Origin of the sequence: Bacillus sp. ISL-47 (genome assembly GCF_018613175.1) — a bacterium.
Lineage (GTDB): Bacteria > Bacillota > Bacilli > Bacillales > Cytobacillaceae > Cytobacillus.
This window is the reverse complement of record NZ_JAGGQS010000002.1, coordinates 123,393-181,063: the sequence shown is the minus strand read 5'-3', so window position 1 is coordinate 181,063 and position 57,671 is coordinate 123,393. Positions and strand designations below refer to the sequence as shown.

The window sequence follows — 57,671 nt, the reverse complement described above, 5'->3', positions numbered from 1 at the left end:
AATCTGCCGTTTTTAATAGTAGGATACTTCTGCTTTGGCCCGAGGTTCCTGCTATTAAGCCTGTATGCCAGTTCCATTTTGGCAGGAGGCACTTACATATTGGCACCATTTGAAGAGTTGACGAATAACCCCATTCTGGTCATCCTCTTTGGAGGACTTATCTTAGGAATGGGGGTCGGCCTGATTATCCGGTTTGGCGCATGCTTAGACGGAACGGAGGTTTTGGCGATCTTATTTAGTGAAAGATCTCCTTTAACAATTGGACAATGTATTCTGTTTTTTAATTTTATTATATTTACAAGCTCCATTTTCCTATTTGGGGTTCGGGAAGCTGCCTATTCATTGGCAACGTTTTTTGTCGCGTATAAAACGATTGATACGATCATTATGAAGGAGTAAGAAGGACTTTGATTTCTGAGGTGAAATCTGACCGTTACGTGTGCTCATTTTGCCTGCTAAATGATAAAATAGAGGAAATGAATGGGGAAGGAGCGTTTTTATGAAGCCCAGTTTTACATTGCCTGCAACAGGAAAGCGAACGATCAGCTTGTCAGATTATCACGGCAAGAAAAATGTATGTTTAATTTTTATTCCAAATGTGTTTGGCATGAACTGACATAATCAAGTACAGATGATTCAAACTCGTGTTGGCGAGTATAATCGTCTTAATACCCAAGTGTTGGGTATCTCATGTGATACAAGTTCAACCCAAGAAGCCTATCAGCGAATTTTTAATGCGCTTGATTTTCCGCTATTATCTGATTTCTACCCGCATGGTGAAGTAACGTCATCGTTTGGCCTATTAATGGAGGATGGCCGGCCCAGCCGTGCTGCGGTGATTATCGACCAAGAGGGGAATCTGGCGGATACCGTGGTGTACCCGCTCAGCGAACTGCCTAATCATGATGATATATTGGAACGAATTAAGGAAAAGTTGATTCAATAAGGGCTAATGATGTTAATAAGTTAATGACGAAACACAAAATGAATAAACAAACCCATTCGGTTAACTCTATAAAAAACGCTGTTTTCGCAAAGTTTGTTGCTTTCGAACCGATTTTAATCACTGAGTTGATTGGAGCGGAAGGCGCGAGATCCTCGAAAATGCTATCGCATTTTCTTCGTGCGATGTCCATTCGAGGAAGCTTATTCAATGTCCTACGGGAGTAGCGTTCCAAGGGAGACCCCGCAGACGCAGAGCGTCGAGGAGGCTCCCGGTAGCCCCGTGGAAAGCGAGTGCCTGCAGCGGAAATCAACGGGCAGAGTTCTTAAGCAAACACACCAATCTATACGGAAAACAGCCAAAAAAAGATAATAAAGGAGATTAACCGTGGAGCCGTATGAAATAACCAACATGATTATTGATGACGAGTTTGATGGCTAAGAGTATGTGACTGCTGAATTTAGCCATGAAAATAACGATTATAGCATTACATTTAAAAAAGCAGATCTGGAAATAATCAATGCCTGGATATTTGAGAATGGAACGTCTCTTCCGGCAAATTTGCCGCAGCCGCTTATCGAATCTATAAGAGAAGCAGTAAAAAAGGAAATTTAGCCAGTCAGGGAGTACCATTTGGTGTGATTTTCGATCAACAAGGGAAAAATACATATTAACTATACCTATAGCGATGTAAGAGGTTATTCCTTAATAACCTTTTTATCGCTTTTTTAATTTCCCAATGGAAATTAAAGGGCAGGTCACTCTGCTTGGACGTTAGCAGATCAATAAATGCAGATTTAGTTTTAACACCTCTGTTTTATGCATATTTTATTTCGTTTATCCAAAAATAATACTTGTAATACAATTGTTCTAGCTAGTGCAGGTTAAGGTAATGGTGGAAGCGAGCCAGCGTGCTGGCATATTTCAACAGTTACCCGTTTAATTAAGCCCATGCTGGAAAAAGGCTTTTTCCAATTAGGGACAAATAAGATAAACCGAGATATAAAACACCATTAACCATTTTTAAAAGCTGCCATTATCCTTGGAGAATATTATTGGATGAGCATTTTAGGAGGTCATTGTATGAGTTACAGAGAGTACTGGGACGAGATTTTCAAACAGAGTAATGATATGAATTCATTAATCACATCCTACTGGCATGATTATTCAAACATGGGAACCTGGCAGTTTTGGGTTGTGATTTCTCTACTGGTACTTCCGCTGGTTCTGCTTTATTTTACAGTCGATCGCAGGCGGGTTTTTGAATTATTCTTCTTTGGATATACCGTACATTTGCTATGGGCTTATACTGATCTTGCTCTTCAGCGCTATAGTATTTTCGTCCACACGTACTTTTTATCACCAATCTTCCCGAATGCACTCAACATGACTGCTTCTGCCTTGCCGGTGGGTTATTTATTACTGTACCAATACTGTTTGAATCATAAGAAGAACTTCCTGGTGTACACGTTTTTCTTAAGCGCTGTGTTTGCATTTGGCTTTGCGACCATAGAAGCATTTATCGGAATGGTTGAATTTAATAAAGGGATGAATCAATTATACTTGTTTCTTATTGACATAGTGATTACTTATATTGCTTATTTTTTTACCAAATTCGTTAAAAAAATGAGCAGCAAAGAGCAACTGAATTCATAAAAGCATCTCATTCATCTATTGAAGAGATGCTTTTGCTCATTTGGTATTCCTCAAAAGCTTCATTGGATTTTCCAGTTCATTTAATGGCATGTGTGTAAGCTGGAGTTCCATTCTCCTTGACTTTATGCTTAAGCCCCTTTTTGCTGCAAAATAATTGCTTCCTTCTCCTTTTTGGTCATTGATAAGAATAGAACGCCTGCAATGATAAATAGCCCTCCTATTAACTGATAAGCGCCAAATGTTTCCTTTAGCCAGATAAAAGAAACGACTGCTGCCACAAGGGGCTCAATACTGGATAATAGACTGGTTTCAGTTGGTGATAGGTACTTCAGGCTGCTTATATACAGTAAAAACGATAAAGTACTAACCAAAATAATGCTAATTAGCATCAAAAAGGTGTTTAGGCTCAGTGATTCTGCCAGGTGAGAAAAATGGAATGACGGGCTATTGCGAAAGCAGATGAGGCGGGAATAAAGATATATCCAGTATCACAATTTGGCAGAAATGAAGGCCAAACCATTTTATTAGGGTTCGCACTGCTGTCAGAAGAAGAGATAAATGAAGCTGTCCGATTACTCGCCGAAGTTTGGTATGGGAAAAAATGAGTCTTTAACTTAGTTGGCGTTTACGGCGTGAGAGTTAGGGATTTTGAAACTTACCATATCCCTCAATCATATGGTAATCCAGGACACTTTGTTTTTCATTCCACGTACTTCCTCCATAGAACAGCATTTTTGTATGAAAACAACTATTTCCTGTCAAAATGAAAAATAGCAAGCAGGTCCTAAAGAGAAAGAAAACAGTGATCATTAACATGTGGAAAGATCAGGAAATAAGATTGTGCAAAATTATTGGAGCACTTAGCGCTCCAGATTACAAGGTAAAATAATAGGAGAGAAGGGTATTTATGAATCAGTTTTCAAGTCCGCTCGCTTTAATGGTTTTGGATATGCAAAAAGGATTTGACGATCCCTATTGGGGCAAGCGCAATAATCCATATGCAGAGAATAATACGTTTCGTCTGTTAACCGAGTGGCGTAATCGAAACTGGCCCGTTGTCTATTCAAAGCACTTGTCTCTTGATCCGAAATCGCCGCTATATCATAAGAACGTCCAGGGGATAGAGTTTAAGGATCTTCTGCATCCCAAGCCAGGAGAGATGATTTTTTCAAAAAATGTGAACAGTGCTTTTATCGGAACCGAACTGGAATCCTACCTGCGTCAGCAGCAAATTAAGTCTGTCGTCATCACCGGGCTGTCCACTCAGCATTGTGTTTCAACAACCACCCGGATGAGCGGGAATTTGGGATTTGATACCTATCTGGTTTCGGATGCGATCGCTGCTTTTGAGATCACTGATCACATGGGGACAGTACATCCTCCAGAGGTGATCCACGAGATTGAGCTTGCTGCTCTGCATAAAGAGTTCGCAACGATTGTAACGACAGATGGGGTTGTAAATCAATTAAATGAGTAGCAGGTTCACCTTTAATTATCAACAGGCAAGCATAATAGGTCTTTTCGATTCAAATAGAGGGGATGACCCTTTGTTATCTGTCTTTATTAAATTTCTGAACTAAAAGTCAAATACAATAATTTCTCAATCCAAGAAAGGTCGACTAATTCGCTGATTTTAAAGGATGGTTGTTTTTAAAGCGAATGGATGACGATTGGTTTTTTATCACAATTGGATAGTGGAATAGGATAAATAGCGGAAAGAGACACTAACGATGTATTGCTAAAAATACGGAGGTGTCTACCATGTTCTTTCATGTAAAAGAATTACAATATAGAGCAAAGCCAAGCAAGCCTGATCCTGTTTATGCAAAAAAACTGCAGGAGGTATTAGGCGGACAGTTTGGCGAGATATCTGTTATGATGCAGTATCTCTTTCAAGGATGGAACTGCCGGGGAGAACAAAAGTACCGTGATATGCTTATGGACATTGGCACAGAAGAAATTGCCCATGTCGAAATGCTTGCAACCATGATAGCCCAGCTCCTTGATAAAGCACCTGTTGAGGAGCAGGAGGAAGCTGCCAAGGATCCCGTTATTGCCAGTGTGATGGGAGGCATGAACCCGCAGCATGCCATCGTCAATGGGTTAGGAGCCAGTCCGAACGATGCAGTTGGTTTCCCTTGGACGGCTCGCTATATTATAGCAAGCGGAAACCTTCTGGCAGATTTCAGAGCCAACTTAAATGCCGAATCCCAGGGCCGTCTCCAGGTAGTCCGGTTATATGAAATGACAGATGATCCAGGTGTAAGGGACATGCTATCCTTCCTGATTGCCCGTGATTCCTACCACCAAAACCAATGGGCAGCTGCAATCGCAGAGTTGGAGCAAAAGGAGGGCTTAGTGGTACCAAGCACATTCAACCGTGAATACGAAAAGTCAGACGTGGCCTATACCTTTATGAGCTGCTCGGAGGGAACAGAAAGTGAGCAAGGCCGCTGGGCATCAGGGCCTTCCATGGATGGGTTAAGTCAGTTTAAATATGAAGCAAAGCCTGTTGCTACAGGGCAAGCACCTGAGTTGAATCCTGCCCCTGGATATATACATGGTACACCAAAAGGTAAATAACTTAATTCCCATTGTAAAAGTACATGTTTTTGCTAATCCTTTTGAGAATATGGATCAATAGGAACTTAAGCTCTAAGAAAGTAATCCCGTCCAATGGCCGGGATTATTTTCTTTATTATGGGAGAACTTAGAAAATAAGGAGTGAAATCAATGACAGTAACTGAGGTAATTCTTCGTGTAGCTATTTCATTTTTGGTTCTGTTTTTATTAGCAAGAATGATGGGGAGAAAAGAAATTAGCCAAATGACTTTTTTTAACTGGACATCCGCAATTGGGATCGGTTCAATCACCGCGAACCTTGCAGTGAATCAAAATCTTAGCATCAGAAATGGAGTCATTGCCTTAATGGTTTGGACATTTTTTACACTGTTAATGGATATGGTGGATATTAAATCAAAACGGGGAAGGAAAGTTACAACGGGTGACCCTTTAATTGTCATTAGAAATGGACAGATTATGGAGGGTGCTCTTAAAAAATCCAGGCTTGATATTGATGCACTTAAAGCGATGTTAAGGCAGAGAGATGTGTTCTCTCTTTTAGATGTGGATTACGCTATTTTAGAAACCAATGGGCAATTGTCTGTCTTAATAAAGGAAAACAAACAGCCGGTTACCAAAAGTGATATCGGCCGCTTTCAGACAAGTTCAACCACATTTCCTCTCGCAACAGAAGTAATATCTGATGGGAAAATAAACAAAGAAAACCTTTCTAAGCTAAAACTTGACCACAGCTGGCTTGATCAGGAGCTAAAAAAAGCAGATATTCAATCAGTTAGTGACGTGTTTTATGCAGAAGTGCAGCCGGATGGGAGCCTTTATTTTGATAAGAGAAATGATATTCATTAAATGCCGTTATTCCATTTAAAATTGGGAGGGAAAAGTGAATCATAATGAAATTTGATTTCGGGTGTGATTTACGACCAAATATTGAGGGCGGCATGTTATATCGTCGTTAATCGTTGAGAATAACGACCAAATCTCGAGGGCAGCATGTGGTATCGTCGGTAATGATTATGATTAGCGACCAAATCTTGACTGGCAGTAGGGGATATCGTCGCTAATATGGATGAATAACGGCCAAATTTCAAGAGCAGCAACGAAAATCGTCGCTAATCAATGTGATTAACGACCAAATAACGAGGGCTATATTAAAAATCGTCGCTAACCAGCCTTAATAATTACCTTCTAAAATACAGGTTATTTTTGCATATAACAGCAATTATTCTTTCCGATGCCTCCGTTACATATCATACACAGTCCATAATATGGTTTAACCGGTATAAAAACTTCCTCATTTCTTTCTTTAAATGCTAAATACTAAGTAAGAAAACGACACTTTAGAAGGAATGATACGATGCCGCAAAATCAAACGCAATTTGCAGAATTCCGATCAGCTTTGACAAAGATGAAAGAGGATATAAATAAAAGACAGGATGCTAATGACAATTTTGGTTTAAAGTCAGATTTTTTTCATGAATCCATGGGAGAGTTATCAAGTTATGACAACCATCCAGGTGATGAGGGCACTGAATTGTTTGAGCGCGAAAAGGACATTGCCTTGCATCAGCATTTAGATTACGAATTGGAGAAAATTGAAGCAGCACTTGCTTCTATCGAAAAAGGGACTTATGGCAAGTGCATTGCCTGCAATAAAGACATTCCCCTTGAGAGACTTCAAGCAGTCCCGGAAACTCTATATTGCAAGGAGCATTCTCCTGACCAGACTGTTTCGACGAACCGTCCCATTGAGGAAGGGGTTTTGATGCCTCCGTTTGGCAAATTTGATATGGATGAGCAGGATGAAAATGTAGCATATGATGCTGAAGACTCCTGGCAAGAAGTTGCCAAATGGGGAACGTCCGAAACGCCATCCGATTTAGCCGTTCCGCCCGAGCATTATAATGATACTTACATTGAGTATGACGAAAATGTGGGTTATGTGGAGGATTATGAAAATTTCGTGGGCAATGATATGTATGGAAAGAATGTAACGGTTTACCCGAATGATCAGCATGATAAATATGAAGAAAGCCTGGATGAAGAAGGAATTATGACATCCTTTGGTGACTTGCCGGCTTTTGAGCACGATGCCTATGTGGATGATGATAAATAAGCTTTCCTGAAAAATGCCAAAATAATCTGCTTTGTAAACAGGAAGGAGAGGACTTAGATGGAACAATCCTTGAATTATTTGCGTGAGATTTTATCTGCTCATACCGAAAACGATGCTGTAGGCAGAAGGCTTTTTAAAAGGTTATCTACCCATGATTTTAAATCCGAACAGATTTTTGCCTGGCAGCTAACACAGGAAGAAAGCAATTACCTTAATAAAGTACTGGAGGAAGCAATTGAGTATTCCAGACAGGAACAGGATGAAGAAAGAGCGCGCCAGCTGAATGAAGTGTATGAACAGTTGTTTATTTAAATAGCAGGAGAACAGAATTGGATTCTGTTCTCCTTTTTACGTGCTTTTCTTAGTCATTCCCAAAAACCTGTGAAAGGGACATTTGGATATAGTGGTCTCATCGTCCCTTATAAAATATTGCTTCCATTCAAAGTTATCTTCCGCTCCATAACTGTTCAAGTCTGGGTGTATGGGGCTGCTGTCATACTTCTTCAGTCTTTTTCGCACCTGGGATTTGATTTTAAGGGCCAAGGACTCTTTTTTCATAAATTCCTTTAATACCCATCTTGGTGTAATCGCAAGCATCATGTAGTCAAAGTGGCGGCTCTGCCGGTTAACGTGCGCTGGGGTGGCGCAATACATAAAATACGGTTCGCCATGAAAGCAAAACTCCCAAACGGGATCATGCGGGTCTTTCGGTATATTGTTCGGCCACTCAACTTCATCAATTTCACTTAAGCTGGCAAGCTGCTGCCAAAACAGCTGCTCGAATTGTTTTACAGTATAAGAACTCCTTATTTTATCAGGTGTTTTATAGAAGATGATTAGAGAGGAGTAGTTCCCGAATGTTCTTGAATGCAGGGTGTATTCCTTTAGCAACGCTGCAACCTGTTCAGTTGTGGATTCTTCTCTGGGATCTTCAGCAAAGCCATAACGAAGCTGGTTTTTGGAAAAGCCAATGGTAGCAGGGATGCAGGGGAACGGCTTATCTTTATCTGACAGCTTCTTATTGAACTTCTCCAATGCGTCCCGTTTCCATTCTTTTAAAAGGTGCCGCTCGGAGGCATCATCTGTATATAACATGTTAAACTTCATCACCTCCACTAACTCCTACAATATATTCAAATTAGGATTAGGCAGGTGAGTGTCCATAGGGAAAATGGGCAGGACAGAAGGAGACCCCCATTAATTTTTCAAGTGACGGATTTATTGGACAGCAAGGAAATAGGTCTTTGTGAAATCGCCATCAAGACGAAAAATGGAGCCTAGCAAGAAGATAGTATTCACAGAGCTTCCATGAGGACGAAAATAGAAGAATAGCTCAGAGAAAGGTCGCCATAGAGTCTTCATGACGACGAAAACGGAAGAGCAGTCAAGAGAAAGGTCGCCATAGAGTTTTCATGAAGACGAAAGTTAGAGACCAGGCAGGAAATAGGTCGCCATGGAGCGTTCATGACGACGAAAACGGAAGAATAGCCAAGAGAAAGGTCGCCATGGAGCGTTCATGAGGACGAAAATAGAAGAATAGCCAAGAGAAAGGTCGCCATAGAGTCTTCATGAAGACGAAAGTTAGAGGCCAGGCAGGAAAAAGGTCGCCATGGAGCGTTTATGAAGACGAAAACGGAAGAACAGCCAAGAGAAAGGTCGCCATGGAGCTTCCATGAAGACGAAAATGGAAGAGTAGCCAAGAGAAAGGTCGCCATGAAGCATTTATGAAGACGAAAACGGAAGAATATCTAAAAGAAAGGTCACCATGGGGCGGTCATGAAGACCAAAATCGTAAGTAGATAAGGAATGGGGTCTTCATGAAGCGTTTATGAAGACGACAATCGAGGACCTTGCGAAAAGAGCCAAATTTCAATAAGATTTCCCGCCTATTTCCCGTGTTAATTTTCCTCCCCGTGAATACAATGAATCAAACAGCACTTCAATCCATATTGAAGGGGGATGACATCATGTTTTCGGTAACGGGTATGCAGGGATTTGAGACTTTTTCCTTGATGCATCTTGTTACATTGATTCTTTTCTTTTTTACCTGCTGGTGGCTGGTGTATTACAGGCAAGCGCTTAGGCCATATCAGAAGATGATGAAGTGGTCTTTGTTTGCTGTGCTGCTGGCCTGTGAAGTCACGCATCATTTGTGGCTCGTTCTCACCAATCAGTGGGAAGTGGCGGATTTGCCGCTGCAGCTTTGTTCTCTCAGCACCTTCATTGCACTGTTTCTGTTCTTAAAAGGCAATAAAAAAGCATTTTATTTGCTGTATTTTATCGGCACCATTCCTCCCATCTTAAGTATGGTTACGCCGGATATGATTTACCAATTTCCTCATTATCGCTACATCAAATACTTCCTTCATCATTCAGCCATTCCCTTAGCCGTTGTCTATTTCATTCTTTTTGAAGGGTACAGAGTTCCGAAGAAAGCGGTATTAACCAGCTTTATGACACTCAATGTAATCGCAGTGCCAGTCTTTATCTTAAACCTCCTGCTCGGCACAAACTTTTTCTATTTGGCCAGCCCAACCGAAACAAAAACGCTGTTGTCCTTTTTTGGCAGCGGGGTGTGGTACTATGTAACCCTTGAAATTGCTGCACTGTTTGTCTTTTATATCACCTTTATCCCGATGCATTATTTGCAAAAAGCAGAAAAGAAGATATGGAGTGGGGAAGGAAAATAACAGAAAAATAGCCTTGTTCCAGCGGGATGATGGAATAAGGCTTTTTGAATGATCGTTTTTCTTGCCTTTGCGGACTCATTTTGGAAATGTTCTCTACAATAGGTACAAGCCCTTTCTGGATGACTTAGTTGATTGTACCGATCTTTATTTATAGATTTCTATATCCTAAATACAAGACACCTATTTGGCCTGCAGATTATTTTACTCCACAAGAGAGGAAGGGCAGAGGGAATGAAAGCTATACCATTAGACGAAATCGTAAAAATAATAAATGGAACGATTGTTTCGGGTCAAGGGAATCCGTCGATCAATAACATTGAATATGACCCGCTTAAAGTGAAATCTGGCAATGGTACGCTGTTTTTTCATTTTAATCCGAAAAGAGGGTTACATCATTTAAGAAAGATAAATGCTGTGATTGTAACGGAAAAACCAGGAACAGCAAAGAATGGTAACATAGTGATAAAGGTCGATCATGTTCGGGAAGCTTACTGGAGCTTGATGAGCCATTACCGGAGTTTATTTAAAATCCCCGTAGTTGGCATAACGGGTACGAGCGGAAAAACCACCACCAAGGAAATGATCACACAAGTCTTAACATTGGATGGCATGAAATGTTCAATCCACCTATCGGAGCTTTAATCTCGGCCGGGTCCATTTGCTGAAATTTTTAGAGATGGATGATCAAACAGATGCTGCGGTTATCGAAATGGGGCTATTGAAGCCTGGGGATGTCAGTCTGGCATGCAAGTACTTCCAGCCTACGATCAGGATATTATTGAATATTGATGTCTACCATCTACAAGGCTGCAAAACGATGGAAAACTACATTAAGGCAAAAGCGGAAATAATGGATGGGATGAAAACCGAAGATCTCCTCATTATTAATGCAGATGATCACAATATCAAAAAGATTGATATGAGTCATGTTGCTCAAAAAATGACCTTTGGAATATATGAACCTGCGGATTACATGGCAAAGGAAATGGAGCAAACTGATAAAGGAATACGTTTTATGCTTGTTTACAAAAACAAGGAATACCCGGCATTGATTCCAGGGTATGGAAAACATAATCTTTACAATGCTTTAGCTTCGATTGCGGCCGTTCACCAGATCGGCTTAGATATTGAGGAGGTCATCGATAAATTATCAAAATTCCAGCACCTGGAATCCCACTTGCAGCTGCTTCCTGGAATAAAAGGCTGTTTGATTATTGATGATTCCTGGAACAACACGCCTCTTGCGATGGAAGGGGCTCTAAACGTTCTAAAAGATACTGCAAAAGGAAAGAAAATAGCTGCTTTAGGTTCTTTTCCGCAAATCGGAAGAAATCAGGAAGCGAAGGAGCAATACCGCTATATGGCCAGCAAGGTGATGGAAGCGAAGGCTGATAAGCTCATTATTTTAGATGAAAAAGCCAAGGAAATCGCTGTAAATGCCAGAAAAATGGGCATGAAACCAAATGATATCCACTACTGCTATACGGAGCATGCAGTTTATAAAACACTTAACCCGATCCTCGATTCCAATACGGCTGTTTTATTCAAGTTTTCAAAGATATTAAGGAAATCTTTATTTAAATTGATTAAGTCAAAGATTATGAAATAAAATCGAGAAAAAAGCCTATTCCATCCGGGTTGAACCCCTTGGATAAGGCTTTTTCTATTATCGCTTATTCTGTTCCTTCTCTTTCTCATACTGCCGCTGCGGACTCATTTTCGAAATGGCGTCTTCCACAACTTCCTGCGCTTTCTTTGCCTCTTGATCCTGTTTTTGCGCTTCTTCCTGGATTCGGTTTACATCCTGTGGTGTGTTTTCAGTCATAACATCGCCTCCTGAGTAATAAGGATTTCTATTTTGTTCCTTATGGTTCCCATTTGGCGTGATTTTACAGATTGGATGATCAAAAGGCTTTTATTTTAAAAATGTGCTATTCCTTGATCTCAAACATTTGTTCAATCTGCTGCTCCGTACGAAGTATTTCATTCTTGGAGTTGCCTGCCAGCAAGCACCTTAAAACGATTGGATTGTTTTGCCTTGGATGTTCTGGCTTGTAGATCGTAAGAGGGACTAGTTTTTGCTGATTGATTAAGTTTCTTGTAAAGGTTTCAAGCTTAGTAAAGCTGATGACTGTTCGAAAGGATCTTACCTTTAGTGTACTTACGTTAAGGGACTTCATGACATTTTCACTTAAAAGCAAGGCGGCCGTTGAGCCATTCAGCCGGAAATTCAGATCAAGGGCCATGATGCGGTTATCTTTGCCCACAACGATATCGAATCCGGCAACACCCCAGTAACCAAGAGAAACAGCCTTTTCCATTATCACTTTTCCTAGTTCCGTGACTTCCTTCGGCGGCTGATGGTCTCGTTCAAACCAATTTCCTTTGTATTTGACTCCATCCTGAATAATCTGCTCCGATCCTCCGAGGTAAGCGAGTTCGCCTTGGTAGGTCTTGGCAAATTGGACACAATAATTCGCATTTATTGGAATATATTCTTCGATAATCACAAACTCACATGATTTTAATAACTCTTTTGCATATTGAAGTTTTTCCTCATCTTTACAAATCACAACGTTATTTCCTCCGCCTGAAGGTTCATTGGTGGCTGCTTTTACAACGAAAGGAAGGTTCAGTGAAAATTGGTTTTTAAGAAAATCATTGATGGCAAGGATTTCACGCCTGGCAAGGTTCTCTTTCGGAACAAGTTCTCCAAGGCTTTTCTTATTATTTAAAAAGAAAATCAGCTCCGGATCGATCCAATATCGGTTGTAATCAAACTCTTCCGGCAAATGAGGACAGTTAAATATGATTTTTTCTTTTGCACTTTCTAATGAATCGAGTACCTCATAATAGTTTTGTTTGTCCGAATAATAAATCCGGTTGGGGGCCAGATCCAATCCTGCATCTTTGAGGATGGAAGTGCCTGCCTGGCTAGTAACATCATGATGGCATAAAAGGGGCAATTTTCCCGCCACAGGCATGGGACCCCCTGTCGCCGAATGCTGTGAGATCAAGTCAGGCAGCCAATACATATTATGATAGGAAGCTCTGGGGTTGAGAATAAAGCCGGGTCCAAATATATCGTAAAGAGTCATTTTTGGCCTTAGGTGCGGCATAGTGAAACCCTCCATTATGGTCCTTTTAGGTTAATGTATTCACACCATTTAGAAAGTAGTAGGCATGCACCTTTTTCCTGGACAAATGGATGAATGCATCAGTCTATTTTTAGAGGAGTTAATATGCTGTATATAAAAGGAGAAATTTATGTGCGGAATCGAAAAAAAATGGATAAATGGTTTAAACACCAGTTGTTAATGGAAGATCCGAGTGTTAGGAATTATAATCCGGAGACAGTCACATTCACAAAAGAAAATCTGTATTTGATGCTCGAGCACCATCAGGAATTGATCATTAAGCCCATTTTTGGATCAGCGGCCACTGCGATTAGGAAAGTGACAAAATTGGATGAAGGGGAATATAAAGTTCATTTTGAAAAGAACACGGTTATAATCAAAGGCCTCAAATGGCTTTATAAGTATTTAGCACGCAGGAAAAGGGGCCACAGTATTATTCAAGCCTGCATCCCGTTAGCTGAAGTAAATGGAAGGCCGATTGACTTTCGGTATATTGTACAGCGAAAAAAAGACACTGCTGATTGGATTCTTACAGGAAAGCACGCTAAGATTGCCGGCAGTGGCTATTTTGTTACCAACCTAAGTAAGGAAGGATCCGTCCTTTCTGTGGAAGAAGCGCTGGAAAAGTCCAATATAAAAGATGTTAATATACAAAAGGTTATGGAAGAATTGGATCATGTTTCAATGGTAGCAACCGAATGTTTAGCAAGGCACTTTGAAGACCATCTCCTATGGGGCTATGATCTGGCAGCAGATAAAAGTGGGCGTGTTTGGATTATAGAAGCGAATAGCACACCTTTAATGGGGGGATTCAAATACTTGAAGGACCTTTCCATGTATGAAACAATCAACTCCATACGAGAGTTTAATAAAATGAATAACGTTAAGTGAACCTTTTTAAAACTGCATTAAATGAAGGAATTGCCGGTCGTAATGGAGGCCTGGCAAATTTTTATGGCTGAGAATAATCTTAGAAATTAGTTATTATTCGTTTGTATTCAAGGGGAGCCATGAACCTTATAATATCTATGGAAATAGAACAATCCGGCCGGCTTTGATGGAAAGAAAGCAGAGGTTAAGTAAATATAGGATTGCTTTTTTCTACTGAGCTTCCATAGCAAAACATGAAACAATTTGAAAGCACATCCGTATATAAATATTAAGAGTCTGATATAGGGGGGAAGGGATGGCAGAACTTATATTGGTGTTCATTTTATTTATTCCGGTATATGGAGTCCTTTTATGGAGTTATTTTGATCCTGAAGAAAGTATGTTATGGGGAAAACGCTGGATGTATGAAGAAGAACCTGAAATATCTGAAGGGGCTATTCGGTACACAAAGATGATGTCTTTGGTTGTTATGGCTGTCATCACGTTGGTGTTCGTCATTTTGTTTTTTACACGTATTTAGGTTTTAACGATCAGGTTTTATAAAAATAAAAATGGGGTGTTGAGGCTGCTAATAGAGTGGTCTCAACTTTTTTATGTGCCCATTTTTAAATGATGAATTTTTTGTGACATTCTTAAGCACCCAGAAATTCTTTCATACCCTATGATATATGTCACAAAATGAACGGTGATTCAGATTGTAAAAGCTAATTTCTCAGGAAAAATGAATAAAATTGAACATTATAAAAAATTCGCGCAAATTTGTCAATATTGGATTTCAAGGCTCATATTAGGCAAAAAAATACTTTTCGAGGATCGAAAAATAAGCTTTTACAATAGTAAAAAAGCCCCATTATAATGTAAAAGGAGGTGAAATTTGTCAAATCCTGCCGAATGACAAATGGGCTTTTAATGATCATTAATGTCAGACATTAAAAGAAATATCAGCCATACAGTCGTCGAAACTGGAAAAGTGCCTAAAACAACAAAAACCCTCAGGCGGGTCCGGGAAAGACAATCGCCTGAGAGCTCTCATGAGATGGAGTAGACCAGCTCATTTGCTAAGTATACTCCTTTCTTTAAAAATAGTAAATTACCAAAAAGGAGTCATAACATGACATTAGTTTTTATCCCTCATTATATCATCCATCCTGAAACGAAAGCGATTTTGCCGGAATTTGATGCAAAAGGCAGATGCTATAGCAAAGTAATCCAGGGAAGCCAAACCTTTATTGTCACGATGAAACCCATTGAGATTATGCAGACAAGCCTTAGTTACTATGGCTCCAGTCTGGAGGGTGCGATCAGCGGCTCCAAATCGATCGTAGGTGCATGCCAGGCAGCGCCCATCCGTATTGCTGGAAATATTGATATGTACTGGTTTTCACATATCTCTCCACAGAATGATGAATGTGTGTGGCTGGCCCTTCACCATGTACACCGCATCCTGCCTGAAAAATACAACCAGGCGAAGGTGATGTTAATAGATGGACCTTCCATCACACTGGATATCTCTGAGAGAAAGCTATCTGACAGATATGACCGAGCTGAACAGCTGGAAGTGAAAATAACGAAAAGAACCCAATACAAGATGAACTTTGTGATGGAAAGAGGGAGCGGGGTTCATTTTATAAAGGAAGCGGATCGTAATTATACCGTGAGCAGGGATGATGAGTCTGAGTAATGGTACGAACACAAATATAGATAGTGGGAGTCTGTCTCAATTCGGGCAGGCTTTTTATTATGGATTAAAAAACTTTACATTTATTATACTTTCTTTACTAAACACTCTAGTTCTATTAATACTCCATTAATAGATTTATTCTACGATTTTAAGTGTAGGGAGGAATGCTCCCCCCGATTCATGAAATGATACCATAAAACCATTGGAGGCTGAGTTAGTGAGTAATCAGAACGAAAGCAAAGGGCTTGATAGAAGGACGTTTATTAAAGCGGGAGGAATGGGGACGCTTGCTTTAACGATGGCTGCTTCAGGCTTGCCTGGAGATTTGCTTGTTGGTAAAGCGCAAGCGGAGGAACGAAGCGAAAAGATGGAAGCTCCTAAACTTGCATTCAATTCTAATGGCAAGTTTAAGGTTGTACAGTTTAACGATACCCAGGATGATGAACGGATTGACCGCAGAACGATTGAATTGATGGAAAAGGTTCTTGACGCGGAAAAACCTGATTTTGTTGTTTTGAACGGGGACAATATCACCGGCGGCTGTGATTCTGAAATGGAAATGAAGCAAGCGATGAACAATGTCGTTCAGCCTATGGAAAAGAGAGGAATCCGCTGGGCGGCTACGTTCGGAAACCATGATGAAGACTCAACGCCAAAGACTGGCATGGATGAGAATGATATGCTCAAGTTTTATATGAAGTACAAGCATAATATGAACGTTCCTGGCAAAAAAGGCCTTACTGGTACAGGAAATATGAACCTGCTAATCAGACAATCAAGCGGGAATAAAGCGGTATTTAATCTCTGGCTGCTGGACAGCGGGCGATATGCACCAAAAACCATTGCCGGTCAGGATTTTAAAGGCTATCCAACGTGGGATTGGCTCCGTTTCAATCAGGTCAATTGGTATTATGAGAGATCCAAAGTGATCGAAAAGCAATATGGATATAAAGTGCCTTCCCTAGTATTCATTCATATTCCCCTATGGGAGCACCGTTTTATGTGGTGGGGAAGTGTGGATGGCAGAACACAAGCAGGTCATGATCTTGCGGCGGCAAGGCATCAAATCACAGGAGAACGCAATGAAGATGAGTGTCCGGGTCCGATTAACAGCGGATTATTTACAGCCATGCTGGATAGAGGAGATGTTAAGGGAGTATTCTGCGGACACGATCATATTAATACATATTGCGGCAACTACTATGGGATTTTGCTAGGATACGCCGGCAATACTGGCTTCGGCACATACGGTCTTTCAGGCCAGGACCGAAATAGACTCCGCGGTGCAAGAGTATTCAATTTGGATGAGAACCATGAAGGGATATTGGTTGATACGCATATGGTTTTTGCCAAAGACTATGGCATTGACTTAACTGCCAACGACCAAAGCATTGACCCGCTACCTTTGGAAGGGAAATAATGAAAGTTTAAGAGTCGCCAGTGTGCTGAATAAAAGATTGAGATAAGCATGAGTGATTGAGAAATACATACAACGAATGGGAGCACTGGTGAATAAATTAGTTGAGTAAGGAGTGCAGGTGTAATGAAAAATAAAAACAATGTAACTAGAGAGAATAGTATTTTAACAAACGAAATGGACCGCCGTGCCTTTTTGCAAAAAACGACGATGGCTGCCGGCGCAACGATCGGCTTATCACTTGCAAATTCGTTCAACCTCATTTCAGCGAGTGCATCTTCTTCAACTTCCATTATGAATTCAACCGGAAAGAAACCGGATTTAGTATTTCCAGTTATCAGTGACATTCATATCCATAATAGCAGCAATAAAACATTGGAAAAATTTATTGTCACGTTGGAGCAATTAAATAAGGTTGCTCCCAAGCAGGATGCTTTTCTGGTTGTAGGAGATTTAACTGATTATGGATATGTATCCGAATACGATAAGTTCATGTCCGCTTATAATGTACACAAACAGCCAGGTGCAGTTTCTATGTTTGCCATTGGAAATCATGATTACTGGAATGGTCTATCAATAGCCGACGCCCAAAAGCGCTTCCTCGCAAAAACGGGTATGGAATCTATTTACTATCATAAAGTGATCAAAGATTATCATTTTATCGTTCTTGGCACTGAGGACGGAAAAACAGAGGGAACCTTCTCGGCTGGACAAATTAATTGGCTAAGTGAGCAGCTAAAGATCGCGCACGAAGATGATCCGAAAAAGCCAATATTTGTTTTCCACCATCAGCCGATTAAAGGGACTGTGTACGGAAGCGAATGGGGCTTTAATCAGAATCGAGACCTTTTCTACGACACGTTGAAGGAATATCCGCAAGTCATTTCGTTTTCAGGTCACACCCACTATCCGCTTGATGATCCAAGGATTATCCATCAGAAGGATTTCACGTCAATTGGAACTTCAACAGGGGCCTATCTGTGGCTGGATGCAGGCAGAATTCAAGGCGAAGTACCAGAGGGTGCGGATGTCCTGAATCAGGCATTAGTGGTAGAGGTATATAACAACAAAGTACTCATTAAGCGCCGTGATATTCACAATAATGACTGGACTGGAGAGCCATTTGAAATCAGCTACCCAGCCAATAAGCAAAACTTTATTTACACAGAAAACAGGGATATGAAACCGCCTTTTTTTTCAAAAGAAGCAATGCTCTCCATTAATAATGAAATGACAACAGCCACCTCCCTGGCCATTATGTTTAACCAGGCTAAGGATGACCTTCTTGTTCATGACTACAAAGTAGTGGCAAGAAATGCCGAATCCGGGGATGCTGCCAAGGAATTTCTTGCTTTTTCAGAATTCTATAAGGATCCTGTACCGAATCCATTAACTTTAAGAATTGAAGGACTGCAGGCTAATACTGCATATCAAATTGAAGTGCATGCGCTTGATGCATATGGGAATGTGGGCAAAGCGCCATTAAAGGCATTAGGCAAAACAAAGGCAGCCGAAAAAATCTCTATTTAAAAAATATCAGCAGAAAAATAGATGAAATTGCTTCAAAACATTTGGCCGGCTCCAAGGAGTTGGCCTTCTTGCTCTTAGATGATATGGATATCAGTCACTTTCAATGATTTATCAGTCAGATTTTGATTTTATCTGTCACTTTTTAAATATATCAGTCAGAATTCATTTTTATCGGTCAATTTCTCAATATATCGGTCAGTTGGCTATAAGCCGGGCTTTCAGTCAGTCCGGAAAAAATAAGGCGATTAAAAAAATTGCAGAATAATAAAGAAAAAGACTTCACCAACTTTGCTTATAGGTTCCCGTTTTTTTTGTGTGTTTTCTTAATAAATGGCATAAGAAATGACGTGTGTGTTGGCACACGTCATTTCTTATGTTTTTTTGAGCTTTATGAAACAAATACGGATAGCGCCTACTATAAAATCTATACCAGTTTTTTCTCTATCATATTAGATAAAGTCCTTTCAAGTTAGAAAAAATTAACTCTTTATGAAATCTTTACATCCAATTTACATTTGCTCTGTATAATTTCGAATATAGGTCATTAGTATGATAAGTTGGAGGTTTTGATTTTGCGCAAAAATGGGTTAAACGGATTTCTCACTATAAAAAGGGATAGGAAAAAATTCAGTCATAAACTGAACCTGAGTACAAGGTTATTTGCCTTATTTTTCTCCTTACTGCTGATCACCATTGCAGTATTAGGTTCTAGCTCATACGTAAAAGCAAAAGAAATAGCAATGGAAACAATAGAAAGCCGGCTGGAGAGAGAAGCAGAACTAATGGGTTATATTGCGGAAAACTTGAAATTTGTTTATATCAGTGATGATGCTTACTTTATGCAGCAGCTTGAAGCTAATGTTCGTTCACAGCAAAAAAAGCTTCAGACAGATGGGATTTCCTCCGATTTTTTTTATATCTCTGAAAAGGAGATTACGCCTTTCAAAGTAAGCAAAAATTCCGCTGCACCTTTTTCGGAGGTTACAATAAATACAATCACAAAAATGAAAAATGGTGTCATTCATGAATCGATGGATGGAACAGAGTACACAGTGGCTTTTCAGGAGATGGAAGAAATAGCCGGGATATATGTGCTCTTAATACCGACAAAGTCGTATGTGGGCGATGTTAGTGCTATTGGTTATTTTATAATGGCAGCCATTGCGGTCAGCCTGATCGCTGCCGCTGTCATTATTAGCCTATTTGTGCGAAAAATAACGAAGCCTCTTAATCAGTTAAGAAATACGATGAAGGAAGTCCGGGAAGGCAATCTGCAAAGTTCAACCGAGATTCATACGACGATTCCCGAAATTACCTCCTTGCATAACAGTTATAATAGTATGATTGAACAAATGAGGAAAATGCTGAGCGAGCTTACAGAGACAACAAAAGAGCTGGAGAATACAGGTAATGAACTGGAAGAGTCCTCCTTGAGCGGCCTTACAAGCAGCCAGCAGCTTGTGTCAGCCATTAATCTTGTGAAAGTGGGAGCGGAGCAGACTGCTGCGAGTTCAGAAAATAGCGTGATTAGCTTTAAAGAGATGAAGTATAAGATTGAAGAAATGTTTTTAAATATGGACAGTGTGAATAGCAGTTCTGTCACTATGAATATGTCTGCAAAACGGGGTGAAAGCAATATGGGCAAGCTGATTGCAGCCATCCAGTCATTTGGCGCAGATTTTGAAAAACTCACCATCACCATTAACCAAGTAAAAGATTTTTCACGATCGATTCATAATCTTGTAGGTTTAGTGAAGGGAATTGCAGAGCAAACAAAGCTGCTATCTTTAAATGCTTCCATTGAGGCTGCTCGTGCGGGGGAAGCCGGCAAAGGATTTGCTGTTGTAGCCGGTGAAGTCCGGAATCTAGCTGAGCAGTCAGCAACAGCTGCAGAGGAAATAACTTATGCGATTAAAAATATGGAGAGTATCACGGTAGGTGCTTCGGAAGAGTTTAATCAAATCTATATGAAAATAAAGGGCAATCTAGTCATAGCAAGTGAGTCGAAAAATTCTTTTGATGAGCTAATGAATGAGATATCAGCTGTTAGCAGTAAGCTCCTATCCATGCAGTCTGAGCTGGAAAACCTGGAGCAATTGCTGCCTCATCTGGAGCAAGGTGCAGATCAATTTTCTTCAGTTTCCCAAGAAACATTGGCCAGTGCAGAAGAAATGCTTGCTTCGAGTGTTATTCAGTCGAAACAAATAGAAAATACAAATGAGATAGGAATCAAGTTAAATTTACTAGCTAACTCATTGTCGAAAATGACAAGGCAGTATAAGGTGTAGGGCAGGAAACAACCTGAATTTTGAAATCTGCAATTCTGAAGTCTTAATAGATTAATAAAAAGGTAACTCAGGCTGCCGGAATGATCGGTGTAGCATGCAATTTTCTCATTTTACTAACAGCATAAATAGCTTTAGAGTACGGTCCGATTATCTTTCCACAATCGGGCCATTTTTTTGAACAAAAGTTATTAAGGTAATGCTTTTTATCTTTTCTTAATATCAAAGGGGTGTTTATATTTCAATAAAAACTTAATTATAATCAGTAATTATTTATTGCAAAACGATAAAATATATTTTAAAATCAATTTATAATAAATTGGTGAGGTGCTTTTTATGAAACAAGGAACTACACTCTTTTTAAAGATAGCTGTTATTCTTATAGGAATTCCGATTCTTGCTTTGTGTATATTTTTGGTGCCTGAGATAGGGGATGTTGCAGCACAGTTGCTTCCGGGTTTTGCTTTTATAGGATATCTCGCTTCCATCATTTTTTATGCGTCGGCGATCCCTTTTTACTTTGCTTTGTATCAGGCTTTTAAACTTTTACGCTATATTGACAAAAACAAAGCTTTCTCCGAATTATCTGTAAAGTCTTTAAAGAAGATCAAATACTGTGCAATTACAATAAGCAGTTTGCATGTGCTAGTCCTGCCGCTCTTCTATCTCTTTGCGGAGAAAGACGATGCCCCAGGTGTCATCTTTGTCGGATTGGTTGTTCCTTTTGCTTCGATGGTTATCGCAGTCTTTGCTGCTGTTCTTCAAAAACTGTTAAAAGAAGCGATTGATATAAAATCAGAAAATGACTTAACGGTTTGAGGTGAAAACAATGGCAATTATTATCAATATTGATGTGATGCTGGCTAAGAGGAAAATGAGCGTAACAGAACTTTCGGAGAGGGTTGGAATCACAATGGCTAACCTCTCTATATTGAAAAATGGAAAGGCAAAAGCCATTAGGTTTTCAACTTTAGAGGGGATTTGCAAAGCATTAGAATGTCAGCCGGGAGATATTTTAGAATACCGAAGTGATGAAGACACCTAAGATGAGTAAAGCAGTTTAAGGGGAAAAACCACCAGGGGAGATGCCAGCCAATTTTTATCACTGACAGGAACCCTCTTTTAAAAAGTCGGATCCTTAGCATAATTCTACTTGCTGAAGTTCACCTATTGTAAGAGAAGGATTAAGAGTAATATGATAAGCTTATACAATTTCATTAACTTACAGTAAAAGGGTGGTTTATTGAAGAAATTCTCTATATTTTGGGTCATGAGTTTTCTATTTTCATTTCTTGGTTTTTATCTCATAGAACATCTGTTTACGATTAAACCTGATGTCATTTCAGGTAATGGAAATCTGGGTATTTTGATTATCATGTTGTTCTCACCTATCTTTATCGCGAGTTATTTCTTGACTTATAAACTGGCAAAAGAACAATCTTACAACACTAGGAATAGGAAAGTAACAGCGGTTATATTATCAGTGTCACTCTTATGCTGTGCATTATTGGTGTTCCCAATCGTAAATTATACAAATGAACTCATATTTGCTTTGGGTGGACCCCCCGCTGAACCGGACTCTAGAATTTATCGCTTTGGCTGGTTTAATCAGTATACCAATAGTCTATTTTTTAATGTTTATACTTTTTTCCTGACTCATATTTTAGCTGTGATCTTGGGTATCCTAACCTCGTTAAGAAATAAGTAATACGGGTGTAAGAGCTGCAGAGAAAGCTGCCAAAAAGGGGAGATGTATATGGCATTAAAAGCAGGAGATATAGCAAAGAAAAATGCTTGGAGCATACGTTTCCAAGCATTTGTTATACCAATCTTTAGAAGATAAGCCTCTATAGCTTAACAACAAACTCTACTGTTTTTTCTTCCACTCTGACTTACTCAATATATAGTGATTATAACGTTCATTTTCTATAGTCTGTTCACCTCGATAGGTAAATTCACATTTTTTAATCACTTTATTTGATGAGACGTTGTTAGTTAAAGCTACTGCGTTAAGGATTTCTACATTTGTATTTGTAAACAAATAGTCAATCAAACCCATAGATGCTTTAGTTGCGTAACCCTTCAATTGATATTCATTTGAAATGGCATACATAATTTCTCTATTCGGTGCAGGAAGCTCTTCTTTAATACCCGTACAGCACCAGCCAATGAATTCATTCGTTTCCTTAATAAATACTCCTAGTTTTAAAATATGATCTTCTATGTTGGCTGTTTTTGCAGCTGCATCAAGAAATGCTTTATTTTCAGGTATTTCGTAATTGGTGACCCAATCTATCCTTTGTTCTTTGGTTGATTTCCAGTCAGGCAAAAAATTAAATGTTTCTGGTTGGTTTGATATTCTGTATATATTAATGGCATCTTCAATTGAAAACTCTTGAAGATAAATATCATCGCAATCAATTCTAAATAATCCTTCTGATGTCTTATGTTTCATAACTTTTCCCCTTGTAAGTCCTATTTTTATAACATCCTCTATAAGGCAGCCTAATTCTATTAACCTGCTCAATAGTTGAATAAGTTCTCCCTTGATTTTAACATAAATACCCAATAACCCTTTTTATGTATTTCATCACATCAAAACTGGATATACATTTGCACGATGATTAAAACTTCTGTCAGCCTGTCAAAATGGCTGCGAATTCACCTTAATTTTTATTTAACCCCTTCTCTTTCAACAAAAATTAGCAGTCCAATTTAGTTAATTGGACTGCTAATTTCGTTTTTGTACCCGGAAACCGAACACGTCAGGTTACAATTCCAATACTTTTTTTCTTAATGCTGTTTATCTAAGGCCAATTTTAATCCAAATCCGATTAAGACAAGACCTGTTGCTTTATCCATGACAGTCTGGACCTTGGGAGACATGAGCCATTCACGCAAATAGTTAATGAAAAAGACGTAAAGAAAAAACCAGGTGATGGATAATAGCGTATAAATTACACCCATCATAATAAGCTGCCCAGTTGTGTCCGCTCCTGTTTTCACAAATTGGGGCAAAAAGGTTAAGAAGAATATGGCAACCTTGGGATTCAGCACATTGGAGAAAAGGCCTTGCTTAAAGGCTGACTTTTTCATTTCAGAATGTTCATTATTATCAACGTTGGCCGCTTTCTTCTTTTTCCTTGTAATGAATGAAGATACTCCGAGGTAGATCAAATAAATGGCACCAGCATATTTAACGATTTTAAAAGCAGCAGCAGACTGCATTAAAATAGCTGAAAGACCAAACGCAGCTGCAAATGTATGCACCAATGAACCAGTTGTAATCCCAAAAGCCATTTTATAGCCATCGATTCTTCCATCTGAAATCGTCCTTTTGGTGATAAGGGCAGTATCGATTCCTGGGCTCATGACAACAAATAATGAAATGATTAAAAATGTAAAGAAATCATTCATTTTTTCTTCACTCCTGTCTGACTTGTAAAAGGTCATCTGATAAAATATAATTTACTAAATATTAAATATAGTTTAACATAAGTGTATGATAAATTGTTTAATTAAATTTAATTATATTAAGTTATTTTTAATTTTAAGGAGTGGGGTAATGGAAAATATAGATATTGGTAAAAAAGTGGAGAGGTTCAGAAAAGCAAAAGGTTTAAGCAGCAGAGAACTAGCGAAAATCGCTGAAATCACCCCTTCCATGTTAAGCCAAATTGAACGGGGGCTGGCAAACCCTTCAATTCAGACGCTAAAGGTTTTAGCAAAAGCCCTGGATGTTCCCACTTTTAGCTTTTTGCTTGAAGAAACCAAGACCGAAGACTTGGTTGTCAGGTCCAATGAACGAAAGAAAATGGTGGTTGACAACCTGTCGTATGAGTTATTGTCACCTGATTTTGCAGGAACAATGGCGACTGCCATTATGAATGTTCCTCCTCAAGCATCTTCATCGGATAAACTTTTGGAACACAAAGGAGAGGAAGTTGCTTTTGTATTGGAGGGGAAAATTAAGGTGTATTTAGAGGATGAAGAATACATTTTAGAAACTGGTGACAGTGTCAAAATACCAGCTTATATGAAGCATAGATGGGAAAATAAATTTAATGAAAAGGCTGCCATCCTTTTTTCGGTGACTCCACCGGCGTTTTAAAGCCGCAGTGGACTCACCTTTTTAATGGAGTAACTGACAATGACTGTTGAAGCTCCTTCAGGATTTATTGTTGCCTGATAATCAGTTAAGCCCCATTCAAGGGATGGTAACCCGCCTCTTTAAAAAGGCATACATTGGTATATATAAAGAGGAGGTTTGTTATCATGTACCGAAACGTTTATCATCCCTGGCTTCCAAATTCAACTATTAGTAACCCCCAATTCTACACTCCAGCTTCTCTGTCTAACGGACATCGGAACACTCGGCAGCTTTCGGTGTTTCGGGCGGTGAACACCAGCGCTCAACCCTTGTCATTGGCGATTGCCAGAGTTGAATATCCAGAAGAAAAAATCGATTTAAATAATGAATATAATCAAAATACCTCAACCTATACCCCCGCTTCCAATGGTGTGTATTCTTTGCATGCGAGTATTTACTTTTCTCCTAATACACCTGCTGCTGGTCAGCAATATTTTCTAGTCTTGTTTTTACGAATAAATGGGACCGTGGTAGCCACAGAAACGGAATGGATTCCTGGGGGAGACGGTGTCATAACGGTGTCTGCTATACAACGGCTGCAAGCTGGAGATACGGTTGAGGTGCTTGCCAGAAGCGGCAGAGACGGTAAGATTAATGGTTTGGCACCCCTTAGTTCTATTCCGGGGGGCGGTCCTGACAAAACGCGTTTTGAAGGAGCAAGGGTAGCTTAAGTGAAAGAATGAATAGATCGGTGTGAGCATCAATCGCCATCAGCCGTATTTACCTTATTAAAAGGTGCTTAAAGAAGGATTCGGACTACTATTACAAACAAAACTCGCACATTGGCGAGTTTTTGCTTTTTTAACTACCAATAGCTCTAATATCAATGTGAAAATTCCCCATTAAGTTTCCGGTAGCTTTTAAATTAGGAAATAATGAACCCGGCTGCAATAAATAAGGCAGCCGCTAACACAGCCCCAATAGCCGATACCCTTAATTCATACCGTTCATAGTCAACAAGATCCATATCAAGAATAGAAGCAGTCGTAATGGTGGTTTCACCAAGCAGGGAGGTTAATGCGCCAAAGGCTCCGCTTGCAAAAACAGCTCCAGCTGTTAAGGGAATAGAGGCTCCAGTTGAGACTGCCCGTGTGCTCCCCAGCGGTCTTTTTCTTTTAGTATTAAACTAGCTGTTTTGTTGAAGCAGGAATCATTTAATTTCTAATGAATAATGAATATAGAAGTAGGAGCGAAGGAGATAGAAGAATGGATGAAGATAAAAAGAGTTCTATTTTAGGAACAGTTCAGGCGGTTTGTTTAAGTAATAAGCATTCATTTAGTAAAGGAAATCAAGAATATATAACGCTGTAGTATGGATTAATGGTAACAGAATTCGAAAGAGTGATAAATAGATGCTAAACTTTAACCGATTAAAAAGTATAACCAACTTGGAAGATTGGAAAAGAGTATATAATGAAGAGATTCAGAAGCTCGACAACCTATATCAAGAGGAAGAGCGTTTATATTATAGAATGTATACTCATGGGAATGAGAGTGAAAGAATCAATGAAATTCAAAGAATAAAGCATGAGTTGATGACTGATCAGCAATTAATAAAGACGTTGTCATCATGGAAAGATTCGTTAATAGATGATCCCATTTGGCACAGAAGACTAGATGTTTTCTTATCGAGGATGAGTCAAGAAGCACTTGATAGCCACCCGGAACTTGCAAAAATCCACCAAAGATTGCAAACAAACCTTATGAATACCACTTTTATGGTAGATGGAAAAGAATATAACTTGGGTGCAGTTCATTCCAATATACTAGAAAATCCTGACCGTGAGCTTCGCAAGCAACTTTTTCTTGGGGCTCAAAAGATTGGTGAAGTGAATGAGGATTTATTTAGATCATTAGTCAAAAAACGGAACGAGCTTGCTAGAAATCAAGGTTATACCAATTATTATTACTTTCGATGCTTCTTAAAAGAAATTGATATGGATTCTTATATTGGTGAAATGAATACTTTACTAAAGAGAATAGCAAACTTATCCAGCTATTGGGAAAATAGGATAAAAGAAAAATTCGGATGGGAAACCCTCCATTATTATGACCAATATTTTTCAATGTTTAATTTCCATCAGCTGGAAAATAACTCCTTTCATTCTAATCGTATGAAAGAGGTTTTAACAGATGCTGTAAGCAGTCTAGGAAAATCGATAGATGAAATCCCTCTTTCAATCGAGAGCCTTGAAATTCCTTATGGCGGATTTTGTATTAACATAAATCCAAACGAAATTAAACTTGTTGTTAGTAAACGTGACTCCTATTCTGTGTTTCTATCAGGAATCCATGAGATGGGACATGCCATCGACGGACATTTTGGCTCCTATCAATATCCAGAACTATATCGATTTTATTCCAGTATTGCAGCCGAAGGAATAGCAGAATTTTTTCAAACAATAATCACTGATAAAACGTTCTTAATAAAGAATTTTGATCTTCAGGATGATGAGTATGTACAAATCGAAGAAATCAATCAAATTATGGATTTGAAAATGGTGAAAATAAATCATTATTTTAGTTTGGTAGAATATGAAATATATAAAAATCCTGAACGTAATTTCCAAGAAATAGCGAATGAATTATATAAGTTTGTATTTGGTTATGAGGGTGAAACGGCCCATCCGGCAAATATGATGTTTTATGTTGAAAATCCTGCTTTTTTCCAAGATTATAACTTTGCGTTAGCCATAAGAGAAATGATTCGCAATAAGTTCAAGGTTACGAGTCCTTACGGGAATTCTGAAGTTTTTCATAAGCTTCTTGAGAAATTTATCAAGCCAAACCAGCTTTATTCTTGGAAACATCGCATAGAAGAGCTTTGTGGTGAACCTCATACCTTTACTTACTTAGCAAAAAGAATATCGAACTAAAAAAGCCTAAATAAAGAAACTCTATAATAGATTATTAAACCAACCGGTGCAAGAGCTGTCATTGCTGCAGATTACCTTATTGTACTTAAGGGAAGTTTACGTAAGTCAGAAAATATAGTAAGAAAGAATAGTCGAATGTAGGATGCACCATTAGTGGGATTCGTCGTTTTGATTGAATCAAAGCCTGCGGTTCACGACTATGAGCACAGACCAAGGTCTAGGTCTGTGCTCATTTTATGGCAATGAATAGAGTGCTAATTACATTTCACTCAGGCCTTTACTGGATTGTTTCTATCTAGTTTTTTATGATGTTTGAAAAGGTATCTGACAAATTATCGATGTAAGTCATTCACTTCGAGGGCAACACGTATTCCAGATTCGATTGCTCCTTCAATCCAGCCATGGAGCCGGGATGATGATCACCGGCAAAATGCACTCTTTCTTCTGTGAAAGTAAAAAAACTGGGATAAGGCAGTCCTCTTAAGAAATGATAAATCCACTTATAATAAATAAACCAGTCGCTATTACACCGCCAATGACGGAAATCTTTAACTTATAACGTGCATAATCCACAAGATCCATATCCAAAATGGAGGCAGTCGTTATGGTCGTATCGCCAAGCGGGGAGGTTAAAGCCCCAAATGCACCGCTTGCAAATACTGCGCCAACAGTCAGCGGGATAGAGGCGCCGGTTGAGACGGCCAGAGTAATACCCAATGGCATGAACAGACCCCACGTTCCCCATGAGCTGCCAATGAAATAACCAACAACAGATCCAAGCACAAAAATCGCTGCTGGAGTCAAAAAAGCAGGCAGAAAGCTTCCAAGGGAACTGCCGATAAATTTGGAAAAACCCAGATCTTCTGCCGCCAATGTTAATGTCCAGATCAAAATGAGGAGGCTGATGGCTTCCATCATCTGATTGCCGCCATCATAAAAATGGTAGAGAATTTCGTTCATTTTCTCTTTTCTCAAAACGTAGAAAACAAACGTTAATACCAATGTGATAAAAACGGCCAGAAGCATCACAAAGGTTGCATCGGCCATGGAGAAGGCTTCAAAGATCGTCTCCGCTCCCTGAGCCATGCCGTCTTTCCATAAAAGAAAAAGAGAAAAAGCAAGCAGCAAAAAGACAGGGACAATCAAATGCCAGGGCTGTGCTTTTACGAGGGATAATTCTCTTTTAATCCCCATGCGATGGAATTCATGCTCTTCTTCTTCCAAGTCCTTATGTAACGGTTTGTCTTGCTGCTTTGTTCTTTTAGGAGTCCAAAGCGTCTGCACAATCCCTATGATCAGCATGATGATGGCATAGAAGTTAAACAAAATACTTAATAGAAACACTTCATAAGGAGACATGTCCAGGTTAAGGCCGCTGATGCCGCCTTCGACCAGAGACACCATGAACCCTACAAATGCGGTCGCAACTGGAAGGAGCACAATAATAGACTCTGTCGAAATATCCAGCGTCATGCCGACCTTTTGCTTGGACAGGTTCATCTTTTTAATCAAGGATTTTATAATCGGGCCAATCATCATGATCCGAAACATCGGCATCATGAAGGTAAAAGGGAGGGTAATCCAAACAAAGCCCAGCAGCCCCCGTTCCGTATGAATCCGGGTACCGGCCCATTCGGAAAAACCCTTAATGCCGCCCGAAATATTCATCATGCCGACAAGGCCGCCAAATAAATATAAAAACCCGATGATTTTGATGTTGGTTTCATCGGACAAGGTATTGACCATGTAAGTAACAGATTGCTCGGTTCCTGACAGTAAATCTGCCGAAACGATAATGGAGCCAACTAAAATACCAACAACAAGTCCCGGCAGGATATTTTTAAGCCAGATAGACATTGCTATGACGATTACAAATGGTAAGAGAGAAAGCCATGTTTGATCCAATATTCTGCCCTCCAATGAAAATGCTATTACTGAATTAGTATAGCCAAGGCAGGAAGGTCCATTCCTGGAAGCTGACCGCATAATTGAAACCTTAACGTATTGGGTGAAGCACCGAAATTTTTGCTGCTAGGCAATTAGGAAAATAAAATGCTCGCTCTCTGTTAGGGGGTTAATAAGATAACTTAAAACGCCTTGATCTAATTCCATAAGTTCCATACACACTTTATTCAATTTTTACCTATTTCCATGTTTGTCCATTACGATACTAATCGTTAGGACATACGCTGTATTAATTATTAATTAAGGCAGGTGATACATTATGTCAGATGGTAAACGTTCTAATTTTGCATTGATCGTAGTGCTTTTCGTTCTTTTAATTATTGTCGGTACATCCTTTGGGAAAGGGTACTATTAATAATTAAGAAAGTGCAAACAAATAAGTACACCTCCACAAATTCAAAGAAGCGTCCATCAAACGCTTCTTTTTCCTATTTAGATGCATTCTTAAGCGATGGCTCGAGCTTGTTGAAATGTACTCTGCAGTACCTTTTATGAAAGAGACATTTTTTTGTGCTGCACGGTTAAACAAAACCCAATAAATATGGGTGTTTGATTCAGTAACAATACCCCATCCTAACACATATTTTGATGAGAAGAGATTGAAAGTAATGATTCGTTTAATTACTGTTGATTTCTGCTGTTCTTCTTATGCCCCTTTCATGTTGCTGGCACATCTTATGAAAAAATACGGAGGTATGAACATGAATGATTTCCAAAGAGAACTTCAAATGTTGAATGTTGGTGATTTCCATGCGAACGAGGCGATTCCTTGGGATCAAAACCAGTACTATAATGATCAGGCCCGGTTATGCGGTGGTATAGGTTTTGGCTTTGGCTTTAGCTGCTTTTTCTTTAATTGCTTCAGTTGTTTTAACTGTTTTAATTGTTTTCGCTGCTCTAACTGTTTTCACGGGGGACGCTGTGGCGGACGTTGCGGGGGACGCTGCGGCGGACGTTGTGGCGGTCGCTAGCCTTAACAATAATGCCAGTTTAATATAAAACTGGCTGGACAATCAAAAAAGGAGTCCCTGCAGCTGCATGCAGGGGCTTTTCTTCTAAGGGGCAGACATATGAGACAAATCTCGGTACATAGGATTATAGAGAAAGGTATGTTTCATAAATAGGAATAGTTTGGGTAAGGAGGAGCGAAATGAAAAATTTGACCCCTTCTATGCGGCTGAAGGTGAAAAGGGACACGTTTTTTCTCCCTGATCCAACCAAGGGTGTGTATTTTCGGAACAATTTAAGCTCCTTCCGCATGGAAGGCAATATGATCGATCAGTGGGTTCAAAAGCTGATACCAATGTTTAATGGTGAATTTTCATTGGGGGATTTGACAGCCGGTTTGCCGGGTCCACATAGGGATCGGGTATTTGAAATTGCGGAAGTGCTTTATCGAAATGGCTTTGCTCGGGATGTAAGCCAAGACCACCCTCATCAATTACAAGATCGTGTTCTTGAAAAGTTTGCTTCTCAAATTGAATTCCTGGAAAGTTTCGGGGATTCGGGTGCTTACCGGTTTCAGGCCTATCGTCGGGCAAAAGTGCTGGCAGCAGGATCAGGCCCTTTTTTTGTTTCCCTGGTTTCTTCGCTGATTGAGTCCGGATTACCTAAGGTCCATATGCTTATTACGGACCCGGAATCTACTAATAGACAGAGGCTGAAGGATATTATCGCACATGCCCGTCAAACAGACCCTGAGGTCTCAGTAGAGGAGGTAAAACATCAGAAGGAAGAAGATTATTCCTGGGAGGAAATAATCCAGCCGTATGATTCCATTTTATATGTGTCGGATGCGGGCGATCTAGAGGAACTGCGGGTTATACATGCCGCATGCAGGGCAGAGAAGAAGTTGTTCCTTCCTGCTATATTCCACAAACAGGCTGGTCTGGCAGGTCCACTGGTTCATCCGGATTCAGAAGGGTGCTGGGAGTCCGCATGGCACCGCATACATCAATCTGCGTTTTGCGAAGACAAGCAATTACACACCTTCTCCTCCACAGCAGGAGCAATGTTGGCTAATTTAATCGTGTTTCAACTGTTTAAAGAGACTACAGGGTTGATCAGTGCTGAACAGAGAAATCAGTTCTTTCTGCTTAATCTGGAGACGCTGGAAGGAAATTGGCATTCATTCTTGCCTCATCCGATATTGACCGGAAATACAGCCGGCGAATGGATTCAAGATGTTGATCTGAAGATCGAACAGAGTTCGAGCAGAAGTGACCCGAACAGTTTGTTTCTTTTCTTCAGCCAATTGACATCCAAAGAATCAGGGGTTTTTCATAAATGGGAGGAGGGAGATTTAAAGCAGCTTCCGTTAGCGCAGTGCGAGGTTCAGGCAGTGGACCCGTTGTCCGAGGGTCCGGCTGAGCTGCTGCCAAACATTGTCTGTACAGATTTGAGGCATGAGGAGGCACGCAGGGAAGCAGGTCTGACCGGGATAGAAGCGTATGTGTCACGGATGGCTGTTCAGCTCGCTGGGGCTCTGCTTCCACATCGCGAAATAGATGGGGATATAGGAAATTCTAAGGACTTTGTTGGTGTGGGAGCAGGGGAAACATTTGCAGAGGGTGTTTTCCGCGGCTTGGATAGGTGTTTGGACGAGGAACTGGCTAATCGTCAAGCGGATCAGAATGCTGTTTCTCCGCTGCATTTGAGTGCAGTAGAGGATGAACGCTGCAGGTTTTATTTGGAGGCATTGACAACGATACAGGGAGCACCGACAATCTGCATGGGTGGGGAAGTGTGCGGTTTCCCTGTGATCTGGGTCGGCACGAACGATCGCTGGTTTGGCAGTGCAGGCTTTAATAGAACAATAGCGCTCCGTAAAGCGCTGCAGCACGCGCTCATACAGGGGCAAAATTCAACGAGCAAACATAAGCCAACAGCGTTGGAGGCATCATCTGTGCTTCTGGAAGATAAGGAGCCTCTTAGCCTTGTAATCCCTCCTTGTGAAGAGACGGCGCAACCCCAGGTTTTGCAGTCTGCTATTCAGGTGCTGGAACGGAACAAAAAACAGTTCTTAGTCTGCGAATTTTCGCTTGAACCATTTTTAAAAGAGCATCTGGCAGGGGTGTTTGGGGTGCTACTGCGAGAGGAGGAATCTCAGTGAGTGCTGTCGTAGTAGTTGTCGGAGAAGGACTGCTGGCGGACAGCGTATGCAAAGAACTGCCCGCCAAATATAAGATAGTTCGTCATATAAACTTCGAGCCAGAACTGCCGGAAGGAACCGATTTGATTTTGGTGCTGAACGATGCCTGGATTCCTGCCATTCATAAAAAGGCTGAAGAGGTGTCACGGTCATCCGGTATTCCTTGGCTGCGGGGCTTTGTTTCATTTGGCGAGGGTGTGGTTGGTCCGCTGGTTCACCCGGGAACGCCGGGGTGTTCACAGTGTGCGGACACGCGAAAACTCTTTGCTGGGCGTGACCGCGAAGAGATGTGGGCACTGCAGCAGGGGCTGGAAGGGAACAACGGATTAATGCGTGACGCATGGGCATCGCGAACAGGACTTTTACAAATGGCTTACCTGGTCGTGTCGGAGGTGCAAAGGGTTCTTGAGGGCAGCTTGGCCGACTTGGATGGCCGCCTGTTTTTGATCAGCCTGAAAACACTTAAAACCTCTAGCCATTTCATATTACCAGATTCATTGTGTCCGGTCTGCAGTTCCTTGCCTGAAGACTCGAATGCAGCTGCCCGAATCTCCATGCAGCCAAGTCCAAAAATAAGCGCAGACAGTTACCGCTGCCGTTCATTGGAGGATTTAAATAAAACGCTCGTCAAAAATTATCTGGATTCCAAGACTGGATTAATGAATGGTAAAATGTATGATTTCACACCTCCGTTTGCTGATGTAGTGGTAAACCTGCCGTTATTTTCTGGGGACGAAGGCGTAGCAGGCCGTACGCATTCATATAAAGTAAGCGAGCTGACTGCCATTTTGGAGGGGCTTGAGCGATCCTGCGGTATGGCGCCGCGTGGAAAAAGGACAGCAGTCTTTGACAGTTTCCGCAACCTGGAAGATCAGGCCCTTAATCCTGTTAAAGTAGGTGTGCATGCGGATGTACAGTATGCACGGCCGGATTTTCCATTTAAAAAGTTTGATCCTGATACTCCAATGAAGTGGGTGTGGGGCTATTCGTTTTTGCAGGAGCGTCCCATTCTGGTTCCTGAGCTGCTTGCTTATTACAGCATGGGCTGCGGGCAGGGATTTGTCTATGAAACGTCCAACGGATGTGCACTTGGCGGGAGCCTGGAGGAGGCGATTTTCTACGGTATTTTAGAAGTGGTGGAGCGTGATTCGTTCCTGATGACTTGGTACAGCAAGCTAGCCCTTCCGCGTCTTGATCCGTATTCCTCAAATGATCGGGAATTGAAGTTAATGATTGATCGTGTGAAGGCGGTAGCAGGATATGATCTGTATATCTATAACGCGACAATGGAGCACGGCATTCCAAGTATTTGGGCGATGGCGAAAAACAGGAAGCAAAAGGGATTAAATATCATTTGTGCGGCAGGAGCCCATCCTGACCCCGTACGGGCGGTAAAAAGCGCGGTTCACGAGTTAGCGGGGATGATGATGACACTTGACAATAAATTTGAAGAGAACCAGGAGGAATTTTTGCGAATGCTGCAAGATTCATCCCTCGTGGGGAAAATGGATGATCATGGGATGCTGTACGGTTTACCGCAAGCGGAAGAGCGCCTAAAGTTCCTGCTGGATGAAAACCGGCCGCTCCGTACGTTTTCCGAGGAATTCAAGTGGGAGGGGAGACATGCAGACCTGACAGATGATCTGCAGGACATTCTTCAAGTGTTACACGGAGTGAACCTTGATGTCATTGTGGTGGATCAGACCACACCGGAAGTTAGACGGAACGGATTACATTGTGTCAAAGTGCTGATCCCAGGGATGCTGCCTATGACATTCGGACATCACCTAACACGCGTTTCAGGGCTTGAGAGGGTGTTAAGGGTCCCAATGGAACTCGGGTATGCAAAAGAACCGCTTACATTTGAGCAGCTTAATCCACATCCGCACCCGTTTCCATAAGCGCTGACTGGGAGGTAAAAGGATGAATCTAGAGACATTCCTGCACAATTTGCATTTTGATATTGATCAGATAAGCCCAACAGATTGGGAAGTGGATTGGGAAGATGCACCGCTTGCCTATAAGCTTTACCGCGGTTTGCCGGTTATTCCCCTTTCGCTGGAAGTTCCCCTTTCTCTTGAAGAATGGGAGGCACCGGCAAAGCCTGACCTTCGGAGAATCGGTCATTTTCTCTGGTATGTATTCGGCCTTAATCAATTTTCCCAGTCTGTCACTCCATTTGGTTCCAATGAACAAGCGGATAATATTATGCAGTCGTTTCGGAGGCCTGTTCCTTCTGGCGGAGGTTTATACCCCAACGAATTATACATGTATCTGAAAATGGAGGATTTGCCGGAGGGGTTGTACCATTATGATGTGCTGCACCATCGCCTGGTCTTGCTGCGTGAAGGCAATTTTGATTCATATGTAGCCCGGGCACTTGGCAATCGCTGTGATGTATCCTCTTGTTTTGGTACTGTGTTTGTGTCGACCATGTTTTGGAAAAATTTCTTCAAATACAATAACTTTGCTTATCGTCTGCAAGGCTTGGATGCAGGTGTGGTGATTGGACAATTGTTGGAGGTTTCGAAGAGGTTTGGTTTTGCAGCGGGGGTGTACTTCCAATTTCTTGATCGCGCCGTCAACCATCTCCTTGGACTGCCTGAACAGGAGGAGAGCGTATATGCCGTTATCCCGCTGTCCGTTGAACCGACCAGCTGGTTTACGAACAGAAGCAGCATAGACGGGGTGGTCTCAGCCTCCGATTTGTGCCAGGAAGTGACCTCGATTCAGAATCATTACTGCGTCAGGTCACATAGAGTGAAAGAATTTCCCATGTTAACCAGCATAAATCAAGCATCCATGCTGGAATCAACTCAATCGTTTCACCAAATCACACCGGATGAGAGCCATTGTGAGGGGAGGGCGGTGGCTCTTCCTCATGTAAAAAGGATATCTTATGATCTGGCATCAGTCTGCAGAAATCGGTATTCACCGGACATGGATTTCGTTTCAGGAAAGGTTAGCGGGAACCAGCTGGCAGCTCTGCTGCAGGAGGCAACTGCTTCGTGCTCGTACCGAAACGATTTAGATGGGGCATTTGATAAGCGCAAGTCACGTGTCACGCTTTATGCCTGTTTGAATAATGTGGAGGGCATTCCGAATGGAGCTTATTATTATGACAGCGATACTCATTCACTTCGGGAGATAAATCACGGAGATCATCGACTTGTTCTGCAATACGGAATGCCAGCCGGTAATGTGAATTTGTTCCAAGTCCCCCTATGCCTGCATGTTGCAGGGGATAAAGATTTCTATAAAAAGGCACTTGGCTACAGAGGCTATCGCATTCAGCAAATGGAAGCCGGCATGCTTGTGCAGCGACTGCTATTAGCGGCGACAGCCCTCGGGATGGGCGGGCATCCACTTCTCGGATTTGATGCGAAAATGTGTGATGAAATTTACAGGATAGATTCACAGGGAAAAACAAGCCTCATCCAAATCCCGATTGGCTTCTACCGGGCCCGTCCATGGTTGCGGGGGAATTTAATTAGCTAGGCAAGGCGAAGATGCTGTTGGATGTGAATTTGAGATACCTCTATCAAATTACTAAACTGCCTTTCACAGGAAGGCGCCATCTGCTATTGGCCAGAAGCCATTAGGGAGGCGCCTTTTGTTATGCTTGGATACTTAAAATATGGATGGGCCAACTCACCCTCCGATGTGTTATTGTCCGAATTTTCGATGATAATGGGACAAGGCCATCAGGGGAAAGATGTACTGGTAGCTGTGATAATGGATGTAGAAGCTTCCTGCCATGGCTTGCCCCTTGGGATAGGCTGTTGTCCAATCTTCTTTATCAATCGAGTTAAGCAAATAATGGATTCCTTTTTGAATGGCTGGTGTCGGTTTTTCTTCAACAGCAATCAAAGCATCCACTGCCCATGAGGTGTCTGTAATGGTGCTCGCATTCAAGGGGACGTATGACTTTTGGCTGTCGCTCAGGCACGATTCTCCCCAGCCGCCATCACGGTTTTGAGTGCTCTTCAAAAAGCCGGTGCCCTTCCGGACGGATGGGTGGTTTGCAGATAATCCTGAAGCCATCAGCCCTGTGAGAGAAGCCCACGTTCCATATATATAGCAAACTCCCCATCTGCCATACCACGAACCATTGTGTTCCTGATTTTTCAAGAGCCAGTTAATCGCCTTCTTAAAAGCAGGATGGTCCTTTGGAAGATCTGTATAGTTTCTCAAAAACTCTAATGTCCTTCCTGTTAAATCCGCGGAGGTCGGGTCACCAAAAATATATTCCCCCTTTTCAATCGGAAGAAAATCGAGCCAAGGATTCTCGGTATTTCTTTCAAAAGAAGGCCAGCCGCCATCGTCATTCTGCATCGACAAAAGCCAGCTTATGCCCCGGTCCCAAGCTTGCTGATAACCTGTACTGCCTTTAACGCTTCTGGCAATTGATCGCAGGGAAGCGGTCGTGTCATCCACATCAGGGTTGACTGTATTGACATCTGAAAAGCCCCATCCGCCCGGCAGGGTACCTGGATTATGAATGACCCAATCCCCAATCTGATCATGCTGACGCTTTAGCAGATAGGTGTTTGCCTTATGAACAACGGGGTCTTCAGGGGAGACACCGGCCATTTGGAGAGTGGAGTTAATAAGGGACGTGTTCCACACACTGGCATCTGCATATTGCATATGCGGGAGGCCGTCTATATCTGTCTGAAGCGATTTCAGACCATTCACGGCATTTTTAATAATTGGGTCATTCTTTGAGTAACCCAGGGATAATAACGCAAAGATCATTAAAAAGGTCGAACTGAAATAACTATAAAACGTTCCATCCGGTTCAATGCGCTCCAGCATATATTTTTTTGCCCGGTCCATCGCCATTGAGTGCAGCTGCTCGGGCAAACCCAATAATTCTTCAATGCCCTCTTTGATAGAGGATAATAAAGACCGCCATTCTTCCTGAATTCCCCAATTCGGTATGCCAGCTCGGGACAGTCTTAAATCGGAAAGGTCGGGGCTATTTTTCGTTATTAAACTAAATTTATTTTCTGCCAGAATCAGAATTGGCGCAAGATTCACTCGCCCATACACAGAAAACTGATAGAAGTTAAAGGGAAAAGAAAGAGGCAGAAGCATAACTTCGACAGGGATTGGAAAGGATGAGGGCCACTCGTACTGTCCGGTGGAAGAAAGCATGATTTGCGTAAATAGATTTACATTTTCCATCCCGCCATTCTCCAGGATAAACTGCTTGGCAGCAATCATCCTCGGGTCTTCCTTCTGAACATAGCCGGAATATAAAAGCGCGTAATAAGCCTCCAGCGTGGCAGTGGCATTTCCATCCCTTTCATCGTAAAAAAGCTTCCAGGCGCCATTTTGATTCTGCTTGCTCAATATGCGGGAAACCAGCCCCCAAATTAATTTTTCATCATGTATTTCCAGTGTCCTTAATAAAATGATCATATAGGCATCTGTTGAAATGCCTGTTTCAAATGGATATTTCCATGATCCATCATGGGACTGCTCATTTTTTAGCTTATTGATTAACCTGTGAATGCCATGAATGGTGTTGGTCATGATATGCACATTCCTCTCCCGGTAAAATTCATCATACTGATACATATTCATCTGGCAGGGGGAGAATTCATGGAGGAGGGGATCCCAATCTTTTTGCGAAAAAAACAAGAAAAATCCCCTATGGATGCAATAAAAGAAGAATTAAAGAAAAGGAAAAAAGTCCAGAAAGCTGTAAATCTATCAGAAGAAGAAAAGAAGATCCTGCAGCAAATTAAACGTGAAACCCAGGAATGGAATAAAAATAATGTCACAAGAACAAAAGCTTATCTGGATTTCTACCGGCAGTATCCGGAGGTTCACTGGGCGTTTCTCGGGCATATGGTTTCCCGGAATGGCGGCTGGAACATGACGGATCTTAAGGGTGAGCTGCTGTCCAGATTATTATCGGACAAGGAGAAGCAATCCTTTTTTTCTTTTTTGGAAAGAGGGAATTGGCTTATCTTTCAGGATGCCTATCCGCAATTTTTGATTTATCGTGAAAGCCTGAAAAGAAACAGACCGTTATTTTTCCTGTTTCCTTTCTTCAATATCTCCGTCTTTATGGAAGCAACCTGGAATTGCTTCTGGAGAAACCCGCAGTCAAACTTTCTCACGATAGCCCTGATTATTAATGAACAAAGCTATCTGGAAAAAAGGGTGATTCAGAATCACAGTTATAAACATGATGTTTTTCAAAAGCTTGAATTTAAGCTTCAGGAGCTGCTATCACTCAATCACATCCTTTTCCCATACAAAAAGGGAGGAGCGACTCTTTTGAGGGGACAGACCTTATATCATTTTGAGTCATTGCATGAACGAATCTTATTAGGGAAGAGGCTGTATGCTGTTCTTTTCAGGAACAAGGATGTGCTGGCACTCACGGAACAGTGGGCGAACCGCCACCCCCATACGGGCTCAAGGAAGGATTATTGGCCAAACATTTTTAATGTGATCCATGAAGGGCTTCCAGGTGAAAAATATCAATTTCAATTAAAATCGTGCAAACTGAGGCCAGGAGGGAGAAGAATCTTTAGTCCCACCCTTGAACACGCATGGGAAAACGTAAGACATGCAGAAGCGGAAAAAGGGGATTGGTTTGATCACGACAATGGACTGAATGATTTTAATGAATTAGAAGATAACATTAATGGGGAGATTCAGGATGCATACTGTCAAACACTTGAAAGACTCGAGCTCGCAGCCCTTGCAAAAAAAGCCGTCACAAATTGGCATTAAAAGCTACATACCCGCCATGCTGCTGGCTTCCTTACTGGGGACTTATTTAGATCTCTATTATGTCGGAAAGGAGCTTTACGACTTTCCGATTCGCCCCCTTCCATCGATTTTTACTATCAATATAGGATTTACACTGCTGGTCCTTCCCATCACCATGATTCTTCTTTTGAAAATCATGCAAAGGTGTAAAAGCTGGTTAAGGGTCCTATTGGTATTGTTCATCAGTTTGGCGATGGCGGTTATGGAAAAAGTGGCAGAGGATCTGGGACTGTTCGTTCATGCCGATGATTGGAACCACTTGAATACGTTTGTGGGCTATTGCGTATTTATTGGGCTGGTATATGCATTTCATGGATGGGTGAAGAGGGAGAGAGAATAAGAGACTGGCATGGAAAGAATTATAGTTTCCATGCTGCTCTTTTTTATTTGGAAAAGAATAAACAACAATAGTTATGTAATATGTTTAACTGTAGATGAACATGGAAAAGCGATGTAACAGCCATTAAGGGTTTCATTAGAGGTGCATTTTTATAAATTGAAGCTAAATTTACACACGGATAGACAATTAAAATGTCGCAAAAATAATACAAAAAGACTCCCCGTGATCAAGTCACAAAAATCCAAAATGTATATTAAAATGACCATCAATTTGTAAGTGAATTTGATGGCATTTTTTATCGATATAACGCGAATAATTATAAAAATAGAAGTGAAATTGCAGTCCAATCGTATATCAAAATGTAAGGTTACAGAGATTTCTGTTACCTCGCAAATTGGACTGCAAAATGCTGTGTTTTTTATTTACAAAACCACGTTTTTCTTTGGCTTTGGCTCTGTTAATATTCATTGATGATTTTCGTATAGGTATGAGAATTAATAGGCGGAGAATTTCCGGCTAATGTATATAGAGAAAGCTTAAGAAGCAGAGATAAGCGGAGGAATTCCGGTTAACTGCTCTAAATAAGCCAAACTTCTAAAATTTGGTTCATATAAGCGGAAAAACTCCGCTTATTCTTAAGGAAATATGGGTATTTCCCAATTTAAACGGAATTTTTCCTGTTATTTTTCAAACACAGTGAAATCAACATTCAGTTTTAAAATGTACCTTGGCCATAAAATGCATTTTGCTCTTTGTAATGTTCTTACATAACAAAAAGCACTGCATTTTGCAGGACAAAGTGCATAACAAATATAAGGAGATTTATAAACGTATTTTTATAAAAAGTGACAGATATCTGAACACGTTACCGTGATCCGCAAGTTTTTAATGCAGCAGGAAATATTATAGTCTTTTTTAACAAAAGCATCTGATTGTTTAATTACGGCTGCTCTACATATTTTTGCTTTCCTGAAGAAGTTTGGATTCTCCTGTACGTTCCCATTCTTCTACTGTTTCATATGCTTTTTCAGGAGAATATCCCTTCCCTACAAGAACTCCCATTAGAATAAACTCTTGAAGAATGTGTGTCATATTAATTCCTCTTTTAACGTCCTCCAAGCCTTCTTTTACCAAAAACTCCGTATGTCTTACCCATTCATCAGGAGTCTTTCCGAAAGCTAGTGTTTTCCCATTTCCATTAGCCAAACCTTCTTCCATTGCCATTGCATCTGCCTTTGTTTTATGAACGGTACCAAATGGATGGTTTGGCGGGGCATATATGGAGTACAGTTTCAAAGGAACATTTCCTGTGTTTGTGACATTGTGCCACACTCCAGCCGGTATCATAATAGCAGAGTCATCAAAGATTCTCCATTGGAAACTTAAATTATCTTTACTTTTGCCCATTTGCACAATCCCCTGACCTTGTTCAATACGTAAGAACTGATCCACATCAGGGTGAATTTCCAATCCGATATCTTCGCCAACATTAAGACTCATTAATGTAACCTGCAAATGATTTCCTGTCCATAGTGCAGTACGATACGTGTTGTTTTGTTTGGCGGCCTCATTGATATTTATGACAAATGGGTTTGATCCATAATCCTTTAATACGTTTCTGTTATCACCATAAAAAGACCGATAAGAACTAAATGTCAACTCATTAGGAAGAGCCCAATAACCAGTAGGATTTCCGTAAGTATGCGCTGGTACATTTGCATAATAAGGATTTTGATACGTGTAGGGCATATAGTACATTTTCCTCCATCCCTTCATATTATTTATTATCAATAAATTATCTTATGTACGTAGAAGAGGAATGTACTTATTAATGTTAAATGACCTCTTACAATCCCAGGTACATTTCAATTCCCTTTATATAGTCTAATAGGAGAATAATTTGGAATTAGGAGCGCGATGGGCCAAAACAACTGCTCAGCAGCAGGAAAATAATTCAAGAGGTGAAAATACAATCCATGTATGCGAAAAATTTTTACTCCCATAATCAACCCACTTATCATAATTTGCAACAATCATTAGAAAGACAAAATGCTAACGACTACGGAGCCAAAGGGGCTTTGAATGCCCCAACATTAACCTTACCTCAGATGCTAACTTATGCTTTACAAGACGAATTTCTTGCTCAGGCTAGGTATAATAATATTCTTTTAAACTTTGGTTATATACGTGCGTTTGCCCGAATCCAAGAAGCTGAATTAAGGCATATTAGTGCGTTACTTCCTCTTTTTGAACGATATCAAGTACCTGTTCCAGAAGATATTTCAAGGATGTTTGTTACTACCCCTGAAACTATAAAAAACGCTTTTGCCTTTGGAGTACAAGGCGAGATTGAGAATATAAGTATGTATAATAAATTTCTTTCTTTAAATCTTCCGACGGATGTCAGAACAGTTTTTACACAGTTAAGAAATGCATCATTGAACCATTTGGATGCATTCGAAAGAGGCCTAGCCCGAAATGATGTTTGGAAAAAATAGTTCCCTTTGTGAGTCTATGGGAGCCTTAAGGAAATGAGGTGGATAATCTTCCTTTGAGGGATATCCACAATTATTTTAATGAAATAAATTGATTACACATTCCAATTCACTCTATGGGATCCGACCATTAGAGGTCTGGATTGTAATGATTGCACTTAACCCAGGGGTGCATTACTATGGTGCGTTAGTCCAAGAAGGATTAAAGCTTTTCTCGTTGTACTAACGGTACAGTTTAGATTAATAAGCCAAGTCGTATGTTTGGTGAATTTATTGCTTGTTCAATTTTTTGGAATACACGCTCCTAAAACAGTAATTAACATATCTTATGGTTAATTACTGTTTTAGGAGTGAAATATATGTACTACCATAATCATTTTCCGTATATGAATCAGTACCCTAATTATCTTAACGATTGTACGAATTTTACTCATTTATCAAATAGAAATTTACTTAACAATTATCAAACTAGGTTTACAACTAATAATTTTGCATCGAATAGTTTAAATAGGGGCAGAACTAGCTTTTCAAAAGAGGAAGCAGCAGCAATAGCTTTACTTTTAGGTATTGACTTTACCAAAAATAAGTTTGATTTAGATGAGTTTTGGATGGGGGTAAATACTGAACTTGAACACGGGAAACAATCCAGCCAAACGAATGTTACAGGGGATGACCCACTAATTACGGGGAAAATTGCATTGGCTCATCTTAGCGAGTTTCCTGATTATTATAAAAGATTAAAAGTTCTTGAGGAGGAAGCAAAAGCATATTGGAACAAATAATTATCCTATTAGAAATTTGTATTGTTTGAATACCAAAATAACAATTTTTGATTTGCAACATACATTTCAGCAATTTAATGGTTTTGATTGTGAAGAATTACAAATGGGTGCTTTGAAACAATAAGAAATAAAAATAAAGGAGCCTAAAATACGCAAGTTTTTATACACTGCATGTATATTTAGGCTTTTTTACATTCATAAAACATATTGCCATAAACATCATTTTTTAATTGCCCAATACATAAAAGATGATAAGTATAATAGAAACGATCAAAAGCAGTGAATTTCATTTGCGAAATCCACTGCTTTTATTCTTATTTTTAGATATGCTTTTTCTGTGCGGGAAAAGGTATTTCTTCACAATATTAACATTCATTTGGGTTATCATTTTGCCATGTTCAAAGTAATAAGGGCTTAAAAGAACGTCTTTGAAACTATTCATCCAGCCTTTTATCAGCCTATTACTTTAGTAGTCCGTAACAATGACGTCTCTTTCTAAAAATGTTTCGATTAACTCACTAATTTGAAAAGCGACTTGGGGCGCATCATAATTTTCAAATGCATGTTTATAGTTCTTTTTATAGCCCAGGGTTTCGTCGTAATGGGCCATGTGGCGCTTTATGTCTTCTTCAGGATCCTGACGCTCTTTTTGACGCTCAATAACCGTATCACGATCTGCAAAAATAAAGAAGCACATGACACGTTCACCATACACCTTTTTTAATTTTTCTGCACCTTCAGGATTCAAAGTCAAATAAATGAGGTTATGCTTTTGAAATGCCTTGACGATATCTTCTTCGCGAATCCCATAATAATACCCATCGATTTCAACACTCTCGAGAAATTCCTGCTGTTCTTGCATAAGTTTGAAGGTTTCTACAGTGACGAATTGATAGTCTTCACCATCTTTTTCATAATGCCGGGGGGAGCGGGTGGTGTAGGAAAGAACGGTTTGCATATCAAACGCAGTAGCGACCATTTTAGCAATGGTTTTTCTTCCTGAACCATCAGGGCCGGTATAAATAAATATTTTTTCTTTTCCTTTAATCTGATACATACATAACCTCCATTATTAAGATTTTTAGGCTGTTTTCATAAACTTTGTTGCTTTTTAAACAAGTTGTGCGGAAAGGTTGATTTCCGCTCCAGGATGCTCGCTTTCCGCGGGGCGGGCGGTGAGCCTCCTCGGCGCGCAGCGCCTGTGGGGTCTCACCTGTCCCACTCCTCCCGCTGGAGTCTCGCACCTTACGCTCCAATCAACCAACCTTATTTATCAATGTTTTTATTCACAAATCTAAAATAAAAACAACAAACTTTTAGAAAACAGCCAAATTTTAAGAAAGAAACATCTCCCCCGGGAAAGTTATAGTCTGTTCTTTTGCAGCACCCATTTGGAAAGCTCTTTTTAATAATGAGTGAAGATGTCCCTTATATGATTGTACATTAATATTCGTTCCAATTTGCATAAATTCGTTAATATTAACAGAAAATTCAAAAGTTAGTATTCTTAAGGCTCTGTTAAATTGGCCTGTTGATTTCAGCACGAGGCACTCCCTTTGATCCGCACTCCCGCAGGACTTTGAATAAGCTTCCTTGATTAAGCACCGCACGAAGGAAATGCGAATGCATTTTCGAGGAGCTCGTGCCTTCCGCTCCAATCAACAGGGTGCTAAAAAATAACAATAAACTTTCAGAGAGCTGTTCTTAAAATAATTTTACAAAGGAATCTAGTATGTATTTTTGCAATTCATGGAAAACTCAGGAGCAGCAAAATTTCTTCTATAAGACAATTATTAGTTTTTACAGCGGTTTATTAAGGGGAGTTAACAGTCTATTTACAATTAGGTGTACTTCCGATGGTTCGACATTTTTTTAAGAATGACTTGTTATAATGACATTGTTTTAGGAAGGAGAGGGGGGAAATCGACTTAAGATAAACTAGCAGCAGTCACGGATTGCCTTAGAGTTTAGCAGCAAGATTCATAACCACCTTGTGAGAAAGCTATTTTGCATTGATTAGTAGTATTCGTGTCAAAAGGATACAAGGAGGAAACGTGGATGGAGCTTTTCCTTTATATTGGGACCTATCTATCCGTCTCAGTTGCTCTTGGCTGGCTGATTTCCATTGCTTTTAAACTGTTTCTAGAGTAGGTTCAATTTTGGTTTGTAAAAGGCAAAGTTGTAGATTAAAAGTTATTGGAGAAGGGTTTCAACGGAGAGATTTTCATAGGTTCCCAGAAACAAAGAATTAAAAGAGACTTGATACATACAGCCAGATCATACATACAACATCGAATCCATTCGTGTTTTTGGTTCGTACAGAAAGATAGATCGGCTACTCTTACTATCCAGGGAGGGAATTGACGTGTGGATTTTAACCCTTTTTTTACAAGACAGCATTAAAATGTTTGAGTATGATAACAAGGATGAAGCGAGAGTAGAGTTTGAAAAGGCAGATGGATGTAAGATTCTCTCTGAGATCATCCATTATGTGGACTTTGAAAAAGAAGGAAAGGTAAAAAGAGGAAAAGCCAGAACTCCCCCTTGGAAATTTTAAGAGAAGATTATGGGGGTCAGTCCCCCATTAGGTACTGAATTCCTTAGGATATAATAAACCATCTATATACCCAAAATATAGATGGTTTATTTCATTCATGGGTTCAAATAAAGGTTTCTGACCCCGGCTGCTTAAGTTGGGCATCACTAAGTAATTGGTTAAGAGCAAAGTCAATATTGGAATGATTTTTTGGTTCCAGCCATTCTTCCTGAATGATTACATAAGAGCAATTTTTGCTATTTAGGTAACTATAAATGATCTGGGCTTGATCAATTTCATGCCTGCTTACATCGATCGGTGTAGGATCATGGTTTTTTAAATAGGGTAAGATCGTTGTTTTTATGTTTTCACTCAGCTGTTCAAGATTGTTTTCTATTGAATACTTTTGGCTAAAAAGGACCTTTGTCCTTTTAATAAGGAAAAATTTAATGAAGCTATCATTTATTTTTTCGATGATGGCGATTAGATGGTTTTTTTCTGTGAACTCGATCATTTTTTCTTTTTTTAACAAGGCGTTTACTGCCTGTATCGAATCCCTATATTTTGAGGCAGTTTCAAAATCACATTTCTCAGCTGCGGTGATCATCATGTGCTCCATTTCCTCGACTAGCCTCATGTCTTGGCCATTAAGAAATGCAATTAACTTGTCCAGGACTTCATTGTACTGCTGGATCGCAGCACCTCCCATACATAGACCATTACACAATCCTAACGAGACATTTAAGCAAGCTGTGTTCGAATGGTAAGGATTGCTGCAATTTAGTTTAAAGCAGTCCTTTATCCCCTGGATGGCTTTTGCCGCAGTATTTTTGCTTGTAAAGGGTCCAAAATATAGTTTGCCGTCACGCGCAGCAGGGTTATAAGTTATTTCGATTTGGCGATAATCAGTGTTGACCGCAATTCCTATATAGACAAAGGACTGCGGGCTTTTCATCATCCGATTATACATCGGATGCCATTCCTTAATGAGCTGACATTCCAGCATGAATGCTTCAAATTCGGTATCTGTCTGGATATATTCAAAGTCCTTTAAGTGATGGATCAGTTTTTTTACCTTGGGCGAATGAGTACTCGAATGCCTGAAATAGGTTTGAACCCGATTCTTTAAGTTTTTCGCCTTGCCTACATAAATAATTTGGTCAGAGGAATCTTTCATAAGATAAACGCCCGGTGATAAGGGCAGCTTTTTCACTTTTTCTGATAGATTTATTGTTACTCAGCCCTTTACTCGATTATATCTATCAAGTATTTTATCACGATTGAACGGGAAACTGGCAAATTATCGCTTTAAGTTATTCACTCAGGGGCGGGACGAATTCCAGATTCGATTGCTCCTTGAAACCACCCATATATTATGGCAGGTGGGAACGAACCAAGTTAGGCGTACATAATATGAGCAAGGGAAAATAGAGCAAGTTGGAGGGAGAGGAATAACATGTATCGTAATGGAATGAATCAACAGGGTTCACCCAATGGACTGATGCAAGTTGTAGTAGTGGAGCCTTTTGTGTATGCAGCACTTCATAGCCTGATTGGAAAGAGAGTGGTTATTGATACATCACGCGGTCCAGTAGACGGAACGATTGCTGATGCAAAACCTGACCATGTAGTGGTTCAACAACATGATTCTACATTCTTTGTTCGTATTAGTGAAATCATTTGGATTATGCCAGAGTCTAAATAATTCTTACCTTATTTAAACATCCGATTGCAAGAATTAAAGATCGAGCTGTCTATGAGGCAGCTTTTTTGTGTGCTCAAGGGCATTTGGCGGCACTAGAGATATGCAAAATGGAGTAAAGTGGTACGAGCAAAATAAAGTTTAATATAAAAAGTTGCTTTCAGCTAGGAAGATGACTTATACAAATCATAGATATTTGCATTAAATATAATAAGAGTAACAGAAAAGAGATAACGATCATTTGTGGAGTTGTAATTAAATTATTCTCTTAATTTAGGTATTATGGCTCCTTAGCAGCCATTGATCAAGAAAAGGACGGACATAAATTAGCAGCACAAAATAAACAGTCAAAATTACTGGAGAAATGACAAACCAATAGCTAATGAAGTTTTTAATCATTTATTTAAATGGAAAGAAGGAATGTAAAATGCTTAGCTGCGAAAATCGGAAAGGACTAACTGTGAGCTCTGGTCCGATTCATATCCCTGCTTTAAATCAAGGGAACCTTGTGAATGACAGACTTGTTGTTACTATTAAAAATCACTCCAACCAAGCATTTCAAGCGAGCGTTGTCGTCGAAGAATGCAGACCTGATTTAACCACCACAATCATGCTTCCCTCCGCTAGTAATATCAACGAAAGAACGTTAGCTTCTTTTCCTAAAGAAACGATTCCTGGTAACAAGTGCAGAGTATATAATGTAGCAATACCCGTTAATTCGTTTCCTTTTATTAAAGTGACTTCCCCAAGGGTGACTATGAAGCAATTGAAGGAAGACCAGCAGGTGGTAAACTGGAGATTAGCGTAGTTGCCGGCACAGGAAGAACGCTTACAGATCTTCCTGCACATGGACTGCGAATTGCTGATGCAGCCACATTTGTCCCTTATGGAAGCTGGTTTATTGAATAACCTGATTCTAATTTCTCCCTATTAAGTTCTTGCAGAAATGCCCTGGTACAAAATAGATAGGGGACAGGCCCAACACAGTTAATTACTCTGTGAAAGGATAATAGAGAGACAAGTTTAATTCGAAGTTCCTTCCCAATGCTGGATGATAAGAGAAAGGACTTAATTGGTGCTGCCAAGGTGCCAGGCTTAATACTCAAAATAATTAGCAGATAAAGGAGAGAGCACACAAGCCAGAAGTTCTATCTCCTAGTTTAGCGGTTTAAAATAGTTGGATATAAAGACAAAAGCCTTCCATCAAGCGATGAAAGGCTTTTTGTCTGTACTCATTCTTTCGTCAGAACAGACAGAACTTCACCGGTAATACTTTGCGCTTCCTGCTTAAATGCAGCGGGAAGGGCCGTAGCGATCGGGTGAAACACTTCCGTTTTCATTCAAGTTATGAGTATCACCTTGATCCGGGGCGAGAGTACAGGAAATTAAAAAGGTTTTTGAGTTATAAGGGAATAAGACTTCAGCAAATTTGATTAAAGTTTCTTTTACATATGTCATAGGAATTGAAGTGTGAATTGCATACATTACTTTTAAATTTACCTGAGCCTTTATATGGAAAAATGAATTCAATTGTCCAATTTTGGAAACCTTAACCCTTATTAAATGAAACGTGGATATATAGCTCATATCCTAAACCAATCCATGATCCTACGGAGGTGTGAAGTATTGGCAAATAAGATTGTAAATTTATGTATATATTTTACGCCCAGAGATGGGGTCGAAAGTATTGACATTGAAAATGATGTAAAAAGGGCATCGTTAATTTGGAATCAATGCGGAATCGAATTCAAGGTTAAGAAGAAGTTTACATCAATTGACTTGCCGGATTTGGCAAATTTTTCATTTGCTGATAAAGAAATAACCCATTGTGGAGACTTAACAAATGCTCCAAATACGGCAGTGAATATAAGGCTTGAAAAAATGTTAGCATTTCGTCCGGAATGTGATGAAACGGATGTTGCTGTCTATTATGTGAGCGGAAAAACGTTTTCAGATGGAACCACAACCTCCTGTTTCTACCCTCAACAAGTCGCTGGAAAAAAGCTGTTCTCTATTGTATTAACAACCGGTGCGATAAATACAGATTATCTTGCCCATGAGCTTGGACACGCATTATTTGTTCGTCCTAATGGCAACTATGATGATCCTGATCCGAAAAGGGATCCAGCAGATAAAATTCACAATACTGATCAATGTTACTTGATGCACGTTCCGGTAGGCGGGATTAAAATCACTCAACCACAATGTGTACTTGCGAATAAAAGCACCCTATTAAAGGAACCGATGCCACCTGCTGACCTGTTTCGATTAATTAAAATCGATGGTACTTTGTTTATTAACGACTATGATTGGCCTGATGATGATGACTCTAAAACCTTTGTCTTACCCCATAAAGAGTTGAAGGTGAATCCCTTCAATATAGTGAATACTTGGGAGTTCACACATGTTGTCGATGAAGTTCGGGTCAAGGTGATACTAGAGTTTTGCTGGAGTATGAATTCCTCCATCACTCTTAATTCTTTCTTATTCCTATATGAAGGGGTCAATGGCAAGACGACCGATGATCTTGATGGGCTTCAATTATCAACGGATATCATTCCTAAGGATGCTCAAAATTTTGCGGTTGAATCGAATGTTATTAATGTAGAAGAAGATGAAGTTGATGATATTGGGTATTTAGAGTTATTTATTTCTAACGATATAGACCCGAACCCATAAGGAGGTTAGAAAATTGAGTAACAAGTGTGTAAAACTTTGTATCTATATAACTCGCGGTGTCAGCAAGAGTGATAAAGACATTCTGGAAGACGTACGTAAAGCTTCAGCCATTTGGACTCAATGCGGGGTTGAATACAGGATCAAAAACAGGTTTACACCTATACAGTTACCAGATCTGAACGTTTCTTTTCAAAACAAAGAAATCACATTTTGCGGCACTCTATCGAATGCTCCGGATACGGCAGCAAATGCTAAGCTTAAACAATTATTGGCTGTTCGGAAAGAATGCACGGAAGATGAAATTGCTGTCTATTATATCGGGGGAGATACTTTCGAAGATGGCGTATCAACCTCTTGTTTTTACTTCCAAGAAGTCGATAACCAGAAGCGATTCTCAGTATTATTAACAAATGGCGCCACTTCCGATCATTTAGCTCATGAACTTGGACATGCTCTATTGGTTCGTGAAAATGGAAAGTATGATGATCCCATTAATCCGGATCCAGCTGATAAGATCCACAACACGGATCCATGTAATTTAATGAATAAAGCAATAAAAGGTATTAATATAAAGGAGAGACAATGTGTAATTGTGAATGACAGTCCGCTTTTAAAAGAGTGGTCGCCGCCTTCAGATATGTTCAGGAACATTCATGTGCGGGGCAGTTTATTTATCAGGGACGATGATTCATCTATATTTGATGCTCATGCAGCTGATACAGAAACCCATATCATTAAGCCCTTTGTAGAAAAGCTTGGACCTTTGAAAACGCATGAAGCTTATGCTATTGGCATTTTTACGACGGATGAAGTCCAAATCTTTATTGATTACGACTGGACATGGAATTTTGATTCCTCTATAACACTCGAAATAGGCATGCGTTTATATGAAGATGATGATATAGTTAGCGGACTCATTTTCGATGACCTCGATGGCAAGAACTCAAAAATAGTTAAAATACCAAAAGATGCTGTTGATTTTGAAGTGAAATTAAATGTTTTGAACGAGGATGAAAATGAATCAACGTTTGGAAGCCTTAAGCTTTTTATTTCTAACGAGATAGGCTTTTCAGGAGACAATTAACTCATAGATTTTTATTATAAAGGAGAAGGCATAGTAGCTGGAAGTTACAGCGTTCTTGAGGTTCACATAAGTTGGATATAAAGACAAAAAGCCTATTCATCCAGCGATGAAAGGCTTTTTGTATGTAATCACTCTTTCGTCAGAACAGACAGAACTTCATCGGTGATTCTTTGCGCTTCCTGCTCTAATGCAGCGGGAAGGGCGGTAGCGATCGGGTGAAATACTTCAACGATATGGTAATTCTTGAATCCCTGTACCTGGGTGGCAGTTATTCCTTGTACGAAGAAATTGACGGAAACAGATTGCATGTCGTTGTAGCCGGCTTCGGAAACTGAGTGTCATGTAAGCTAGAATATCCCATTTTACTCCTTCAGATTATTAGCCTCTCAAGTTATTGTAGCCCTAAAAATGTTCTTATGCTCTTGCCTAGGTATGTAAAATCATGATATTCACCTGGTGGAACTCTACCTTTAAGCAAAAAAGTGATTTGAGTGTGAAAAATAGAAGTATTTACACCGTCTTAGCATGAGATTATTTTTTATGAATATAAATTAACTAAATATAGTATCTATAATTTTGCCTGAATTAAACTTTTACTCATGGGTTTTTAGCCTATTATATGGGAATCCCCATATAAATTTATTATCAAAACTAGCAATTTATAAAGATGAAACTATTTGCCAGAAATAATATCAGGAGCAGGAGGCAAGAGAAAATGGAAAGTAATACTTTAAAAGATAAATGCATATTGATAACTGGAGCGAGCCGTGGAATTGGGAAAGCTATAGCCCTGGCATGCTCAAGTCAAGGTGCCAATGTAATTTTAACTGGGAGAAATACTGAAAAATTAGAAGCAGTATGTCAAGACATACAGATGAAAGGAGGAAAGGCGCAATATTTTGTATTTGACTTACAGGATGAAATCTCAATTCAAAATAATATAAATACAATTTTACACCAAGTGGGAGATGTAGATGTTCTAATTAATAATGCTGGTATGGGCCACTGGTCAAAAATAGATGATACCTCTATAGAAATATGGGACCAGGTAATGAATGTAAACTGCAGATCAACATTTCTGATGTGTAAGCTTTTGTTGCCGCATATGTATAAGAAAAAGCAAGGCCATATCATTAACATTTCTTCCGTAATGACTACTCGCAGTGTTCAAAACCTGGCTGCGTATATCTCCTCGAAGGCAGCAGTAGATGCATTTACAAAATGCTTGTATGCAGAAGCAAAACAGCACAATGTAAAAGTCACATTATTATCCCCTTCTCAAGTTGATACCGAATTTCGCGATAATATGACGGAAAGGGCTCCAATGAGTTCCAGCCAGAAGGCAAAAATGCTTCAGCCAGCAGACGTTGCAGATGCAATAATATGGTTATTAAATACCTCACCTAGGTCAATTCCCGTATCCCTAAATATTGAAATGCAGGGTGAACAATAATTTAGAAAAAAGTTATCTATTTTTTAAAACAAATTGTATACAATTTGTATATTTAATGTCTACCACTCATATATTTAAATGACAGCCAGTCTTTCATCTTGAATATTTGCAATATAAACAATACTCAATAAATAAAGATTGCTATGAAATAAAATAACAGGTGATAGAATATGTCCAATGCTCAAAGAGCTTATGAAGCAATTAAGGAAAAAATTTTAACTGGTTCTTATGAACCAGGACAAACATTAACTGAGCATCAGCTAGTTGACGAATTGGAGATGAGCAGAACACCAATTAGGCAGGCATTGCACAAGTTAACGATTGAAAATCTATTGAAAAGCCATCCAAATAAGGGTGTAGTAATAAAACAAATGACAGCAAAGGAAATACAGGATTTATTTGAATTTAGGTATGTGCTGGAAAAACATGTGTACGAACAACTATTTGCGCAAAATAAAGTGAAGGAGGCTTATACCCAGTTAACTGAAATACAAACCTCATTGAAGAATACAAGTCTTGATGCTCTGACAATTATGAAAATAGATCACCTGTTTCATAAAAAAGTAATTGAACTAACTGGAAATAGTTTGATTTTAGCCAATATGGAAAATATTCGTGACCAAATCCTATTAATCGGGACGAAAATCCTGTCATCATCTAAAAACGTTAACTTTGAATCAAACAAAGAACATGATGAAATATTAGAGGCTTTGAGGAAAGAAGATTTAAAAGAAGTTATTAACAAGGTTAATAGGCACATTGAAAACACTCATAAAAGAATATTATTAGTTTAATGCAGTTTAATAATTTAGGGGGTATTTTAATTTATGAAAAAAAGGTTTTTTTCATTAATTTTGCTTTCGGTGCTGATGTTACTTGTGTCTGCTTGTGGGTCTAATAATACTTCTAATCAAACACCTAAAGGGGAAGACGATGGCTCATCTAACAGTGATAAAGCCGTAGAATTATCAATTGGTCTGCCAGGTGCTGAAGATCATCCATTTACGGTAGCTGCTAATAAATTTAAAGAGGTTTTGGATGATGCCGGTGGAGGAGCTTTTGATGTTAAGATTTTTCCTAATTCACAGCTTGGCGGAGAAAGGGAGACGGCCGAATCAGTTCGTATGGGCAGTTTAGATATGACAGTAGTAACAGTTGATGGAGCTATGCCTGCATGGATTCCAGAGACTCAAGTTTTTACAGTTCCGTACATTATTCGTGACAGGGAGCATGCATATAAAGTTTTAGAGGGAGAAGTAGGTCAATTGTTAACAAAAAGAGCAAATGAAGAGGGATGGGAGAATCTGGGCTACTGGGAATTAGGGGTTAGACATTTTACAAATAATGTAGGACCTGTAGAAAGTCCAGAAGATTTAGAAGGACTAAAAATGCGTGTTCAGGAGTCAAGAGTTTGGTTTTCCCTGATTAACGCATTAAAGGCAACTCCAACACCTATTGCTTTTAATGAATTATATTCTGCATTAAGCCAAGGGGTAGTTGATGGGCAAGAAAACCCATTGCCTACAATTGCTGCGCAAAAATTTTATGAAGTACAAAAATATTTATCACTTGATGGACACACTTATACTCCGGCGTTTGTTCTTATCAGTCAGAAAAAATGGGCCAGCTTGACAGATGAGCAAAAAAAGTTAGTTCAGAAGGCAGTTGATGAAACAACACCATATATTCGAAATTGGATTGTTGAACAGGAAGAACAGCTTGTCTCAGAACTTAAAGAGAAAGGAATGGTCATTTCAAAGCCGGATTTAGAAAAATTTAGAGAAGCAACGAAAGAAATACCAGGGGAGATTTCAGACATTGTACCAAAGGATTTAATAGATAAAGTAGTTAACACCAAGTAAGTAAGAAAATAGTGAAGATATCCGACACTGAACGATTTGAAAGGTGTCAGGATATCTTCTTACAATCCTAATAAGGGGGCAAATCATGCAATGGGTTGATAACACCATACAAAAGATATTATCCTTCCTGCTTAGTATCTCTATAATTGTATTAACAATTTCAACTTTCTTACAAGTTTTCTCTAGGTTTGTATTTGATTTACCGCTGCCTTGGTCGACCGATGTGATAAGAATTTCTTTTTTCTATATCATTTTTATTTCCATGCCTCTCTTAATGAGTAAAAAAGAACATATCTCTATTGATATCCTGCTCAGTGTACTGCCAAAAAAAGTCACCAAGTATTTAGAGATTGCCATCCTTTTATTTATATTATTTTTTGCGATCGTTTTATGCATATCAGGTTATCAATTCATGCTGAATTCAGGGAGCCAGTTCATGCCTTATCTTAGAATAACCATGTTTTATGTTTATGCAGTTATCCCTTTTTCAAGCTTATTAGTGATCCTCTCAACAATCTTACTATTAGTCAAAGAGCTGAAGCAGCTTTTTTTAAAAACTGAGTAAAACATGGTGAAATTCAAAAAGTGAGGTGTATACTTTGCCAGGTTGGTTTATTTTCATTTTATTAATTTTTTTGCTTTTGGGAATCCCAATCGCATTTGCACTTGGGGGAATTTCTTCAATTAGTATCTTATTAGACGGCAGTCCCATTACCCAGATTGCGCAGGGGATGTTTACAGGTATAGACTCATTTCCCTTAATTGCTATCCCTCTATTCATTCTGGCTGGTGAATTAATGGCTAAAGGGGGGATGACTAGAAGATTAATTGATTTTGCCAACTCATTAGTTGGTCATTTTCCTAGCGGTCTTGCTATTGTTAGTGTTCTTGCATGTATATTATTTGCTGCGATTACAGGTTCTGCTATTGCAGCAACCGCTGCTGTTGGCGGAATAATGATTCCCATCATGAAAAAAGAAGGCTACGATGTTAAGTTTGTGGCCCCATTGCTAGCTTGTGCAGGTACAATTGGCCCTATTATTCCACCAAGTATTCCTTTATTAATTTATGGAACATCAGCAAATGTATCGATCGCGGAGTTATTTATTGGTGGAATTATACCAGGAATATTAATGGGGATTGGGCTTATCATTGCAAGTTTTATAATAGGCAAAGCAAGGCGTTATAAGGGCAGAGATAAGAGAGCAGAACTAAAAGTTGTTCTTATAACTGGTAAAGATGCCGTCTTAGCCCTATTGACACCGCTTATTATTATAGGTGGTATTATTAGCGGCAGCTTCACTGCTACAGAGTCAGCGGTAATTGCTGTATTTTACGCTTGGATAATCAGTATGTTTATTTATAGGGAATTAAAAATTAAGGATTTGTATGAAACATTTAAAAGTTCGGCGATTTTAACTGGACAAATACTAATTATCGTTTCTGCGGCTGGGCTGTTTACACGATTACTTACGATCAACCAGGTTCCTCAAAAAGTATCTGATTTCATTCTTTCATTTGCAGATTCACCAGGTATTTTCTTATTGGTTATTAACATAATTCTATTAATTGCAGGCACTTTTATTGATACTACTAGTGCAATTGTCGTTTTCACACCAATTTTCATGCCAGTCGTGCAATCATTTGGTCTGGATCCGGTTCATTTTGGCGTATTAATGACAATGAACCTGAGTATTGGTATGGTGACACCTCCTCTGGGAGTTTGTCTTTTTGTAGCCTGCAGCATTGGTAAGATTTCAATTAAGGAAATGGTATTATCAAAGGATTTATGGATCTTTATCTGTGTCTTAATTCTAGTTCTTGGCTTAGTAACTTATATACCGTCGCTCGTATTATTTGGAGTGGAGCTATTTACGTAAAATGTACAGCGAGTGGAGAAGTTCGTGGTCGACAGGGTTAACTGCGTCTACTCTGGCTTGTTCAGTACCCGTATTAATAATATCCCAATCCGCCATTCAAAATAACCTTAACACATTTGAAATTTCTTCATGGATTTTTGGCTCATATTTGATGGCAGGTGTATTGGGGCTTATTTTTTCTATCTATTTTAAATTACCTATTTGCGGGTCTCCATCTGTTCCAGCGGCAGTATTTTTAGGGACAGCATTGAACGGGTTATCTATAAACGAGGCAGCTGCATTATATTTGCTTTCAGGACTTTTGGTTATATTAATTGGTTTCACCAAAATATTTAAATATATTCTAAAACTTATTCCATATGAAGTTGTAATGGCCATGACAGCAGGGCTAATATTCCAGTACATGTTTCAAATATATAGAGGTTTTTCATTTAATTTTCTACTGGCTCTATTTACAGTGAGTGGGTTTTTAATAACCAAATCTTATTTTAGGAATATTCCGGCTATGTTAGGTGCGATTATTCCAAGTACTATTGCTTATATCCTTTTTTATGGTTTTCCAAGGCCTAAATTTGATCATATACATTTTTTACCTAAAATAATTAAACCAGAGTTTAACCTGGAAGCCATACTTCCCTTATTGTTACCTATGATTTGTTTAATTCTATTTACCGAACTCTTTCAAGGAATGGAATCGATCCACTTTCAAGGCTATCATACACCAGCGAATCAAATGGTAACATTTTCTGGGATTGCTATTGTTCTTGCTTCCTTTCTCGGCAGTCATGGAGCTAATACTGCTGGAGCATTGACAACTTTGTGCTCTTCTGACGAAGCAGGTGAAAAACATCAAAGATATCGTGCTTCGATCATTGTCTCTATATTAATGGTGCTCTTTGCCTTATTAAGCCCATTTTTAATATCTATTGTAACTGTTATTCATATCGAGTATATCTTTTTGCTTACTGGGATCGCTATGTTACCTGTTTTAGCAA

54 protein-coding genes and 5 pseudogenes (2 of these 59 cut by a window edge) are annotated in these 57,671 nt (G+C 39.7%); 44 read left to right on the top strand and 15 right to left on the bottom strand.

What is annotated here, in order from left to right; translation table 11 throughout:
• From J7I93_RS01520 to J7I93_RS01505, 4 genes are all read left to right on the top strand, one after another.
• Positions 1-399, top strand: the 3' portion of a protein-coding gene (locus tag J7I93_RS01520) for a YitT family protein (protein WP_214722665.1). 222 nt of this gene lie to the left of the window's left edge; 399 of the gene's 621 nt are visible here — the last part of the coding sequence; the start codon falls outside the window, past its left edge; it ends in the stop codon at positions 397-399.
• Between the two features lie 232 nt (positions 400-631).
• Positions 632-946, top strand: a complete 315-nt coding sequence (locus J7I93_RS01515; protein WP_214722664.1) for a redoxin domain-containing protein — start codon at positions 632-634, stop codon at positions 944-946.
• Positions 947-1,390: 444 nt separating this feature from the next.
• Complete coding sequence (locus J7I93_RS01510) at positions 1,391-1,558, top strand: hypothetical protein (protein ID WP_214987718.1); 168 nt, start codon at positions 1,391-1,393, stop codon at positions 1,556-1,558.
• 468 nt (positions 1,559-2,026) lie between these two features.
• Positions 2,027-2,599, top strand: coding sequence for a hypothetical protein (locus J7I93_RS01505; RefSeq protein WP_214722663.1), 573 nt, complete (start codon positions 2,027-2,029; stop codon positions 2,597-2,599).
• A gap of 128 nt (positions 2,600-2,727) precedes the next feature.
• Here J7I93_RS01505 and J7I93_RS01500 read toward each other — a convergent pair.
• Positions 2,728-3,063: pseudogene (locus tag J7I93_RS01500) on the bottom strand (EamA family transporter); the annotation flags it as partial.
• 443 nt (positions 3,064-3,506) lie between these two features.
• Between J7I93_RS01500 and J7I93_RS01495 the strand changes: the two are divergent.
• The 5 genes from J7I93_RS01495 (at position 3,507) to J7I93_RS01475 (ending at position 7,607) form a co-directional block, all read left to right on the top strand.
• Positions 3,507-4,076, top strand: coding sequence for a cysteine hydrolase family protein (locus tag J7I93_RS01495; protein WP_214722662.1), 570 nt, complete (start codon positions 3,507-3,509; stop codon positions 4,074-4,076).
• Between the two features lie 284 nt (positions 4,077-4,360).
• Positions 4,361-5,182, top strand: coding sequence for a manganese catalase (locus J7I93_RS01490; protein WP_214722661.1), 822 nt, complete (start codon positions 4,361-4,363; stop codon positions 5,180-5,182).
• Between the two features lie 150 nt (positions 5,183-5,332).
• Positions 5,333-6,028 carry a YetF domain-containing protein gene (locus J7I93_RS01485; protein ID WP_214722660.1) on the top strand — a complete coding sequence of 232 codons (696 nt, stop codon included), beginning with the start codon at positions 5,333-5,335 and terminating at the stop codon, positions 6,026-6,028.
• A gap of 508 nt (positions 6,029-6,536) precedes the next feature.
• A complete protein-coding gene (locus tag J7I93_RS01480) occupies positions 6,537-7,295 on the top strand; it encodes a TraR/DksA C4-type zinc finger protein (protein WP_214722659.1) in 759 nt (252 codons plus the stop codon).
• A gap of 57 nt (positions 7,296-7,352) precedes the next feature.
• On the top strand, positions 7,353-7,607 hold the full coding sequence (locus J7I93_RS01475; RefSeq protein ID WP_214722658.1) for a sigma-G-dependent sporulation-specific acid-soluble spore protein CsgA: 255 nt from the start codon (positions 7,353-7,355) through the stop codon (positions 7,605-7,607).
• Between the two features lie 36 nt (positions 7,608-7,643).
• Here J7I93_RS01475 and J7I93_RS01470 read toward each other — a convergent pair whose 3' ends face one another.
• Entirely contained in the window at positions 7,644-8,402 is a 759-nt protein-coding gene (locus tag J7I93_RS01470; protein ID WP_251025688.1) for a YqcI/YcgG family protein, read from the bottom strand.
• An 860-nt stretch (positions 8,403-9,262) separates the two neighbouring features.
• On the opposite strand from J7I93_RS01470, the gene J7I93_RS01465 reads away from it, so the two are divergent.
• The 3 genes from J7I93_RS01465 to J7I93_RS01455 all read left to right on the top strand — a co-directional run bounded on the left by J7I93_RS01465 (position 9,263) and on the right by J7I93_RS01455 (position 11,594).
• The gene (locus J7I93_RS01465; protein ID WP_214722657.1) at positions 9,263-9,985 is read left to right on the top strand and encodes a YwaF family protein; all 723 of its coding nucleotides are present in this window, start codon (positions 9,263-9,265) and stop codon (positions 9,983-9,985) included.
• A gap of 231 nt (positions 9,986-10,216) precedes the next feature.
• The gene (locus tag J7I93_RS01460; RefSeq protein WP_214722656.1) at positions 10,217-10,627 is read left to right on the top strand and encodes a Mur ligase family protein; all 411 of its coding nucleotides are present in this window, start codon (positions 10,217-10,219) and stop codon (positions 10,625-10,627) included.
• Between the two features lie 16 nt (positions 10,628-10,643).
• Positions 10,644-11,594: a Mur ligase family protein gene (locus J7I93_RS01455; protein ID WP_214722655.1), complete on the top strand. Its 951-nt coding sequence runs from the start codon at positions 10,644-10,646 to the stop codon at positions 11,592-11,594.
• 57 nt (positions 11,595-11,651) lie between these two features.
• On the opposite strand, the gene J7I93_RS01450 is transcribed toward J7I93_RS01455, so the two are convergent.
• Positions 11,652-11,810 carry a hypothetical protein gene (locus J7I93_RS01450; RefSeq protein ID WP_214722654.1) on the bottom strand — a complete coding sequence of 53 codons (159 nt, stop codon included), beginning with the start codon at positions 11,808-11,810 and terminating at the stop codon, positions 11,652-11,654.
• Positions 11,811-11,916: 106 nt separating this feature from the next.
• Positions 11,917-13,104: an ATP-grasp domain-containing protein gene (locus J7I93_RS01445; protein ID WP_214722653.1), complete on the bottom strand. Its 1,188-nt coding sequence runs from the start codon at positions 13,102-13,104 to the stop codon at positions 11,917-11,919.
• 150 nt (positions 13,105-13,254) lie between these two features.
• On the opposite strand from J7I93_RS01445, the gene J7I93_RS01440 reads away from it, so the two are divergent.
• The 8 genes from J7I93_RS01440 to J7I93_RS01405 all read left to right on the top strand — a co-directional run bounded on the left by J7I93_RS01440 (position 13,255) and on the right by J7I93_RS01405 (position 21,971).
• Entirely contained in the window at positions 13,255-14,013 is a 759-nt protein-coding gene (locus J7I93_RS01440; protein ID WP_214722652.1) for a YheC/YheD family protein, read from the top strand.
• Positions 14,014-14,308: 295 nt separating this feature from the next.
• Positions 14,309-14,533: a hypothetical protein gene (locus J7I93_RS01435; protein WP_214722651.1), complete on the top strand. Its 225-nt coding sequence runs from the start codon at positions 14,309-14,311 to the stop codon at positions 14,531-14,533.
• Positions 14,534-15,124: 591 nt separating this feature from the next.
• Positions 15,125-15,694: a competence protein ComK gene (locus J7I93_RS01430; RefSeq protein WP_214722650.1), complete on the top strand. Its 570-nt coding sequence runs from the start codon at positions 15,125-15,127 to the stop codon at positions 15,692-15,694.
• 217 nt (positions 15,695-15,911) lie between these two features.
• Positions 15,912-17,114, top strand: coding sequence for a metallophosphoesterase family protein (locus J7I93_RS01425; protein ID WP_214722649.1), 1,203 nt, complete (start codon positions 15,912-15,914; stop codon positions 17,112-17,114).
• Positions 17,115-17,237: 123 nt separating this feature from the next.
• A complete protein-coding gene (locus J7I93_RS01420; RefSeq protein ID WP_214722648.1) occupies positions 17,238-18,641 on the top strand; it encodes a metallophosphoesterase family protein in 1,404 nt (467 codons plus the stop codon).
• 572 nt (positions 18,642-19,213) lie between these two features.
• Positions 19,214-20,929: a methyl-accepting chemotaxis protein gene (locus tag J7I93_RS01415; protein WP_214987723.1), complete on the top strand. Its 1,716-nt coding sequence runs from the start codon at positions 19,214-19,216 to the stop codon at positions 20,927-20,929.
• A gap of 333 nt (positions 20,930-21,262) precedes the next feature.
• The gene (locus J7I93_RS01410; protein ID WP_214722647.1) at positions 21,263-21,745 is read left to right on the top strand and encodes a DUF2975 domain-containing protein; all 483 of its coding nucleotides are present in this window, start codon (positions 21,263-21,265) and stop codon (positions 21,743-21,745) included.
• A 10-nt stretch (positions 21,746-21,755) separates the two neighbouring features.
• Positions 21,756-21,971, top strand: coding sequence for a helix-turn-helix domain-containing protein (locus J7I93_RS01405; protein WP_214722646.1), 216 nt, complete (start codon positions 21,756-21,758; stop codon positions 21,969-21,971).
• A gap of 822 nt (positions 21,972-22,793) precedes the next feature.
• Here the strand turns inward: J7I93_RS01405 and J7I93_RS01400 are convergent.
• Both J7I93_RS01400 and J7I93_RS01395 read right to left on the bottom strand, forming a co-directional pair.
• Positions 22,794-23,381 carry a GNAT family N-acetyltransferase gene (locus J7I93_RS01400; RefSeq protein ID WP_214722645.1) on the bottom strand — a complete coding sequence of 196 codons (588 nt, stop codon included), beginning with the start codon at positions 23,379-23,381 and terminating at the stop codon, positions 22,794-22,796.
• A gap of 338 nt (positions 23,382-23,719) precedes the next feature.
• Positions 23,720-24,343, bottom strand: a complete 624-nt coding sequence (locus J7I93_RS01395) for a LysE family translocator (RefSeq protein WP_214722644.1) — start codon at positions 24,341-24,343, stop codon at positions 23,720-23,722.
• Positions 24,344-24,491: 148 nt separating this feature from the next.
• Here J7I93_RS01395 and J7I93_RS01390 point away from each other — a divergent pair, with 148 nt between their 5' ends.
• From J7I93_RS01390 to J7I93_RS01375, 4 genes are all read left to right on the top strand, one after another.
• A complete protein-coding gene (locus J7I93_RS01390) occupies positions 24,492-25,037 on the top strand; it encodes a helix-turn-helix domain-containing protein (RefSeq protein ID WP_214722643.1) in 546 nt (181 codons plus the stop codon).
• A gap of 287 nt (positions 25,038-25,324) precedes the next feature.
• Positions 25,325-25,747: a hypothetical protein gene (locus J7I93_RS01385; protein ID WP_214722642.1), complete on the top strand. Its 423-nt coding sequence runs from the start codon at positions 25,325-25,327 to the stop codon at positions 25,745-25,747.
• 318 nt (positions 25,748-26,065) lie between these two features.
• Positions 26,066-26,206 carry a hypothetical protein gene (locus J7I93_RS01380; RefSeq protein WP_214722641.1) on the top strand — a complete coding sequence of 47 codons (141 nt, stop codon included), beginning with the start codon at positions 26,066-26,068 and terminating at the stop codon, positions 26,204-26,206.
• Positions 26,207-26,428: 222 nt separating this feature from the next.
• Positions 26,429-27,952, top strand: a complete 1,524-nt coding sequence (locus J7I93_RS01375; protein ID WP_214722640.1) for a gluzincin family metallopeptidase — start codon at positions 26,429-26,431, stop codon at positions 27,950-27,952.
• A 332-nt stretch (positions 27,953-28,284) separates the two neighbouring features.
• Here the strand turns inward: J7I93_RS01375 and J7I93_RS25045 are convergent.
• A pseudogene (locus J7I93_RS25045) lies at positions 28,285-28,397 on the bottom strand (FAD-dependent oxidoreductase); the annotation flags it as partial.
• A 35-nt stretch (positions 28,398-28,432) separates the two neighbouring features.
• Positions 28,433-29,857 carry a Na+/H+ antiporter NhaC family protein gene (locus J7I93_RS01370; RefSeq protein ID WP_214722639.1) on the bottom strand — a complete coding sequence of 475 codons (1,425 nt, stop codon included), beginning with the start codon at positions 29,855-29,857 and terminating at the stop codon, positions 28,433-28,435.
• Positions 29,858-30,176: 319 nt separating this feature from the next.
• Between J7I93_RS01370 and J7I93_RS01365 the strand changes: the two genes are divergently transcribed.
• The 5 genes from J7I93_RS01365 to J7I93_RS01345 all read left to right on the top strand — a co-directional run bounded on the left by J7I93_RS01365 (position 30,177) and on the right by J7I93_RS01345 (position 36,566).
• A complete protein-coding gene (locus J7I93_RS01365) occupies positions 30,177-30,272 on the top strand; it encodes a YjcZ family sporulation protein (protein WP_214722638.1) in 96 nt (31 codons plus the stop codon).
• Positions 30,273-30,525: 253 nt separating this feature from the next.
• On the top strand, positions 30,526-30,888 hold the full coding sequence (locus tag J7I93_RS01360) for a heterocycloanthracin/sonorensin family bacteriocin (protein ID WP_214987725.1): 363 nt from the start codon (positions 30,526-30,528) through the stop codon (positions 30,886-30,888).
• 179 nt (positions 30,889-31,067) lie between these two features.
• The gene (locus J7I93_RS01355) at positions 31,068-33,029 is read left to right on the top strand and encodes a putative thiazole-containing bacteriocin maturation protein (protein WP_214722637.1); all 1,962 of its coding nucleotides are present in this window, start codon (positions 31,068-31,070) and stop codon (positions 33,027-33,029) included.
• Positions 33,026-34,969 (top strand): TOMM precursor leader peptide-binding protein, encoded by a 1,944-nt coding sequence (locus J7I93_RS01350; protein WP_214722636.1) that lies wholly within the window; start codon positions 33,026-33,028, stop codon positions 34,967-34,969. Before J7I93_RS01355 ends, J7I93_RS01350 begins: the two co-directional genes overlap by 4 nt.
• A 22-nt stretch (positions 34,970-34,991) precedes the next feature.
• Positions 34,992-36,566 (top strand): SagB family peptide dehydrogenase, encoded by a 1,575-nt coding sequence (locus J7I93_RS01345; protein ID WP_214722635.1) that lies wholly within the window; start codon positions 34,992-34,994, stop codon positions 36,564-36,566.
• A 168-nt stretch (positions 36,567-36,734) separates the two neighbouring features.
• Here the strand turns inward: J7I93_RS01345 and J7I93_RS01340 are convergent, their stop codons facing one another.
• A complete protein-coding gene (locus tag J7I93_RS01340) occupies positions 36,735-38,609 on the bottom strand; it encodes a terpene cyclase/mutase family protein (protein ID WP_214722634.1) in 1,875 nt (624 codons plus the stop codon).
• Between the two features lie 69 nt (positions 38,610-38,678).
• Here J7I93_RS01340 and J7I93_RS01335 point away from each other — a divergent pair, with 69 nt between their 5' ends.
• Together J7I93_RS01335 and J7I93_RS01330 are read left to right on the top strand one after the other, a co-directional pair.
• Positions 38,679-39,824, top strand: a complete 1,146-nt coding sequence (locus J7I93_RS01335) for a DUF2515 family protein (RefSeq protein WP_214722633.1) — start codon at positions 38,679-38,681, stop codon at positions 39,822-39,824.
• Complete coding sequence (locus J7I93_RS01330) at positions 39,793-40,203, top strand: CBO0543 family protein (protein ID WP_214987727.1); 411 nt, start codon at positions 39,793-39,795, stop codon at positions 40,201-40,203. Before J7I93_RS01335 ends, J7I93_RS01330 begins: the two co-directional genes overlap by 32 nt.
• A 951-nt stretch (positions 40,204-41,154) precedes the next feature.
• On the opposite strand, the gene J7I93_RS01325 is transcribed toward J7I93_RS01330, so the two are convergent.
• A complete protein-coding gene (locus J7I93_RS01325) occupies positions 41,155-41,961 on the bottom strand; it encodes a cupin domain-containing protein (protein ID WP_214722631.1) in 807 nt (268 codons plus the stop codon).
• 299 nt (positions 41,962-42,260) lie between these two features.
• Between J7I93_RS01325 and J7I93_RS01320 the strand changes: the two are divergent.
• Both J7I93_RS01320 and J7I93_RS01315 read left to right on the top strand, forming a co-directional pair.
• A pseudogene (locus J7I93_RS01320) lies at positions 42,261-42,701 on the top strand (hypothetical protein); the annotation flags it as partial.
• 356 nt (positions 42,702-43,057) lie between these two features.
• Positions 43,058-43,480, top strand: coding sequence for a DUF5661 family protein (locus J7I93_RS01315; RefSeq protein WP_214722629.1), 423 nt, complete (start codon positions 43,058-43,060; stop codon positions 43,478-43,480).
• A gap of 466 nt (positions 43,481-43,946) precedes the next feature.
• Here the strand turns inward: J7I93_RS01315 and J7I93_RS01310 are convergent, their stop codons facing one another.
• Positions 43,947-44,537, bottom strand: coding sequence for a guanylate kinase (locus tag J7I93_RS01310; RefSeq protein WP_214722628.1), 591 nt, complete (start codon positions 44,535-44,537; stop codon positions 43,947-43,949).
• 277 nt (positions 44,538-44,814) lie between these two features.
• Entirely contained in the window at positions 44,815-45,024 is a 210-nt protein-coding gene (locus J7I93_RS01305) for a hypothetical protein (RefSeq protein ID WP_214722627.1), read from the bottom strand.
• 821 nt (positions 45,025-45,845) lie between these two features.
• Between J7I93_RS01305 and J7I93_RS01300 the strand changes: the two genes are divergently transcribed.
• Positions 45,846-46,037 carry a hypothetical protein gene (locus J7I93_RS01300; protein ID WP_214722626.1) on the top strand — a complete coding sequence of 64 codons (192 nt, stop codon included), beginning with the start codon at positions 45,846-45,848 and terminating at the stop codon, positions 46,035-46,037.
• 103 nt (positions 46,038-46,140) lie between these two features.
• Here J7I93_RS01300 and J7I93_RS01295 read toward each other — a convergent pair whose 3' ends face one another.
• On the bottom strand, positions 46,141-47,229 hold the full coding sequence (locus J7I93_RS01295; protein ID WP_353050248.1) for a GIY-YIG nuclease family protein: 1,089 nt from the start codon (positions 47,227-47,229) through the stop codon (positions 46,141-46,143).
• Positions 47,230-47,472: 243 nt separating this feature from the next.
• On the opposite strand from J7I93_RS01295, the gene J7I93_RS01290 reads away from it, so the two are divergent.
• Together J7I93_RS01290 and J7I93_RS01285 are read left to right on the top strand one after the other, a co-directional pair.
• Complete coding sequence (locus J7I93_RS01290; protein ID WP_214987730.1) at positions 47,473-47,721, top strand: YuzF family protein; 249 nt, start codon at positions 47,473-47,475, stop codon at positions 47,719-47,721.
• A gap of 424 nt (positions 47,722-48,145) precedes the next feature.
• Positions 48,146-48,526: a hypothetical protein gene (locus tag J7I93_RS01285; protein ID WP_214722625.1), complete on the top strand. Its 381-nt coding sequence runs from the start codon at positions 48,146-48,148 to the stop codon at positions 48,524-48,526.
• 424 nt (positions 48,527-48,950) lie between these two features.
• Here J7I93_RS01285 and J7I93_RS25325 read toward each other — a convergent pair.
• Positions 48,951-49,049, bottom strand: a pseudogene (locus J7I93_RS25325) (UGSC family (seleno)protein); the annotation flags it as partial.
• Positions 49,050-49,344: 295 nt separating this feature from the next.
• Here J7I93_RS25325 and J7I93_RS01280 point away from each other — a divergent pair.
• On the top strand, positions 49,345-50,397 hold the full coding sequence (locus J7I93_RS01280) for a hypothetical protein (protein ID WP_214722624.1): 1,053 nt from the start codon (positions 49,345-49,347) through the stop codon (positions 50,395-50,397).
• Between the two features lie 13 nt (positions 50,398-50,410).
• On the top strand, positions 50,411-51,481 hold the full coding sequence (locus tag J7I93_RS01275; RefSeq protein ID WP_214722623.1) for a hypothetical protein: 1,071 nt from the start codon (positions 50,411-50,413) through the stop codon (positions 51,479-51,481).
• Between the two features lie 128 nt (positions 51,482-51,609).
• Here the strand turns inward: J7I93_RS01275 and J7I93_RS01270 are convergent.
• Positions 51,610-51,768 (bottom strand): annotated as a pseudogene (locus J7I93_RS01270) (UGSC family (seleno)protein); the annotation flags it as partial.
• 428 nt (positions 51,769-52,196) lie between these two features.
• On the opposite strand from J7I93_RS01270, the gene J7I93_RS01265 reads away from it, so the two are divergent.
• The 6 genes from J7I93_RS01265 to J7I93_RS01240 form a co-directional block, all read left to right on the top strand.
• Positions 52,197-52,934: an SDR family NAD(P)-dependent oxidoreductase gene (locus J7I93_RS01265; protein WP_214722621.1), complete on the top strand. Its 738-nt coding sequence runs from the start codon at positions 52,197-52,199 to the stop codon at positions 52,932-52,934.
• A 170-nt stretch (positions 52,935-53,104) separates the two neighbouring features.
• Positions 53,105-53,728, top strand: a complete 624-nt coding sequence (locus J7I93_RS01260) for a GntR family transcriptional regulator (protein WP_214722620.1) — start codon at positions 53,105-53,107, stop codon at positions 53,726-53,728.
• Between the two features lie 33 nt (positions 53,729-53,761).
• Positions 53,762-54,796, top strand: coding sequence for a DctP family TRAP transporter solute-binding subunit (locus J7I93_RS01255; protein ID WP_214722619.1), 1,035 nt, complete (start codon positions 53,762-53,764; stop codon positions 54,794-54,796).
• Between the two features lie 85 nt (positions 54,797-54,881).
• Positions 54,882-55,361, top strand: coding sequence for a TRAP transporter small permease (locus tag J7I93_RS01250; protein ID WP_214722618.1), 480 nt, complete (start codon positions 54,882-54,884; stop codon positions 55,359-55,361).
• Between the two features lie 34 nt (positions 55,362-55,395).
• Positions 55,396-56,676 (top strand): TRAP transporter large permease, encoded by a 1,281-nt coding sequence (locus J7I93_RS01245; protein WP_214722617.1) that lies wholly within the window; start codon positions 55,396-55,398, stop codon positions 56,674-56,676.
• 1 nt (position 56,677) lies between these two features.
• Positions 56,678-57,671, top strand: partial view of a benzoate/H(+) symporter BenE family transporter gene (locus J7I93_RS01240; protein WP_214722616.1) — the 5' portion only. The gene runs 224 nt beyond the window's last position; the window shows 994 of its 1,218 coding nt (coding positions 1-994); its start codon is at positions 56,678-56,680; the stop codon falls past the right edge of the window.

What these genes read in the sequence shown, in the direction of transcription:
- J7I93_RS01515 (WP_214722664.1), top strand. Translation starts at nt 632, where the DNA reads ATGATTCAAACTCGTGTTGGCGAGTATAATCGTCTTAATACCCAAGTG.
- J7I93_RS01505 (WP_214722663.1), top strand. Translation starts at nt 2,027, where the DNA reads ATGAGTTACAGAGAGTACTGGGACGAGATTTTCAAACAGAGTAATGAT.
- J7I93_RS01495 (WP_214722662.1), top strand. Translation starts at nt 3,507, where the DNA reads ATGAATCAGTTTTCAAGTCCGCTCGCTTTAATGGTTTTGGATATGCAA.
- J7I93_RS01490 (WP_214722661.1), top strand. Translation starts at nt 4,361, where the DNA reads ATGTTCTTTCATGTAAAAGAATTACAATATAGAGCAAAGCCAAGCAAG.
- J7I93_RS01485 (WP_214722660.1), top strand. Translation starts at nt 5,333, where the DNA reads ATGACAGTAACTGAGGTAATTCTTCGTGTAGCTATTTCATTTTTGGTT.
- J7I93_RS01480 (WP_214722659.1), top strand. Translation starts at nt 6,537, where the DNA reads ATGCCGCAAAATCAAACGCAATTTGCAGAATTCCGATCAGCTTTGACA.
- J7I93_RS01475 (WP_214722658.1), top strand. Translation starts at nt 7,353, where the DNA reads ATGGAACAATCCTTGAATTATTTGCGTGAGATTTTATCTGCTCATACC.
- J7I93_RS01470 (WP_251025688.1), bottom strand. Translation starts at nt 8,402, where the DNA reads ATGAAGTTTAACATGTTATATACAGATGATGCCTCCGAGCGGCACCTT.
- J7I93_RS01465 (WP_214722657.1), top strand. Translation starts at nt 9,263, where the DNA reads ATGTTTTCGGTAACGGGTATGCAGGGATTTGAGACTTTTTCCTTGATG.
- J7I93_RS01460 (WP_214722656.1), top strand. Translation starts at nt 10,217, where the DNA reads ATGAAAGCTATACCATTAGACGAAATCGTAAAAATAATAAATGGAACG.
- J7I93_RS01450 (WP_214722654.1), bottom strand. Translation starts at nt 11,810, where the DNA reads ATGACTGAAAACACACCACAGGATGTAAACCGAATCCAGGAAGAAGCG.
- J7I93_RS01445 (WP_214722653.1), bottom strand. Translation starts at nt 13,104, where the DNA reads ATGCCGCACCTAAGGCCAAAAATGACTCTTTACGATATATTTGGACCC.
- J7I93_RS01435 (WP_214722651.1), top strand. Translation starts at nt 14,309, where the DNA reads ATGGCAGAACTTATATTGGTGTTCATTTTATTTATTCCGGTATATGGA.
- J7I93_RS01430 (WP_214722650.1), top strand. Translation starts at nt 15,125, where the DNA reads ATGACATTAGTTTTTATCCCTCATTATATCATCCATCCTGAAACGAAA.
- J7I93_RS01420 (WP_214722648.1), top strand. Translation starts at nt 17,238, where the DNA reads ATGAAAAATAAAAACAATGTAACTAGAGAGAATAGTATTTTAACAAAC.
- J7I93_RS01410 (WP_214722647.1), top strand. Translation starts at nt 21,263, where the DNA reads ATGAAACAAGGAACTACACTCTTTTTAAAGATAGCTGTTATTCTTATA.
- J7I93_RS01405 (WP_214722646.1), top strand. Translation starts at nt 21,756, where the DNA reads ATGGCAATTATTATCAATATTGATGTGATGCTGGCTAAGAGGAAAATG.
- J7I93_RS01400 (WP_214722645.1), bottom strand. Translation starts at nt 23,381, where the DNA reads ATGAAACATAAGACATCAGAAGGATTATTTAGAATTGATTGCGATGAT.
- J7I93_RS01395 (WP_214722644.1), bottom strand. Translation starts at nt 24,343, where the DNA reads ATGAATGATTTCTTTACATTTTTAATCATTTCATTATTTGTTGTCATG.
- J7I93_RS01390 (WP_214722643.1), top strand. Translation starts at nt 24,492, where the DNA reads ATGGAAAATATAGATATTGGTAAAAAAGTGGAGAGGTTCAGAAAAGCA.
- J7I93_RS01380 (WP_214722641.1), top strand. Translation starts at nt 26,066, where the DNA reads ATGGTGGTTTCACCAAGCAGGGAGGTTAATGCGCCAAAGGCTCCGCTT.
- J7I93_RS01375 (WP_214722640.1), top strand. Translation starts at nt 26,429, where the DNA reads ATGCTAAACTTTAACCGATTAAAAAGTATAACCAACTTGGAAGATTGG.
- J7I93_RS01365 (WP_214722638.1), top strand. Translation starts at nt 30,177, where the DNA reads ATGTCAGATGGTAAACGTTCTAATTTTGCATTGATCGTAGTGCTTTTC.
- J7I93_RS01360 (WP_214987725.1), top strand. Translation starts at nt 30,526, where the DNA reads ATGATTCGTTTAATTACTGTTGATTTCTGCTGTTCTTCTTATGCCCCT.
- J7I93_RS01355 (WP_214722637.1), top strand. Translation starts at nt 31,068, where the DNA reads ATGAAAAATTTGACCCCTTCTATGCGGCTGAAGGTGAAAAGGGACACG.
- J7I93_RS01345 (WP_214722635.1), top strand. Translation starts at nt 34,992, where the DNA reads ATGAATCTAGAGACATTCCTGCACAATTTGCATTTTGATATTGATCAG.
- J7I93_RS01340 (WP_214722634.1), bottom strand. Translation starts at nt 38,609, where the DNA reads ATGACCAACACCATTCATGGCATTCACAGGTTAATCAATAAGCTAAAA.
- J7I93_RS01335 (WP_214722633.1), top strand. Translation starts at nt 38,679, where the DNA reads ATGGAGGAGGGGATCCCAATCTTTTTGCGAAAAAAACAAGAAAAATCC.
- J7I93_RS01325 (WP_214722631.1), bottom strand. Translation starts at nt 41,961, where the DNA reads ATGTACTATATGCCCTACACGTATCAAAATCCTTATTATGCAAATGTA.
- J7I93_RS01315 (WP_214722629.1), top strand. Translation starts at nt 43,058, where the DNA reads ATGTACTACCATAATCATTTTCCGTATATGAATCAGTACCCTAATTAT.
- J7I93_RS01310 (WP_214722628.1), bottom strand. Translation starts at nt 44,537, where the DNA reads ATGTATCAGATTAAAGGAAAAGAAAAAATATTTATTTATACCGGCCCT.
- J7I93_RS01290 (WP_214987730.1), top strand. Translation starts at nt 47,473, where the DNA reads ATGTATCGTAATGGAATGAATCAACAGGGTTCACCCAATGGACTGATG.
- J7I93_RS01285 (WP_214722625.1), top strand. Translation starts at nt 48,146, where the DNA reads ATGCTTAGCTGCGAAAATCGGAAAGGACTAACTGTGAGCTCTGGTCCG.
- J7I93_RS01265 (WP_214722621.1), top strand. Translation starts at nt 52,197, where the DNA reads ATGGAAAGTAATACTTTAAAAGATAAATGCATATTGATAACTGGAGCG.
- J7I93_RS01260 (WP_214722620.1), top strand. Translation starts at nt 53,105, where the DNA reads ATGTCCAATGCTCAAAGAGCTTATGAAGCAATTAAGGAAAAAATTTTA.
- J7I93_RS01255 (WP_214722619.1), top strand. Translation starts at nt 53,762, where the DNA reads ATGAAAAAAAGGTTTTTTTCATTAATTTTGCTTTCGGTGCTGATGTTA.
- J7I93_RS01250 (WP_214722618.1), top strand. Translation starts at nt 54,882, where the DNA reads ATGCAATGGGTTGATAACACCATACAAAAGATATTATCCTTCCTGCTT.